Origin of the sequence: Alteromonas hispanica (assembly GCF_010500915.1) — a bacterium.
Classification (GTDB): Bacteria; Pseudomonadota; Gammaproteobacteria; order Enterobacterales; family Alteromonadaceae; genus Alteromonas; species Alteromonas hispanica.
In genome coordinates this window covers 57,672-105,169 of sequence record NZ_JAAAWP010000011.1, presented here as the reverse complement: position 1 = coordinate 105,169, position 47,498 = coordinate 57,672, and the positions used below count along the sequence as shown (strand labels likewise).

Below are 47,498 nucleotides of genomic sequence, written 5' to 3'. Positions count from 1 at the left end.
GGTTCTGGCGACTGGATTATAACGAAGAAAGAACACATGAAAGTCTCGGTAACCTGCCTCCGGCAGCTTACCGAGAAAAACTGGAAAACTCTAGTTTAGAACTGTGTCATTAATGGGGAAGTGGACAGGACGACTCAGTATTTGCTTGGTTTCTGGTGAATTAGGGAGTTATGCAGCATGCTAATTGCGAGAGAGCAGTCTGGCTTTTCACTGGTCGAGTTACTCATTGGCATGGCACTAGGTATAACTGCGCTTTCAGCCCTTTCTTCTCTAGTCGGTACAGGGATAGGTGTCAATGCTAATTTACTCTCAGGAGCGAGAGTGAATGAGGAAGCTTCAAATATAATGTCGCTTTTAGTACGGGACATTAAGCGCGCTGGTTACTCTGGCGCAACGACATCCATGGTTCAAGACCCATCAAACAATCCATCTCCTTTTGCAGACTCTATTGAATTATCTGCGCATCCCGGCGAGGCAATAAACAGCTGTATATTATTTTCCTATGACGCGAATAACAATGGCATCTTTGATGCCGGTGCTGATGGAGATAACTTTGGGTATCGTCTAAAAAACAATACCATTGAGATTAGGGTAAATGACGCTGAATGTGACGGAGCTGGATGGCTGCCTCTTACTGACCCCTCAACCGTTGTGATTACTGCTTTGTCTTTCGCTGTAAATCAAACTGTAGCAAACGAAATCCCAACCACGATAGTGAGAATTAATTTACAGGCCGAACACGCTAATGATGAAAATGTCTCTCGGCAATACACTATGCAAGCATTGGTACGAAATTATGATGGATAGTATGAGCTCTCCTCCACGTTCACAAGATGGAATGGTAGTTCTCACTGCTGTTATTTTGCTGCTAATTTTAGTGACGCTAGTTACTCTTACAACGGGACGATTAAAGTCTTTTGAATATAACATTTTGTTAAATTCACAAAACTATCAGCAGGCATTTAGTAGTGCGGAAGCTGGGCTTTCCCACGCGATGAGTCGCCTTAAAGAAGATCGAACTTGGAATGGCAACACCATTAATACGGTCCTTCCTGGACAAGGTGAGTACTCAGTGAGCGCATCAAGACAAACTATTGCACGACTTTCTGCAGAAATAGAACTTATTACATTAGTTTCCATAGGTAACTCACCTGATGCGCAATCTGAACTCACTCTTCAACAACAAGCTATACAATATTCCATATTAGCAAACCCACCTGACGTACCTCTGATTGTTGCCGGAGGACTCAACGTATCTGGTAACTTTGAAGTTGCGGCCAACCCTAATGGCGGTGGAGTGGGCGTGCCACTGTCGATTTGGACGGATACTGATGTAGATATGAATAACGGAAGCGGAACGACATGCGGATTACAAGAATTTAGTGACGGTAATTGTAGTTCATCTCCCTACTCCAAAAAGGGGTTTCAATCTTTAGATATTTTAGACAACGACCCTAACTTTCCAGATGACCTAATGGAGTACCTTTTCAACACTCCAGAAGATGAGTGGCCTACTTTGAAAGCTGATGCCCAATTAAAGCTAAGTAGCTGCGATACGCTAAATGCTGGCTCTGTAGGTCTGATTTGGGTTGATGGCGATTGCTCGTTAAATGCCAATGCCATAGTGGGAAGCATAAGTGATCCAGTTATTCTTGTGGTAAGTGATGGTGATATAACTATGAATGGGGGGGCTGAAATAAATGGTTTGGTCTTTTCATTTAGAAAGCCTACCACTGCAGTCGACTTCGAAATGAACATGATTGGTGGCGCTCGAGTAAATGGGATCCTTGCATCGAACCACCCTGTTGGACAGTCTAATGGTACATTTAATTCAGTCTTTGATGCCGAGGTTGTTGAGAGCTTGGAACAAAACGATGCATTTAGGCGCATTGCATATGTGCCGGGGAGTTGGCGTGATTTCTAAACGAAAAGACAGTAGCGGTTTTACACTAATAGAAGTACTTGTTGCGTCATTTATAATGATGATAGCAGTAGCCGGATTTGTAACGCTTCAATCAAAATATATGCGAACTGATTTAGAGTTGAATCTACGCCTTATTGCCTTGCAGTTGGCACAAGAAAAGGTTGATGACCTTAAAAATTTCGAGGTATTAGAGGTAACGGCAGGAGAAGTTGCGTTCAATGATATCGATGACAATACAGGCGGCTCTCTAGGCGCAGGAAATGTTGTTGTTAATGTGAAGTCAGACAATAGCCGTAATTATACATTTTCGCGTAGCTGGAATGTGACTAAACAGTACTATGTTGATACTAATGCTGACGGAATCCCGGAAACATGGGTTAATGAGGGAACTCCGTCGGCGCCGTCTCCGGAACCACCAGTAGCAGATCAGAAGCTTGTCTCTGTTTCCATAGCTTGGACAGACGTTGAGGGGCAAGTAAAAAATGTCAGTCTCGAGAGCATTATCCCTCCCGTACTCGCGTCACGAAGCTTTCAAGCAAACAACGAAACCGATAACGCAAAGGTTCAGCCCAAGGTAGCATATACTCCAGGTTTAGCGCCTGACGTAATTTCATACGATTTAGGCAACGGTGAAAACATTGAAACTAGCAAACCAGTGCCTGATATTGATAACCAAGGTGAGAATAATGTAGTCCAATTTGAAACAATTAGATTCATTAATTTACCAGGGCAGACTGATAAGCTGGAGCAAGAAGATTTTCTCACCGTTAACTGCAATTGCAAGTTAGGTGGCTCTGGATTGGCAAAAACACCTAGTATGACAGTTTATAATGGGAATGAGCTCGTTGTTAAACCTGGAGTTGAAGTATCAAAAACAGTTGGTGTGTTAGACGGCTCTCAACAACCTGATATTTGCACTGCTTGCTGTAGAGATCATCACGATACTTCAAAGATGGTTAATGACGAACAATTTTTTCGTACTGAAGGTGGATTGCCACATGGTCATTACAAACGACTAGCGAACGGCCTGTATTCTAAGGCATTATCTACAGGCGATGCTTATGAAGAGATATGTCGATTTAAACGGGTAGATGGATATTTTCAAATCTATCCTGATTGGCAGCTTATTGATGTTATTGAGTTTAGCGATAGATATTTGTTAGACAGTGACAAACTGACAAGTTATACAAACTACACAGAGTCTAAAATTGCAGCGGAAATTCGAGGAACTTCTCCCCCCGATAAACCTTCAGATCGTGACATTACTGTTGCTCCAGGTGGTTATCAACTTATCGCTCGAGGAATTTATCTCGACAGAATGACGGCTTCACACAAAAGTGCACTTAAAACGATGATTGCCTCTGGCTCGTCAGATTGGAAAGCCTTTACCCCTTTTTATGATGTCAATTTAACTCTACTTTCTCAATGGGAGTCTCTAGATACAGATATTGCAACCGTAACTAACGAGGATATCAGAACAATTATTGATCCTATCAATGACTTCTATGGTACGTATAGCCGCGGGAGGGTCGAGGCGCTTTTCGATGGAGATGTCAATATTCTTACCAAATCGATGGCCTATAATGCGAGCATTACAGGTACATCTCCCGTATCACCTGCAGAGGAACTTGGGGCACTTATCGACTCATCATTAAGGGTGACAGTCGACAGTAAGTCAGCAGCTGAGAAATTCTTTGCCATTATCGGCAACATCAACTGCCTAATTACTATAAATGGCATAACAGAGGCTTGCGATACGAACAACGACAAGAAAGCGACATATGTTGACCTTTCTGATGTTGATATTAGTGTTGATCCTGCTCAATTTGTTTGCCCTATTACGATACCCAAAGGCAAGTCAACACCATTTTTCAGTTGCGAAAATGTCTCTGAAAACTGGCGTGGAGATATTGCGTTCGCATTCACCAAACTAGGCTATACAGCGACTATAAAAATCAAACTTCCAGACGGCAGTACGATTGAATCGGACCGTATTACACTTGATACCGGCCTAGATAGTACATCTAACCAAGAATATGAGGTAATCATTGAACTGTCTAAGCCATAAAGCGATCACAATGCCCGCGTAGTCAAAAAAGGGAATGATAAGGTCACCTTTAACCCTTTGTTACTTTGAGGCGCAGCCTTAATAACGCCGTTATGTAACTCAACCGCGGCCTTTGCAATAGAGAGCCCTAAACCTACTCCACCCGATTCTCGCTCCCTTGCCGCTGAAGCACGGTAGAATGGTGAAAATATTTGTTCACAGTCTTCTAGTGATAAACCGTCGCCATCGTCACTTATTTCTATGTGCCAATGCGTATCATCTTGTTCAAATTCCACATTAGTGAGGTATTTACTGTGTCGAATGGCGTTTCTCAGCACATTTTCTACAGCCCTACAAAGCATATGGCTGTCAACCAACACTGATAGCGTTGGGATAGTGGCAATGCGAAGCTGCTTGTTAGAGTTTGCGGCTTCAAAATTAGCATCTGTAAATACTTCATTTAAAACATCGGATAAAAATGCTTTTTTCAGCGACGCTTGGCCTGCTTCTGCGCGGCTTAAGGTAAGCAGTTGGCCTACCAATGCTTCCATTCGGTTAGCCTCTCGCTCGACACGCATGAGTGTGTCAGGGTCGACATTTTGCTGATATGCCAACCCTAGCGCCATTTGCAGCCTAGCCAGTGGTGAGCGAAGTTCGTGAGATACATCTGCCAACAAACGTTTTTGCGCCCCCCACATTGACTCGAGCTTCTCTGCCATGATGTTAAAATCTCGCGCAAGCTGTCCAAGCTCATCATGTCTTTTTGAGGCGTGACCAACTCGGGTATTCCATTGTCCGTTGGCAAGTTTCTTTGCAGAACTTTGGATGTGTAAAATCGGCGTTGTTAACGAACGGGCAAACAACCAGCTCAGAATACTGGTGGTGATTATTGCTATAGAAAGCAAAAGTAAAAAAGAGGGCTTATTTTCTGCAGCGCGATCTAACTTCACTGTAAACAATGCGTATTGTTTATTGGCATAGTTAAAAAGCATGGGGCCAGAATACTTTATGGGTCCTCGCTTAATCGCAATTGCCGTCTCTTGCCCAATTAATTTTTGCATTGCCTTAGCGTCTTTGTCTCGAACTGGTGCGCCTGGAGGAGTAATTATTTGCTTGTTTTCGGTATTAATCGCAACTAAGCGACCGCGAGTTTCTCGTTCAAGGCGGTTAAGTAGTTTCACTAACGGGATAGTCTGCCTTCTTTCCCGCTCCAACCGAGTTACCGACGCAGATAAAGTTCGAACATCTTGGGGGGTAATATCAACCACTTCCAACTCTTCAAAAAAGAATCGTGTACCCACGATAGCCAATGCCGCGGTAACTATAAATGTGGCCCAAAACCACAAAAAAATTCGCCCCATAATAGCGCGAGTTGGATTTAACTTTTTCAGCATACCGCTACTCCGACAGCAACATATACCCTACGCCCCTCAAGGTTTTAATTTTATCGCCAGGCGTAGCGGCAGAGATTTTCTTACGCAAATTGCTCACATGCATATCGACACTTCTATCGAATGCCTGCAGAGGCTTTCCAAGCACTTTTAAGCTAATTTGCTCTTTTGTCACTCGCTGTGAAGCATTCAGCATAAGCAGGCGAAGGATCATGAACTCTGTTGTTGTAAGATCTAAATCCACGTCGTTCACTTTCACCTTCTGACTACTCGGGCTTAGGAATATTTCGTTTATGAGGATGTCCTGCTCTGCACCGCCGCCATTTGCAGATAACGTATGACGACGCACAATTGCCTTAATTCTCGCCACAAGTTCGCGATGATTGAAAGGTTTGGGCAGGTAATCATCGGCACCTAATTCAAGGCCAAGAATACGGTCGTAGTCATCGCCGCGGGCGGTAAGCATCAGCACCGGAGTAGTATGGCTTGCTCTCAATTTTTGAAGCACGTCAAAGCCGTCCATTTTAGGCATCATTACATCCAGCAAAATGAGGTCGTAGTGATGCCCGGAAATAGCTTCTGAAAGCCCAGCTTCACCATCATCTTTAACGGTTACTCGATACCCCATCCCAGAGAGGTAAGACGACAACATATCGGTAAGTTCTTTGTCGTCATCAATTACCAACACAGACTGTAAATGGAAGTCATTATTCATCAAAATATACTCTTTAGCCTTTCAATGTCTTTTCTATAGGTTAAAAACGAAAAGATTTGATTTAAAAGTTGATACGTCATCTCTTGTAGGTGAAACACTATATCCTTTTGAAGCTTTACCGTCTTTCTATAGAGCTGCCTTTACACAAGCTTTACACTTTGCTGACGGATTTGCGCGCAGTAAAAGACTAATCTCATATTGTCGAAACAAAAGGAGACGATTATGAAAAAGCTACTTATTGCTTCAGCGATTATTGCAACAGTAGGCATTGGCAGCTTTGCCTATGCCAAGCCACACGGCAGCGAGATGCATCACCATGATACAGTGAAATCTTCAGTTAAAAACATGGTTAAACAATTGCGTGGGCTTTCTCTCACTGACGCGCAAAAAGACGAAGTTAAGTCACTCATTGCAACCTTTAAAGAAGAGACAGCGAACGCTAGAAGAGCAAGAAAGGAAGATAGAAAACACAATGGGTTTGATAGGCAGACGCTTGTTGAGGCAACCGACGCAGAGCTTATCGAAATTATTAAGCAGCGAATTGCCAAGCAGACGAAAAAGCACCTCGCAGTGGCCGCGCTACAACACGATATATTTAATGTATTGACCGCTGAGCAACAGGCGACACTCAATCAGCGTCACCAAGCGTTCAAAGAAAAGCGAGAGGGTATGCGACAGGAAATGCTTACTAGTGCCCGTGAAAGGCGTGGTGGCTCTTACCAAGAGCGTCACGACAGTTATGAAGGGCAAAGACGCGGGTTTGCTCATGATTTTGCTCGTGGCCCAGCGCAAAATATGGACATTGAATTCTTTGATAACATTACACTTTCAGAAGAACAAAAAGCGGCGATAGCTGATATTCGTGGGACGCAAAAAGAAAACCGCGCCTTACATCGAGAAACGTTTAAAGCATTTAAACACGCTCAGCGTGAGTTGATAAAAAGTGATAACTTTACTGAGGAAGCGTTCCTCGCGATTGCCGCTCAATATGAGGATGAATTAGTTTCTGCAGCTTTAGACAAGGTTAAATCTAAAAAAGCTATGCTTGCGGTTTTAACCGACGACCAAAAAAATGCGTTAAAAAGCAATAGACGAGAAGCCCGAGGATTGATGGAGTTACTAAACTAACTGCATGAAGCCTGTACTTTTCAGATTTCATTTAAATTATTGAAAGTAAGAAGCAAATAGCCGAGTTAACGCTCGGCTATTTAACGTTTTGCTGCCTAAAAACTTGGCTTCACCGGTTTGTAATCGGGTGATAGAAACAGCGGGGAAGTAATGATTAAATCAGCAGTTGCCGGTGTACAGGCCACAGGCACATTCCAAACCGAGCATAACCTCAGCAGAGCTTTCACATCAGGATCGTGAGGGGCAGCATTTAGCGGGTCCCAAAAGAAGAATAATGCATCGAGTTTATTGTCTGCGATTAGCGCGCCAATTTGCTGGTCGCCACCTAAAGGCCCACTTTTAAAACGCTGTACCTCAAGCCCGGTTTCATCGGCTACTAAGCCTCCGGTTGTTCCAGTAGCAACCAGACGACACTGCTCTAATACGTTTAGATGTTGTTTAGCCCAAATCAATAATTCAGGTTTCTTGTGATCATGGGCCACTAGCGCCAGTGTTAGCTTACTCATTACCAGATTTGCCTTTTATTTTGAAAAACGGTTTAACTGCGTTCATTACTCCATAGAAAGTGTACAGCGTACTTGCATGTTTAAGAAGCAAAATTCAGCAAAGTTATTTTTGTATAAATATTCACAAGGGCGTGAACAGTTGTCAAACATCTGTAACAGTTTGCAATGTAATATATGAATTAGCTTATTTACCTGCTCTTTTGGGTCGTAAGATGAATACAAATAAAATATTTATACATTAATATTGCATATAAATTCAAAATAGGTACACTTATCCACGGTTAAAGCATACGCACTTTTTTAAAAGTGACGTAAGACAGGAATTAATGATGACAACATCAACTCACGTGGTGTTTTTTAAGGCAAACCGCGTAACAAAGTTTACCTCTCCCCTGGCTAGCTACACGTTGCATAGCGAGCGACGACACTCGTTCTAATCTATGCTTTTGCAGTAGCACACTTTTTACCTTTGTAATGTGGTCGAGGTTAGGCAATAGACGCCCAATCAGTTTACAAAGGTAAAAAGTGATTTTTTTTCCTTTATTTTGAATAAATTTATTATGTATAACGTTTCAATTATTGGTGCCAGTGGTTACACAGGGGCACAACTTGTCCAATTAGTTCAGCAGCACCCTGAACTCGTGCTCAAGGGTACATATGTTTCATCAAACAGCGCCGATGCACATAAGTCTATTGGTGAACTGCATGGAAACCTCGCCCACGTCGACGCAACTCTGCTTCCTATTAACGATGAAGTACTAGAGACGCTGGCTAATAGTGTGGACTTTATATTTTTGGCTACTCCCCATGAGGCAAGCCACGACTGGATGCCCATACTCACGTCGGGTTCCGCAAAGGTGCTCGATTTATCAGGTGCATTCAGGCTAAAAGACACCCAGGTGTTCGAAGATTTTTATGGATTTCCTCATTTACAAAAAGACAGCTTAGAACAAGCGGTTTACGGCTTAGCCGAATGGTATTGTTCAGATATTCAGCCGGCAAAAATTATCGCGGTGCCAGGCTGCTACCCGACGGCCAGCTTAACGGCACTCAAGCCTCTGTGTGAAAACCAGTTGCTAGACAAAGCGGTACGCCCTGTTATTAATGCCGTTTCGGGTGTGTCGGGTGCGGGTAGAAAAGCGAATTTAACCACCAGCTTTTTTGAAGTCAGTTTGCACGCCTATGGCGTGCTAGGTCATCGTCATACCCCAGAAATTGAAGCCTATTTAGGCACGCCTGTTATATTCACTCCCCACTTAGGTAATTTTAAGCGCGGTATTCTTGCTACCATCACAGTGAAAGTGAAACCTGGCATAAAACAAGTCCAACTTGATGAAGTGTATAAAGCTGCCTATGCTGATAAGCCTATTGTTCGTTTGCGCAACAGCTTCCCGAAAATCGATGATGTTGCGCACACGCCGTTCGTCGATTTGCATTGGAAGCTTGATGAAGCTTCAGGCTATGCCGTTATCACTTCAGCAATTGACAACGTAATGAAAGGCGCTGCGTCGCAGGCTATTCAGTGCGTGAACATTATGACCAAACAGCCAGTAGAAACAGGGTTAGTACTATGAGCCGTTCCCCCATTGTCATAAAAGTTGGCGGCGCATTGTTAGATGATGCGCCAGCAATGACACGATTATTTTTGAGTATAAAGGAAGTACAAAAAAGTCGACACGTTGTGGTGGTGCACGGCGGTGGACCATTAGTTGAGACACTTATGGCCAGTCTTGGGTTAAGCAGTACTAAGATAGACGGGCTTAGGGTAACGCCAGATGAGCACATGCCTTACATTTGTGGTGCATTGGCAGGCTCGGCCAACAAGCAACTATGTGCAGCCGCTTTGGCAACAGGGTTAACACCTGTTGGCTTATCCCTTCTTGATGGCAATATGGTGGTATGTGAGCCGTTGGCAGACAAATACGGTGCCGTTGGCGCACCTGCAACTGCTGATGCCACGTTTCTAAAAAGCATATTGGCCCAGTCTGTCCTTCCGGTTATTAGTTCAATAGGCTCAAGTGTACAGGGACGACTGCTCAATATTAACGCCGATCAAGCCGCAACAGTCATTGCCGAATTACTCGACGCCGAGCTGTTGCTGCTATCAAACGTTGATGGAGTGCTTGATGCTAACAAAGCACTCATTCCCGCTTTAGATGCACATGCCATTACACAACACGCAAATAACGGCGTGATAACTGATGGCATGAAGGTGAAAGTAGATGCAGCTTTGCAGTCAGCTCAAACGCTAGCCCGTGCGGTATATATTGCGAGCTGGACCGCCGACATAGCAGACATACTCAATAAAAATACGGGTACACAAATTTTACCCAACGAGATAGCGCCAGTATAAGGCGTCTCAGGAGACACAGAATGAAACAGGATTTATTAACCTTTGCCAATTGGACACCAGAGGCAATGGAAAAGTTACTTCAACTTGCAGTGGAAATAAAACAAGCCCCAGCAAGTTATAGCAACGTGCTCAAAGGCAAGTCGATTGTTGCGCTTTTTGAGAAACCGTCGCTTCGTACCAGAGTGAGCTTTGATATTGGCATTAATAAGCTAGGCGGCCACATGGTATATCTCGATGTGCAGTCGGGTAAACTAGCTGGTCGTGAAGATTCCGTAGATACCGCAGCCAATCTTGCATGCTGGGCTGATGCTATTGTAGCGCGTGTATTTTCTCACACTACCTTAGAGACTTATGCCGAAGCGGCAAACGTACCTGTGGTTAATGCACTTTGCGATAAATATCACCCGTGTCAGGGCCTAGCCGATTACCTTACAATGTTTGAGCGCTTTGGCAAGACTAAAGGTCTGACTATGGCTTACATAGGCGACGGTAACAATGTAACGCACTCGCTTTTGATTGTTGGTGCACTTTTAGGTTGCAACCAAGTTGTTATTACACCGAAAGGACACGAAGCCGATGCCGACGTTGTCGCTCACGCAAAAACATTAGCAGCTAAAACCGGCGCAACCATTGTTGAGAGCCAAGAGTTAGAGGCGGCAAATGGAGCTGATGTCATCTATACCGATACATGGCTGTCGATGGGCGACGATACGCCGCTTGAAGACATTAAAGCGACTTTCATGCCTTATCAAGTCAACGAAGCCTTAATGGAGGCCTCGGGAGCAAGCTATGTTATGCATTGCCAACCAGCCCATCGCGACTTAGAAATTACCGGCTCTCTCATTGATAGCGATAAATCGTTATTAATGCAGCAAGCCGAAAACAGAATGCATGGCCAAAATGCCATCCTTACTCAATTACTCAGTGCCTAAGAGGACTCACTTAGATGCAAAATGTTAAAAAAATCGTACTGGCGTATTCAGGCGGCCTTGATACCTCAGCAATTATTCCATGGTTAAAAGAAAACTATAACTGTGAAGTGGTGGCGTTTGCCGCTGACGTTGGTCAAGGTGACGACGAGCTAGAAGGCTTACATGAAAAAGCTATCGCCTCTGGTGCCAGTGAATGTCACATTGTCGATTTGAAAGAAGAATTTGTTAACGACTATATATTTCCTACCATCACTACAGGTGCTGTTTATGAGGGTGAATACCTTCTAGGAACCTCGATGGCGCGTCCCGTAATAGCTAAAGCCCAAGTAGAAGTGGCTCGAAAAGTAGGTGCGGACGCACTTTGCCATGGCTGTACCGGTAAAGGTAACGACCAGGTGCGTTTCGAAAGCACATTTGCAGCCTTAGCCCCTGACTTAACCGTAATAGCACCTTGGCGCGAATGGGACATGGTAAGCCGTGAAGATTTACTTGATTACCTTGCCGAGCGCAACATAGCTACAACGGCCTCAGCCACCAAAATTTATAGCCGTGACGCAAACGCGTGGCATATTTCTCACGAAGGCGGCGAGCTAGAAGATCCGTGGCAGGAGCCCACAAAAGGTGTGTGGACTATGACAGTAGATCCAGAAGATGCACCAGATAAACCTGAACGCGTAAGCCTATCTTTCAACGAGGGCAGATTAACGCATGTTGACGGCGAAGCACTCTCCCCTTACCAAGCGTTGGTAAAACTTAACAATGTCGCTGCAGCTCATGGCGTAGGACGTATTGATATTGTAGAAAATCGTTTGGTAGGCATGAAGTCTCGTGGCTGCTATGAAACTCCAGGGGGCACTGTATTACTTAAGGCATATAAAGCCCTTGAAACCATGGTTCTTGATAAAGCCGCGCTTAAATACCGCGAGCAAATTGGCCTAGAGTTTTCCCATGTAATGTACGACGGCCGCTGGTTTACTGCACTTAACGATGCGTTACTTGCCGGTGCTGCTTCTTTCGCTCAAAAAGTTACTGGCGATATCGTTGTGAAGCTATATAAGGGTCAAGCCACTGTTACGCAGCGCCGCTCGCCGAACAGCCTGTACTCTGAAGACTTTGCTACCTTTGGTGCCGATGATGTTTACGACCAGAAGCACGCTGAAGGGTTTATTCGCCTATTCAGTCTTTCAAGTCGCATTGAAGCATTAAAAAACCAAGGTTAATAATAGGAGTATCACATGGCGTTGTGGGGTGGCCGGTTTGAATCCGGTGCAAGCAGTATGTTTAAACAGGTGAACGACTCATTGCCGTTCGACCGTGTAATGGCAAGCCAAGATATACAAGGCTCAATTAGCTGGTCTCGAGCCTTGCAAAAGGCGGGCGTTTTATCTCAAGACGAGCAGCAGCAGTTAGAAGCTGCGCTTGTTGAGCTTAAGACAAAAGCTGATGCCGGTGAGTTAGATTTTGATGCCTCTGATGAAGAAGATATTCACAGTTTTGTTGAAGCTGCGCTTATCGAAAAGTTAGGTGACATTGGCAGAAAATTGCATACTGGACGCAGCCGAAACGATCAGGTAGCCACCGATTTTCGCCTGTGGGTGCGCGAGCACATCGCCTCACTTCGCACTGATGTGCTTGGCGTGATCAAGTCGCTGCTCAATGCAGCAAGCCGACACCAAGAAGCCATTATTCCAGGCTATACTCATTTACAGCGGGCACAGCCTATTCACTTTGCGCACTGGTGTTTAGCTTATGTTGAAATGCTAAAGCGTGATTTAAGCCGTCTTGACGACTTAAAAACGCGCATGAACCAGTGTCCTCTTGGCTCTGGGGCATTAGCCGGAACCACCTTCCCGGTAGACAGACACGCCATTGCTGACGAATTGGGCTTCGATTCTCCGTGCCTTAACAGTCTTGATGCGGTATCTGATAGAGACTTTGTACTTGAACTTTTGTTTGTTGCAAGCACTAGCATGATGCACTTATCTCGCCTGGCGGAAGATATGATTTTCTACAACTCAGGTGAAGCAGGTTTCCTGCAATTAGGCGATAGCGTGACATCAGGCTCGTCGCTTATGCCACAGAAGAAAAACCCAGATGCGCTAGAGTTAATGCGCGGCAAGTGCGGTCGCGTATTTGGCTCACTTCAAGCATTACTGGTTACCATGAAAGGTCTACCTCTTGCCTACAATAAAGACATGCAGGAAGACAAAGAAGGCGCTATAGATGCTGTAAATCAGTGGCACATTTGTCTATGCATCGCTAGTGAAGTGCTCGACTCTTTGCAACTAAACGAAGAGCGCTGTCGCTTTGCTGCAACCCAGGGCTTTTCAAATGCCACTGAGCTTGCCGATTACTTGGTGGGCAAAGGTGTGCCGTTCAGAACTGGGCACGATATTGCAGGCCGCGTAGTGCTTAAAGCTATTGATAATGGCTGTGCCATTGAAGATCTTCCGTTAGCTGACTTACGCGAAATATGCGACAAGATTGAGGAAGATGTCTATCCAGTGCTCCAATTAGAGTACGGCGTAAATCAACGCAATATTTTAGGTGGAACCAGCAAAGAAACAGTAACAAAAGCACTGTATAAAGAGCTAGAAAGTTTGGACAATCAAGGGTAAAGGAAAATACTTACATGGTATTAGCGCATCACGATGGCATAAAACTGTTTCGCAGTTCGTTGCCTTATATAAATGCTCACCAGGGAAAGACCTTTGTATTGATGTTCGGTGGCGAAGCCATCGAACATCCAAATTTTCCAAATATTATTCACGATATTGCGCTATTAAACAGCTTAGGGGTTAGGGTTGTTGTGGTGCATGGTGCAAGGCCTCAAATAGACCAGCGTGTGGCCCTCAGAAATATCGAAAGCCGCTTTGAGCAAGGCGTACGTATTACTGACAAACAAACCCTTGAATGCGTTAAAGATGCTGCAGGCTCGGTACGCTCTCAGGTAGAAGCCCTTCTCACCATGGGGTTACCCAATTCACCAATGCACGGCGCTCAAATTCGTGTTTGCTCAGGAAATTTAGTCGTTGCTAAGCCCATGGGCGTTCGCAACGGAGTCGACTTTGAAAACACAGGCCAAGTACGACGAATCGATATTACTGGTATTAATGATCATTTAAACGACGGTTCTATCGTGCTGCTCTCACCAATGGGGTACTCATCGACGGGAGAAGTCTTTAACTTATCTCATGAAGATGTGGCAACTCAGGCAGCGATTACGCTAAAAGCCGATAAGCTTATCGTGTTTTCAAACTATGATGGCGTGTATAACAGCAGCGGAAAGCTTCTTCGCACTATAGAACGTCCTCAGCTAGAAAAAATGATAATGAGTGGCGATATAACCACAGAGCAAACTGTGCTTAGCGCGTTAACCACTAGCGTTTCAGCCGGCGTACCGAGAGCCCATTGCATCAGCTACGAGAATGACGGCGCGTTGCTACAGGAGCTATTTACCCGAGACGGTACGGGTTCTTTGGTTATGGAGCACCACTATGAGCAGTTGCGCGCAGCTACCATAGACGATGTAGGCGGCATACTTAATCTCATCAAACCGCTAGAAGACAGTGGCGTACTTGTAAAACGCTCTAGAGAGCGCTTAGAAAACGAAATTAACCAATTCATTATCATTGTAAGAGATGGAATGATTATCGCGTGTGCCGCGCTTTATTTATATCCAGAAGATGAATGTGCAGAGCTTGCGTGTGTGGCAACCCATCCAGACTACCGCGGTAAAAACCGAGGAGAACGGATACTCGAAGAGGTACGTTCACGAGCCAAAGAAGCCGGTATTAACAGTATATTCGTTCTCACCACGGTTACTGCTCATTGGTTTTTAGAACAAGGGTTTGAGCCAGCTGATATAAGTGCATTACCGGAAGTTAAAAAGGAGCTTTATAATTTCCAGCGCAATTCAAAAGTATTTACGCTATCTGTGTAAAATGACGAACTGATGCTTAGTAAAGCTTACCAATACTTCAAAAAAGGCAAACCTTAAAATTCCATCCTATAATCATAACTGTGTTATGACATTACTTGTCGATTTGTATCTCACTGTTTATTGGATGGTTTGCTTTTATGCACAACAAAGAAAAAATTGTAGCGGCTGCCACAGCCTTATTTGAAGAACGCGGTTTAGAGGCACTTAGCGTAAGAACAGTAGCCCAGCGAGCTGGGCTATCAACTATTGGAATTTATAGTCACTTCAAAGGTAAGCAAGGTTTACTCAATGCGCTTTACATAAAAGGCTGTGAGTTACTGCTTAATGAAATAGAGGGAGTAACCGGGAAAACAGATTCCGACAAAATTCTTGAAGCAAGCGAACGGCTACTCGATTTCTCAGTGACTCATAATGCTTACTATCGGCTTGTATTCAACCCAACTGCACATGAATGCACACCATCCGAAGAAGCAGCTACGGCATTTAATCAAATTACACACAAACTTTCGTCACTGACACTTCCTATACATAAAAAGTCTCCAACTCCAGAGAAAGGCAGTGCAAGTGCAAGCCACATATTGGCTCTTATCCATGGCTTTGTTTCGTTAAACGATACAGGTATTTTTGCCTACAATTCTTCTACTGCAGAATCACGTTATGACGGGCAGAAAACTTCTTATTCCTTACCCTGGAAAGACCGTGCGCTGCAAGCAATTAGACTTCACGTTTATGCCATAGCCGCAACCCAATAATCTAAGCATTGATTATGCGGCGAATACAAAAACGACAATAGGCACAATGTTGAATTCGTGCCGAGGGCGAATCCCTCGGCTTTCTTTACCACGTTAATTAAATTCCCTTTAGCTTTTGCTCGTGGCAAACCGTCTTTATGCGATTAACGTAAAGACTATTTGGTTATCAAAATCATAACGCTATTAAAGGGCTGTTAGTTTATGCGCCTCACCACATCTCGAACGCTATTAATTGCGACCTTTTTATTTATTGTTGTCACAATAATCATCAGTGCTGCATATTCCTACCAGACTGTTTGGCGTGCCCACAGCAAAAAGGAAGAGCTCACCTACATGGGCAGTCAAGGATGGGAGTGGTATAACGAAGCACTTAGGTTGCAAATTAAGTATGTAGAAGGTGAATTGCCGGCAATACGCAAAGTGTATAGCAACGATAAATATGCCGCCCTTGTTACCATTAGCGATGCAGGTCGCTTCAGAGGGTTTATATTTTTTGATTCGCCTTGCCAAGAAGGCAGCGTTATAAGCGAAACACGTTACCATTCATCCTCTGGAGAAGAGTCGGTGGACGTACTGCACTGTTTGCGAGGAAAGTTTGTATTTATGAAAACTTGGCCTGCCGAACCCGACCAAAACTGGCGGGGAGATGTGGGAGACTTTTCCTTTGAGGTTGAACTCAAAGACTGGGACCTTACTCCCCTTAAACGCGCATATTACAAAAGCCAAGCGACACTTATCTAGCTAGCGGCGCTCATTTAGCAAGCGGCGCTCATTTAGCAAGCGGCGCTTATTTATTACAGAGTGCGCTTGACCTATATACTCTAAACGATAGTTAGTACTACTGTTTTAATGCGTTATCCACATCTGTTGCGCTGTGGCGGTTTGCTAACTGTCCGTCCTCGCCCCAGGTTTTGTTAACAATACGCCCTCTCTTTACGGCCGTTCGCTGTTCTATTTTTTGAGCCCAGTTGAGCAAATGCTGATACTCATGAACTTTAAGGAATGTAGCAGCATCGTACAAATTGCCCAGTACAAGGTTTCCGTACCATGGCCAGATAGCTATATCTGCAATACTGTACTCACTTCCTGCCATATATTCATTATTAGCCAAATGCTTGTCTAACACATCAAGCTGTCGCTTGGTTTCCATGGTAAAACGGTTAATCGGGTATTCCATTGGATATGGCGCGTAACTATAAAAGTGACCAAACCCGCCACCGAGATAAGGCGCGCTGCCCACCTGCCAAAACAACCAGTTCATGCACTCCACTTTTTCATGGGGCTCTTTGGGTATAAACATATCGAACTTGTCGGCCAGATACATCAATATAGAGCCCGATTCAAAAAGCTTTGTTTCCGGCGTTGTCGTTGTGTCTACTAACGCGGGAATTTTACTGTTTGGGTTTACGTCCACAAAGCCTGAAGAAAATTGATCGCCCTCACCGATATTAATTAACCAAGCGTCATACTCTGCGTTACTGACACCAGCCGCCAACAACTCTTCCAGCATAATGGTGACTTTCTGTCCGTTGGGCGTGGCTAAAGAATAAAGTTGAAAACCATGATTGCCTGTTTCACGTTCTTTGTCGTGAGTCGCGCCAGAAACAGGACGATTGATGCTGGCCCATTTATTACCATCATCTTCATCTTGCGACCATACTTTCGGTGGGCTGTAGTTGTCTGATGTCGACATTGCTTCTCCTTATCATAGTGGTTGTGACCTACTCGCAGCTTAACGGCAGTAGGTGTATTAACGTACTTATTGATAGTTAAAAACAACTTTTAAAGCTCTAAAGCTCAATTCCTTCGACCAACAAACACGGTTTCAGGCTTACTGACATAAAAGGCGCACAGTCCTTTGCACGCAAACCATTAAAGCCTTTTTAGGGCTATTCTATGTCGAGCGTAGTAGTTTCACCTGCAACCACAGTTGTAGTATCGAGGGTCTGGAGAGAGAAACCGTCTACTTCATCTTCATCAGTTTCCGGCTCGTCAAATAAAGCCGTGCACGAAAAGCTTGCGGTATACTCGCCCTGGGGAACAAAACCTGCTGTAAAATTATAAGCCTGCGTAACGTCGTCATAGGTAACTGGCACAATAGCAAATGGACGCACTTCGCTGTCATCTGCACCTTCATCCGCATCGTCGCCTAAGCTATTGATTGAGCTTTGTTCGCCTTCGTAGAGATAAACGGCATTGCCCGTAAACAAATCCATTTTTGATGCACATTGTTCATCGTCGAGTAATGTTGGGGCTATGCTTCCTTCCAATGTCCCAACATCATCGTTAAGAACTAGCCGTACGCCCCTTGGCTTCAGCATAATGACAGGCTGTCCGACTGGATCGACCAAACTTTTTCTTAAATCAAACTCTACGGTGTAGGCGGCGTCAAAACCTGGCTGAGCGGTGAAACCATCGAGCTTCAATTCACCACTAGGGACACGAATAGGAAATGTGCCCTCTTCTGTCACGATATACGAGTCTGACGTTACGCTAAGCCTTAGCTGGCTGTAAGCGCCTGTAGGAATCGCTGTTTCTGCAACGATGGTCTCAAATTGACTGCCGGGCAATGTTAATAAGTCAATGCTGCGAGGATCTCCATTCTCGTCTTGTACATCAAATCTAATGGGCGCTCCGTCACCAGTAAGCTCAACCTCATCGAACACAACAACAACTTCTGACGCACTGTCTACTGGCGCATCAGAAACGGCAAGAGAGAAACCTGTGGTTGTAGGTGATACATCAGAAGGATCGTCAGAAGAACCTCCACATGCACTCAAGACTGCGCTGGTAGCGACAACGAGTGGCAAGTAGATTGTATACTTAATACTCTTATTGAAGAGTGCCAGAGAAGATAGTTTAGACTTATTCATAGAAGTACCTTTTTTATTGCCCGCAGCTTAGAAACGCTGCTGAAATAGTTGAACGTTGGAGCTTCATCCACAACGCTTTTCTTTGCTTTCGCTCATTCTTAGGCTATTTGTTTTTTATTTGCTGGTTGACTGACTGTAACCAGTAAACGTCCTAAATATGTGTTTTATCAATATCAATTGTTATCAATTATTGCGCCAAAAATAAAATAGCCAATAATTTCATTACCTTAATAACATTTTTGAACGAGTAAAAATAAAAGAGATGGGAAAATGTTGCACTTCGGCAACAGGTTTACACGGTGGGGGAATTAAAATTGCGTAATAGCGATTAGAAAGCAGGCTCTGCGCCTGCTTTTCCGTCATTTAAATACTCGTGAGAGTTAAATACTCACCCGCTTGTAAGGGCGATACTCGGCCTTCCAAAAGTTTCGCTCGATACTTGCGCGCAGTGCCTCTTCAGGCATTTCAAGCGCTAAGCCTTGTTGCATGGCAACTTTACCAACCTCAAAGGCGATGTCTCGGCTTAATTCTGCAATTTGCACGAGTGAAGGAAGTAGTGAGCCTTCACCGGTGTTGACTAATGGAGACGCTTTAGCAAGCGCGTTACTCGCCGCCATCAACATTTCATCGCTAATCAGCTTTGCTTTAGACGCCACAACACCTAATCCTATACCCGGGAAAATATAAGAGTTATTGCATTGGGCGATAGGGAACACTTTGCCATTATACTCAACAGGTTTAAACGGACTTCCCGTAGCGATAATGACTTCGCCATCAGTCCATTCGATAACCTGCTCAGGACGTGCCTCAACTTGTCTAGATGGATTGCTGAGCGGGAAGATAATTGGCAGCTCGCAGTTTTGCTTCATTGCACAAATTATTTGCTCGGTAAACAAGCCTGGTTGCCCAGATACACCAATAAGCACGTCGGGCTTGGCACAGTGCATAACGTCAAGTAAAGACGCGTAGTCACCGCTAAATGTCCAATCGGCCAAATCGTCGCGTTTTTGCTGCAGCTTTTCTTGGAAGTCTCGTAAGCCTTCCATACCCTCGGTTAAAAGACCGAACCGGTCGATCATAAACACTTGCTTGCGTGCTTGCTCGTCGGTTAACCCCTCAAAAACCATTTGTTGAATAAGCATTTCAGCAATACCACAACCTGCTGAGCCAGACCCAACAAACACAACTTTCATGTCGCTTAGTTTTTGTTGTTTCGTTCTGCACGCCGCTAATATAGTCCCCAGCGTAACTGCAGCCGTTCCTTGTATATCGTCATTGAAACAGCAAACATCGTTGCGGTAGCGATTAAGCAGGGGCATTGCATTAGGCTGAGCGAAGTCTTCAAATTGAATAAGCACATCTGGCCAACGGCGCTTAACGGCTTGAATGAACATGTCGACAAACTCATCGTATTCTTTTTGCTCGATACGGGGGTGACGAGCACCCATATACATAGGGTCGTTCAACAGTTTTTCGTTATTGGTTCCCACATCTAGCATTACCGGTAGTGTATAAGCGGGGCTTATACCACCACACGCCGTATATAGAGACAGTTTTCCAATAGGAATGCCCATTCCACCAATACCTTGGTCACCCAAACCTAAGATACGCTCGCCGTCGGTGACTACGATAACTTTAACTTTACGTTTAGTGGCATTACGCACGATATCATCTATTTGATGGCGCTCTTCATAAGACACGAACAAACCGCGAGAACTGCGATAAATATCAGAAAACTGTTCGCATGCATCACCTACCGTCGGGGTGTAGATCAGCGGCATCATTTCGTCGATATATTTTTGAATAAGGCGGTAAAACAGCGTCTCGTTATTATCTTGAATAGCGCGTAGATAAATGTGCTTATTCAGCGCTTCATCGAAGCTGCTGTACTGCATATAAGCGCGCTCTACCTGTTCATCAATACTCTCATAACGAGGCGGCACTAACCCCGTTAAGTTAAATGCAGCTCGTTCTCGTGCAGTAAATGCACTGCCTTTATTGAGCAAGGGCGTTTCCAGCAACGAGGGGCCGGAATGCGGAATATAAAGATAGCGCTGTGAATCTTCTGACATGATTTTTCCGGTTGTGGGTTCAGACAAGTAAATAGCCAAAGCTTAAAAGGGATCGTTATTTCGCCCCTTTCCTCTTATTAAAATATTTCTTCTGCCTCTGGCGTCGTTTTCTCATCTTGCTCGGCCGGATCTACTACCTCGTCATCTCGAACGTAAACAGTAGGCTCGGTTCCTTGCAAGAAATATTCGAATAGTGTCGTATGGTCTGTGCGATTGGTCAACTTTCCACTGGTACGATCAATGCGAACACGCACAATATCTTCGGGTACAGGAAGCGGTGAATAGGGCTTATCTTCTAGAGCGTACTCCATAAATCTTATCCAAGCTGGGCCTGCTGCCTTAGCGCCATCTTCGGTGCCAATTAGTGCGTTACCAATCCAATTGAATTTTTCAGGGTTCTTGTTGATTAGATTTTGATTACGGGTTGCGCGACCAAGTTGTCTACTCATATTGTCGAACCCAACCCAAGCAGTGGCTACTATGTCTTTGTGAAAGCCGCTAAACCAAGTATCTCTTGAGTCGTTAGTGGTCCCCGTTTTACCTGCGATATCGGTTCGCTGAAGTATATTCCGCGCTCGCCAACCAGTTCCTAGCCAATATGTTTTTTTATTCCAATCACCGTTTGCTCGCACGCCCGTGCGCATCATTTCAGCAACTAAGAAAGCATTCTGTGGAGTAATTACCTGTGGCGCGATGATTTTCTCTTGCTCCTCATCCGCTTCACCGGTAATTGGTAATGCATCTCCAAATTCTGCAGCAAGCAAGGCTTCTACGTCGTTCTCATCTATAGACTCTGCGCTGACATTATCACTTTCATTTTCGCAACGGTTACAGGCCCACACGGGGTTAGCCTGCCATAGTTGATTGCCACTTTCGTCGAGCACCTTGTCAATAAAATGAGGATTAACAAGGTATCCACCGTTGGCGATAACCGACATAGCACGAACCACCTCTAACGGTGTGTGAGAACTCGAACCCAGCGATACTGTCTCATCCAATGGTATGTCTTCTTTATCAAATCCAAAGCGCGTTAGATAATTAGCGGTTTCACGCAACCCCACACCACGCAGTAATCTAACAGACACCACGTTTTTCGACTTACCCAATGCCTTACGCATGCGAATGGGGCCATCGTATTCAGCCGGTGAATTTTGTGGTCGCCAAGCCACACCAGTAGCCGCATTCCATTGGTTAATGGGTGCATCATTGATGATAGACGCTAACGTATAGCCATTATCAATAGCTGCCGAGTAAACAAAAGGTTTGATATTAGAGCCTACCTGACGTTTAGCCTGCGTGGCTCTATTAAATTGGCTTTGATAAAAACTGTAGCCACCAACAACCGCTTCTACTGCACCATTTTCAGGATTAAGCGCAATAAATGCTCCGCTGACTTCGGGGATTTGAGCGATACGCCAAGCATCATCTTGCTCGCGTATATAAATAACAGCACCTTCACGAGTAACATCAGAAGCTGTTTCTGGGTCGCTGCCTTGCCTGAAATCCGTTATGTATTTTCGCGCCCAATCAAGTCCATCCCACTCTACAGTGCGTAGTTCACCATCTACGGAAAGTACCTCAATAGACTTTTCGTTAACGCTTGTCACTACCGAAGGTACCAGCGGTTTAATATGTGGCACCTCTTCTAGTACTGATAGGAGAGAGGCCTGGTCCCACATCTCTCGCTGCGTGCGATTACTGACATCAAAGCTCAGCGATAACTGGGGTATTTTATCGTCTTTAGACTCTGGTTTCGGAATATCCCATAAGTAACCAAGAGCGCCTTTGTAACCGTGTCGCTCGTCATAATCGTGTAAATTGCGTACTACCGCTCTTTGCGCTGCTAGCTGTAGGTCTGAAGTAGCCGTTGCGTAAACTTGATACCCCCCTGTTTCTGCTTCTTCTTTTCCGTAGGTTTCTACCATTTCGGTATAAATAACATCGGCTAAATAGGGGGCGTCCACCTCAATTTCAGCACCGTGTTTACGAGCAGTTACGGGTGCCTGAACAGCTTCATCGAATTCTGCTCTGGTGATGTATTGTTCATCAAGCATGCGCAATAAAACAACTCTTCTTCGCTCGACTGAACGTTCTGGACCACTAATGGGGTTGAGAACCGAGGGGGCTTTAGGTAGGCCAGCAATAGTGGCAATTTGAGCAAGAGACAGCTCGGTTAATGGTTTGCCGTAATAAACTTGCGCTGCCGCACCAAAACCAAAGGAGCGATGACCCAACTCAATCTTATTGAGGTAAAGCTCCAAGATCTCTTGTTTTGATAACTCTTGCTCCATATGCAGAGCGATAAAAATTTCTTTTACTTTTCGGATATATGTTTTTTCTCGGGAAAGAAAAAAGCCTCGTGCAAGCTGCATAGTGAGTGTACTGGCACCCTGTCGTTTTTCGCCTGTTAAAATTAGGCTAACGGCAGCACGAGCTATACCAATGGGGTCAATACCGTGGTGTTCGTAAAAACGGCTGTCTTCTGTGGCCAGAATGGCATCTATCAATTGCTGAGGAACGTCCTCAAGTTTTACCGGTATCCGCCGTTTAACTCCATACTGAGAAATAAGTTTTCCATCTTTAGTATAGATTTGCATAGGTGTCTGTAGACGAACATCCTTAAGGACAGTAACACTAGGCAGGTCGGGTTTGATATAAAAGTAAATACCTACTAGCGCAGCAAAGCCAAGAAGGCCAGAAAGGAAGCTGAAAAGGATGAACGGTTTAATGTACTTCACTGTAACGGATACCAAGGAAATTTATGATGAAATGACGTATATTCTATACGTATGTGTTATCAATAGAACCATACATATAAATTATTTAGCGTAATATTGTACTTTAGAGCAACTACCTTTGGAACTAGGCACGAATAAATGAAATCGCTACTGAAAAAAAAGCTGCCACCCATTGTGGGCTTAGATATAGGCACGCGTCAAATAAAAGCGGTGTGGATAGAGCAAAGCAAAGAAGGCTTTGTTCTTCAAGGCTATGCCTGTGAATCCATAAGCAAAACAGCATTTTCAGAACGCGACATCAAAGATTACGAGTCAATAAGCGTAGCGCTTAAAAAAGTGAAAAAGGCATTAAAAACAAAAATTAAGCTTGCGAACGTAGCTGTGGCCGGTACCTCTGTAATCAGTAAGGTGGTATACATGGACCCAGAGCAAAGCGATTATGATTTAGAGAATCAAATTGAAATTGAAGCAGATAGTCTTATCCCCTATCCGCTTGAAGAAGTATACCTAGACTTTGAAGAGATGGGACCTAGCACTACTCACACAGGTAAAGTAAACGTGTTGCTTACTGCCGCTCATAAAGATTTAGTAGACAGCCGACTACTGTTGGCAAGAGAAGCTAACTTCGAGCCCAAAATAGTGGATATGGAAAACTATGCCATCGGTAATGCCATAGACTATTTTCATTCAGCGCCCGACGATGAGCCTGTGTGCTGTGTCAATGTCGGCGCATCGCTATTGCAAGTGTGTGTGGTTAAAGACGGAAACGTCATTTACAACAAAGAGCATTCCTTTGGCTTAAATAACCTAGTCAGTGACATTAGCGCCATTCACATGATTGAGCGTGAAACTGCCGAGCGTCAATTGCTTGATGGCACATTATCTGGCAATTGGGTTGAAGACACACTGCCAATTTTTGCTGCTAATCTTCAACAAAGTATTAACCGCGCACTTCAGATGTATATGAGTACACTTCACGCAGAAAGACCGAAAAAGATTTTACTGTCTGGGGGGGCTGCCACTATCACACCGTTAGTCGATATACTCAATCAAGACCTAGGGCTAGATGTTGCCTGCTTTAATCCGTTTGCAGGAATGTCGGTGAATCCTAAGTTAGACGCCGCCAAGTTACAAAAAGTAGCACCTCAATTAGTTATTGCGGCGGGCTTGGCAAGCAGGAGCTTTACGCCATGGCACATGTAAACCTACTGCCCTGGCGTGAAAAACAGCGCCAGCATCAAAAGCAACAATATTTAGCTGGCTTATTAGCGGTAGCAGCCATTGTCGGTCTGATATTCTGGTTCATTGGACAAGCCATCGATCAACAAATTAATCATCAGAACTCTCGTAACCAATACCTAGAGCAAGAAATTGCCGCCCTCGACAGACAAATTGGCGACATCAAAAAAGTGAAAGAAAACAAAAGCGCCATTGAACAGAGAATGACGTTGATAGAGCAGCTACAGGCTAGTCGAAATATCGCTCCAATTGTATTCGACGAACTGGCAAAGCTAGTGCCTTCCGGTGTTGCTTTTAATACCATGACTCGCACTGGTAACAACATAAAGATTGAAGGTACCAGCGATTCTAACAATAGACTGTCTGATTTTATGCGCGCCTTGGATAAGTCGGACATATTTGTGGCCGCCGAACTCTCAACGATTAAATCTGACAGCAGCGCAGCACGAGCGGTAAGTGACTTTACGCTTAACTTTGCTATTGCCCCCAATGTAGCACCGTTAAACAATGCAGACGATGAGGCCCAATAACGATGAAATTTGATGTCTCTAAACTAAAAGAACTCAATGAACTCGATTTCGAGCAAATTGCAATTTGGCCCAATGAGGTACGAATTGTCGTCGCTGCGTTTGTTGCTATAGCGGTAGGAGCATTAAGTTACTATCTCTTGATCAGCCCTAAGCTTCCTATTCTAGATGCGGCGAAACTCAAAGAAGATGAACTCAAGCTTCAATTTGAAGCAAAGTATCGAATTGCTGCCAACCTTGAGGCCTATCAAGCCCAGCTAGAGCAAATCAAAAAAGACTTTTCTTCTATGCTGAAAAGTTTGCCAACCAGTAATGAAACCCCCGGGTTACTCGACGACATTACGTATGTCGGCACGTCTGCAGGCCTAACATTTAGACTGCTTAATTGGCAGCAAGAGGTACCTAAAGAATTCTACACTGAATTGCCGATAGAGATGGAAGTCAGCGGTGGGTATCACAATTTTGGCGAATTTGTTTCTGAGGTTGCAGACCTCCCGCGTATAGTAACGTTGCACGATTTTGATATTGCAAGGGATGAAAGCGGTCTTACTCTCAAACTGCAGGCAAGAACCTATCGCTCTGATAACCCCTCACTGCTAGAGGGAGATAAAGAATAATGCGTTATCTTTTATCTTTATTTATTTTTGCTATTATCTCAGGCTGCTCACCCGAATTGACTGACTTGCGTACTTACACGGAGAGTGTGAAGAATCGCGCTCAACCCAGTGTTGAGCCTTATACTAAGTTTGTAACACATCCACCTTTTGCCTACAGTTCTGCATCGTTAAGAAGCCCTTTTGAACAACCAAAAGGTACGCCGGCAGTTGTGAGTCAAACTCGGGTTGAAAACTGTCTTCAGCCCGATTTTCAGCGCGCAAAACAGACGCTAGAACAATACGGCTTAGATGCGCTGGCACTAACAGGAAGTTTTACTGTAGGCGGCGAAAAGTGGGCATTAATTAAAAGCAACGATGGCGCGCTGCACAAAGCCAAATTAAACAGCAGAATAGGACTGTTTTACGGCAGCATTACGCAAATTGACGCAGAATCGATTACTATAGAACAGTTATTACCAGATGGTGCTGGCTGCTGGCAAAGGAAAACAACGACAATGACTACAGCATCACAGGCGGGAGATTAAGCATGGCCGAACGATATATTTTTAATAAGTCACTCAATCGAAGCGGCCCGAGATGGTATTGGTTGGCAGGCGCCATTGCCGTATTTCTTTCTTTTACTTTGCTTGTTGCCCCGTCAAAAGCTCAAGACACTCTGTTAATTGACCCGCAATCAAAAAGTGATGCAGCACTTGTTACCACGACAGTAACAGATGTAGATTTTACGCAGGACGCGAAAAACACGGCGATTACTCTAGTGACGTTTGAAGGCGAAGTGCCTAAAACACAGCTAGTGGAGTCACAAGGAAAAGTGTCGGTAACGTTAATGGCAACAAAGTTAGGTGAAGACCAGCTTGTAGAGCTAGATGTCGCAGACTTTGGTACGGTGGTATCCACCATAGAAACTTTTGAAGACGGCAAATCGTCTCGCGTAGAAGTAAATTATGAAGGTGCGGTTGTTGTTAAAAACTCGGTAAAAGGGAATCAGCTGCAAATTGAAGTAACACCTATGGCGAAAGAGCAGCAAGAAGCGCTTGAGAGTGAAACCGAGTATACGGGCGAACCAATATCACTCGATTTTCAAGACGTTCCTGTTCGTCAAGTATTACAAATTATTGCCCAAGTTAACGGCTTCAACCTAGTCACTACCGATTCCGTCACTGGTAACGTAACCATAAGCCTTTCTGGCGTACCATGGGACCAAGCCCTCGATATGATTATGCGGGTGAAAGGCCTAGACAAACGTTTAGAAGGCAACATTTTACTTATTGCGCCGGCAGAGGAATTATCAGCAAGGGAAACCCAAGCCCTTCAGTCTCGCCAACAAGTGGCAGATTTAGCCCCTCTACAAACTGTAGATATTGCTATTAACTATGCGAAAGCAGCAGAACTGGCGGCTATTTTAAAATCGACCGAAGGCGGTATTTTGTCAGACAGAGGCGGTGTTACTGTTGATGAACGTACCAACACGTTACTAATCAGAGATACACTGGAGTCGATTGACGAAGCGAGAAAAACGATTGAAGTGCTTGATATCCCCGTTAAGCAGGTACTAATAGAGAGTCGCATGGTGACTGTGCTTGATAACGTAGATGAACAGCTTGGTGTACGCTGGGGATTTAGCGACAGACAAGACGACAATGGCGTATCAGGCTCTTTGGAAGGCGCCGATACTATTGCAGGTGGTATAGCGCCAACTATTAATGACCGACTCAATGTTAATTTACCTGTAAGCAGCGCAGCAGGAACTATCGGCTTTCAAATTGCTAGCCTTATTGACGGCACCATTTTGGATTTAGAGCTGTCAGCTCTAGAATCTGAAAATAAAGGGGAAATCATCGCAAGCCCCCGCATTACCGTCGCTAACCAACACGAAGCATACATTGAGCAAGGTACAGAAATTCCTTTTGTGCAGGCGACGTCTAGTGGTGCTACAGCGGTTGAGTTCAAAAAAGCAGTGCTATCACTCAAGGTTACGCCTCATATCACACCGGATAATAGAATTATCCTCGACCTTGTTGTTACTCAAGATACGCGAGGCGAGACTGTATCAACATCTACTGGTGATGCTGTAGCTATCGATACACAAGAGATCCAAACTCAAGTATTGGTAGAAAATGGTGAAACTATTGTTCTTGGCGGTATTTTTCAGCAAACCAGTAATGACGGTGTGAACAAAGTTCCGCTATTTGGCGACTTGCCAGTGCTTGGTGCCTTGTTCAGAAACACGACAACGCTGCAGCAGAAACGCGAATTGCTGATTTTCGTTACACCGAAAATAGTGACTGAAAGACCGTAAGTCCCGCCCCTCTTAGTAAAAAACGTGCATAACCTTGCACGTTTTTTACTTTTACCGCGTTTTTTAATAAGAAATTACAGGTATATGCATATTGTTGGTAACAAAACTTGCAACGCCTTACCGGAAACTGAGATAATCGCCGCCTCGAAATATTAACGAGGTTTAAGGAGTGGTGCTTATTGGACATTAAATAGGCACGAGTCAATGGGTAGGCTGGTAAGGCAACAGTGCACTGCCCCTAACATGATTAAGTTGTGATATAAGCAAATATGGCTGAAAAACGTAATATCTTTTTAGTTGGCCCGATGGGTGCTGGCAAAAGCACAATCGGTAGACATCTAGCAGACGAACTTCACTTAGATTTTTTTGATTCTGATCAGGAAATTGAGCGCCGTACTGGGGCTGATATCGCTTGGATCTTTGACTTAGAAGGTGAGGATGGTTTTAGAGCGCGGGAAGAAAACGTCATTAATGATTTGACCGACAAGCAAGGTATTGTGCTTGCGACTGGCGGTGGCTCTATCGTGACTAAAGCAGTACGTAACCGTTTATCTGCCCGCGGAATCGTTGTTTACTTGCAAACTACCATCGATAAGCAAGTTGCTCGCACACAACGTGACAAGCGTCGCCCTCTGCTTCAGAACGAAGATCCAGAGAAGGTACTTCGCGACCTCGCCGAGCAAAGAAACCCTCTTTATGAAGAGGTTGCAGACTACGTAGTTGATACCGACGACCAGTCGGCACGCGCCGTTGCAAATCAAATCATCAGTAAAATCGGTCTTTAATAGAATAGTGTATTAGGAGGTGCTACGCCCATGTCAACCTTAACTGTGGAACTTGGAGAACGTAGCTATCCTATACAGATAGAAGCGGGCTTACTTTCAAAGCCTGCTGTCTTTGCCCCCTACATCAAAGGCCCCTTGGCCGTTATCGTTACCAACGAAACCGTTGCACCTTTGTATCTCGACGCAGCAAAAGCCGCCTGTGGTGATGTGAGTGTTGAAACTATCATTCTTCCCGATGGCGAACAGCACAAAAATCTGACACAGTTTGAGGTGGTAATGACTCGCCTGCTTGAGCTTAATGCAGCTAGAGATACCACACTCATCGCTCTGGGCGGTGGAGTTATCGGTGATTTAACGGGTTTTGTAGCAGCAACTTATCAACGCGGCGTACCTTTTATTCAGGTGCCTACCACACTGCTATCGCAAGTAGACTCTTCTGTTGGTGGCAAAACTGCAGTAAATCACCCGCTAGGCAAAAACATGATTGGGGCCTTCTATCAGCCGGTATTTGTTGCAATAGATACAAAGTCACTGTCTACCCTTCCAGAGCGAGAATTCGCAGCTGGCATGGCAGAGGTAATAAAGTACGGCATCATTTATGACGCCCCATTTTTTACATGGCTAGAGTCTGCTGTTGAGAAGCTAAAAGCACTAGACACCGAAATATTAAGCCAAACCATTTACCGCTGTTGTCAGATTAAAGCTGAAGTTGTAGCAAAAGATGAGCGTGAGGGAGGACTGCGCGCTATTCTTAATCTAGGGCATACTTTTGGACACGCTATTGAAGCTGAACAAGGCTATGGCAACTGGCTACACGGTGAAGCAGTTGCAGCTGGTACTATAATTGCTTGCTTAGCAGCACAAGAGCTAGCGTGGTTTAATGCGTCAGAAACTCGTCGAGTTGCCGACTTATTCAGCGCTTTCAACCTTCCTATCGAGGGGCCAAAAAGTATGGCGAAGGCGGATTATGTTAAGCATATGAAGCGGGATAAGAAAGTAGAAGCAGGTAGCATTCGCTTTGTTCTCCCTCAAGGAATAGGCAGTGCGGTTGTGACTAAAGAAGTGACAGACGACATACTTTCGCGCGTATTACCCTAGCCTTTTATATTCGCTAACGCTTATTTGCGTTATTCAGTGTTGATGTTACGCGTCGCAAGGTTTTTATAGGGGCAAACACATGCAAAATGAACTGCATGAGCGTTTGGAATATCTGGTTAACTATTCATCGCAGCTGATTTTTGTCAGCGGCGACTCTATTGCTCAACAGCAAAAAACCTTAGAAGCATTCGTATTTCAACAGCACGATGATACCGAGATAGCTTACCTCACCGCACAAGATGCCATGGATGTGTCTGACTATCGCCGTCAACTATGTCGCCAGCTTCTTGGACAGGTAGTAGGAAGCTTTGTCAGGCCGCTTAATGAGTTACTCGTTGAGCTGAATAACCATGAAGGCCCAATATTAATTGCCATAACTCAATCTCATCACCTGCCTGATACTTTTTTACAAGAGCTCTGGGACCTCGTCCTACAAAGTCGGTTTGCAGGCAACAAACAACATTTAAATGTGCTGTTGTTTGCTGACAGTGTATGGGCTGAACGTGCGAAAAAATGGCTTCCTGCGAAAAATACAGAAACCCCTCTCATAATCAGTAGTCAATCGGTTATTGATGAGCAGCCACGATTCGAGTCTGACCTTGATAAAATGATAGCAAGTCGTAGAGAAGCTTTTCAGGCTCACTTGGAAAGCCGCCAATTACAATCTACAACAAGCTTTGCTAATCCGCTTAAGTCTAGATGGCTATATGTTGCATTAGTGCTTGTTTTTATAAGCACATTTGCAGGCTTGGTTTATTGGCAATATGGCGACGACATTGCGTCTCTATTCACCCCAATTGAACAAGTCGATGACAAAACCGCTCCCCTAATCGCGCCCGGCTCGGCTTACGATACCATCGCAACAGATGACGACACGTTACTTGCAGATAAGTCTTCTTCAGACGTCGGCCCCTCGCCGTTTATTTCAGGCGCAGAACATGTTGAAGTTATCGGCGAAGAAGCTATCGGAGAAGAAGTTACCGGAGAAAATTCGCTAGAAACTAGCGCAATTGACAACGGTAACACCGCTGGTGATGCTAATGCCATCACTGGTGATAAGGTCGGCAACATTGAAGCCGCCACTGCGAGCGCATCAGACATCAAGGCCTCCGACGCTGCGCCTGACAACAGTGAAGCTAATGACACATTGGCAAGTAGTGAGCAGGCCTTAGTTACTAGTTGGCAAGAAGCTATTTCCGATAGCAAAGAAAGCGCTGATGCTAAAGAAAGCTCGCAAGCAGCGCAGAACTCTGGTGCTCAAGAGCCTAAAGCGTACCAAACTGAAACTGTTACGACGCCCACAAGCAATCAGTCTTGGATCGTGCCATCAGAATATGCGCTACAATTGTTAGCGATGAAGGACCCTCAGGTTCTTAACGACTTTATCAATGAGCAGAATTTGCGCGATATTACGCGAATATATAAAACATGGCGTTATGGAGGTGACTGGTACGTTGTGGTTTACTACCAGCCTTTTGCCTCTGCAGAAGAAGCTCAGCTAGCCAAGCAGCAACTTCCTGATTATCCAAACAAAGCGTCTGCTTTTGCTAAGAGTGGTCAGCAAGTCATTCGCGAAGTTGACTTAGCAAAAGGCGAGTAAAACACATTGAAACCGCAGGCTTTTTAGGCACTTTGCAAAAGAAAGCTCTCTGGCCTGTACTTGCCGGTTGTCCGTTCAAACGATGACAGATACAATTAGCCACTAACGTGGTGATGTCGCAAGACTCTCTTACCCAGCAATAAGCCCAGAACGGCAACGTTAGGAACAACCACCGTCTTCTCTCCGTGTAGGTAGTAACGTTTACGCATGATGCAAAAAAAGAACCGTGCTTTTTTGAAGTGGGCCGGTGGCAAATACAGCTTGGTTGAGCATATTCAAGCCAGATTACCGCAAGCAAATAAGCTTATTGAGCCATTTGTGGGCGCTGGTTCTGTATTTTTGAATACGCATTACAAACGCTATCTGCTAAACGACATAAATCCCGATTTAATCAATCTGTATAACTTTCTCAAAGCGCAACCGGACGCGCTCATTAATGACGCTCGTGACTTTTTCAGTGGCGCTCGAAATAGCGAGCCTATGTATTATGCGTTAAGAGAAGAATTTAATGGCACAAAGGACGAGTATTATCGTGCCATTCTATTTTTGTATTTGAATAGGCATGGATACAATGGATTGTGTCGATACAGTCTCCAAGGCAAATTTAACGTGCCTTTTGGGCGCTATAAAAAGCCTTATTTCCCAGAGCATGAGATGTTTGTCTTTTCTGAAAAATCTCAAAAAGCCACATTCACTTGTTTACCATTTGAAAAGGTGTTTTCTCGCGCACGACAAGGCAGCGTGATCTACTGCGATCCTCCTTATGCGCCCATCAGTAAAACCGCGGCATTTACAAGCTATGCTAGTCATAGTTTTGGTCAAGACGCACAAGAAAAACTGGCGAGCTTAGCGGCTAAAACATCGCAAAAACGCGGTATTCCAGTACTGGTCTCAAATCATGACTTACCGTTAACTCGAGATCTGTATCAAGGTGCAGATTTTAGTATGCTTTCAGTTAAGAGGTCGATTAGTCAAAATGGAGCGAAACGAACGCCCGTTGATGAGATTCTGGCATTTTTTCCACCGGCTACAAACTCAAGCATTAAGCCAAGTTCTGCAATCGGTAAGAGTAAGGAAAAGGAAAAGGAAAAGCATAAGCGAACCCAAGCTTAGTCTTTAGCCAGCATACCATTTAACGAAAGAAAAAAGACTCACAACAAACAATACCACCATCACGATGCCAACGACTGCAAATGTAATAAACGTCCCTCGCGTGAAATCCCGTTCATAGTTTTTATGGCTTTGGACACCAAACAAACTAGCAAGAACACTACCTACCGTAGCCCAAAAGCCGGTGTCAGACATGCGGAGCATTACTGGGTGTCGTTTGGAGATGAAGAGAAGTCGTTGTGTTTATCGCTGTGAAGCAATTCAAGTAAGTCGAAGAAGTGAAATTGAAATGACGATGACTTACCGGCAATCCAAGAGAACCAGCTGATCTCTTCAACTCCCTCTTGATAACGAGCACACTGATTCACCACATGGCTGGCAGGAAGTTTTGGATCAAAATCAGTGACAGGCTGAAAATCGCACACTGACGCCCGGGTGGTAGGTGCTGACACAGCAAAAACGCTGGTAAGCGCTATAACACCACATAAAGCAAAAAACGTGAGAACTTTCATCCTGAATACTCCTGTCACTCGGTTAATTTATCACCTCATTATAATCCAAACAAGGCATTGAACAAGCATAATATACTTTCATATCAATTGTGTAATGTAAATGCAAAACCCAGCATGTTAATGCTGGGTTTAAAAGGTCCGTATACTTATGTATTTATCTGTGCCTACTTCTCACAATTCAGGCAGTGAGTCGACACTAGTTACGCCAACACAGACTGCGAATATGTAATGAACCCGCGCAGAATTGTACTAAGACTTAAAGCTCGAAATCCATGCCGTAGCTTACAGTAAATTTCACTGCATCATTGTCGTACGCGTCAGCGCCGGTGTCGTCTAGGTCTGTACCAGTAACAGCGAAGCTAAAACCGTCTTTAGATAGAGAGATACCCCAATCTGCATAACCATCTGGAACGCCGTTGAATGCTTCAGCGAAGTCGCCTTGGTGATAACCAATATGCAAGCCAAGCTCTGCACCATTTAAAACAGGCGTACCGTAATCTAATGACACATAAGATGCCTGACCAAAGCCAAAGTCTTGTCCTTCGCCTTCATCTGCTTCTGTATGCGCAAGCAATGAAAGAGTAAGACTTAGACCACCCATGCCTACTGAGCCGTATACTTCTGCGAAATCGAACTCCGCTTCTGCATCATAGTTGTAGTACAAGTAACCAAAATCGTACGCTACGCCGCCCTCTGATTCACCAGAAAAACCGAAGTACAAGTCATGCTCGTATGAGTAAATATCATCCGCACCATAGTTAACATTCGATGCCCATGTACCTGCGTAGAAACCGCTCTCGTGAGCGTAGTCAATACCACCTTGAACTGCCGCATCGTTCGTTGTTTGCGTAAGACCACGCCAAATGTAGTTACTGGTAAAGCTTGCGTTTGCAGTAACTTCTGCGTAAGTCGGCATTGCCGTTAATAGACACGCTGATGAAATGGCAGCGGCAACGAGTGTTCTTTTGATAGACGTTTTCATGTGTGTTCTCCAGTCAAATCTCAATTTGTTGTAATTTGTTTTTCTGTCTGTATTTTTATATTTGCACTGGCTAACGCAAAACTGATGCCCGTTTATGACAACCTGTAAAAACAAGCCAAATAAATTTTAAATCATTGATATTAATTCTATTTTTAAATCATCCTTAAAAACCAAAAGGGATAGTCATGCAGTCTACATGAATAAAAATGCACCAGATTAACGCGCATTCACCAAAAGTGGGCAGGCCAGCACCACCTTCGAAGCACGCAAATAACAGTAGGTAGATGTTTTACTCAGGTGAAAGAAGGTCTGCATAGTAAACTTCGCTAGATTTAGTTAAACTTTCGCACTATTGAACGGTAATAATTCCAGATGTATTACTCACTAAGGATGAATGATGAAACCATATCTAATCGCACCTTCCATATTGTCTGCAGACTTTGCACAACTTGGTGCTGATGTAGAGAAAGTAATTAATGCGGGCGCCGATATCGTGCATTTTGATGTAATGGACAATCACTATGTGCCCAACTTAACGTTTGGTCCTATGATTTGTGATGCATTGCGCAATTACGGCATTACTGCACCAATCGACGTTCATTTGATGGTGAAACCGGTTGATGATCTCATAGAAAAGTTTGCCAACGCAGGTGCGTCTTATATCAGCTTTCATCCGGAAGCGTCTGAACATATAGACCGCTCACTACAGCTAATTATCGACTCAGGCTGTAAACCTGGGCTGGTCTTTAATCCGGCGACACCACTGCATTACTTAGATCATGTGATGGATAAACTCCATCACATTCTTATAATGTCAGTAAATCCGGGCTTTGGCGGCCAGAAATTTATTCCTTCCACGCTGGACAAGGTCCGCGCAGTCAAGCAACGCGTGCTTGAAAGTGGTTACGATATAAGAATAGAAATTGACGGTGGCGTAAAAGTAGATAACATTCGCGACATCGCAGAGGCGGGAGCAGATATGTTCGTCGCTGGATCCGCTATTTTCTCTCAGGATGATTACGGTGAAGTAATAGACGCCATGCGCAAAGAACTAGCTTCAATCAACCAAGCATAATTTAAAAACACAAACACAGGTAAAAAATAATGAGTAACAAACCCGTTGTATTAAGTGGCTGTCAGCCTTCTGGACAACTGACCCTAGGAAATTACATGGGTGCACTTAAACAGTGGGTTTCCATGCAGGACGATCACGACTGCCTTTATATGATTGTTGACCTGCACGCCATAACCGTACGTCAAGATCCTAAGCAGTTGTTTGATGCCTGTTTAGACGGCCTTGCGCTTTATTTAGCCTGTGGTATCGACCCACAGAAAAGCACCATTTTCATGCAGTCTCATGTTCCTGAGCATGCACAGCTCTCTTGGGTGTTGAATTGCTACGCACAAATGGGCGAATTAAACAGAATGACCCAGTTCAAGGATAAGTCTGCGAAAAATGAAAACAACATTAACGTGGGTTTGTACAGTTATCCTGTGCTGCAAGCGGCAGATATCTTGGCCTATCAGGCAGACAAAGTTCCAGTAGGTGAAGATCAGAAGCAGCATTTAGAATTAACGCGCGACATCGCTACACGAGTTAATAACCTGTACGGCGACGTATTCAAACTTCCCGACCCGTATATTCCAGACTTTGGCGCTCGCATTATGAGCTTACAAGAGCCTGAGAAGAAAATGTCTAAGTCGGATGTTAACCCAAACAACTTCATTGGCTTGCTTGAAGACCCTAAAAAATTAACCAAAAAGATAAAGCGTGCTGTAACCGATTCTGATGAACAGGCAAATATCTACTTCAACCCTCAAGAAAAGCCAGGGGTCTCAAATCTGCTTTCTCTTTTGTCGTTATCAACAGGTAAATCGGTAAAAGAGCTTGAGCCTGAATATACAGATAAAATGTATGGCCACCTTAAAGGCGATGTTGCAGAAGCGGTAGTTTCGCTCATAACACCGATACAAGAAAAATATGCACAGATTCGTGCAGACAGACCTTTCTTAGACGAAGTAATGCGCAGTGGCGCAGAAAAAGCTTCTGAGCGAGCAAGTGTCACGTTGAAGAAAGTGTATGACGCAGTAGGCTTTATTCCTAAGCCCTAGGCTACCAAACGCTATATTCATTTTAGAAGCACATGCTGGATACATTAATTTAATGTTTTTGATAACCATGTTGTTCAGCATGTAATGAATTTTGTTTACGTTTTGTTTCCCTCACTCCTTTTATCGCACCGAGGTCAAACGCTGCTGTGTTATTGTTAATAGACAATTTTGATTCGTTCACGCATAACTTAGCCCGTTATTTTGTAGAACTAGGTGTTGATGTGAAAGTTGTGCGCAACAATGCCATAACGCTGGATGAGATTACTGACTTAGCGCCTTCTCAATTGGTCATTTCGCCTGGTCCCTGCACGCCAAATGAAGCAGGTGTTAGTTTAAGCGCCATTGAAAAGTTTGCAGGTAGTATACCCATACTCGGTGTTTGCCTGGGGCACCAAGCTATCGGGCAAGTTTTTGGTGCAAACGTTGTGGGCGCAAAAGAAATAAAACACGGTAAAGTATCTTTGTTACAGCACAATAACGAAGGTCTTTTGACCGGATTGCCGAGCCCTTTCAATGTTACCCGATATCATTCGTTAGTTCTCAAACCACAAAGTTTACCAGCCGAATTAAACGTAGACGCATGGTGTAATACGCACTGTGGTGAACGCGAAGTAATGGCTATTTCACATAAAAACATGCCGATCTGGGGTGTTCAATATCACCCCGAATCCTTGCTCACTGAACACGGACATGCGGTATTACGTCGTTTCATTACTCTTTCTAATAACGTCCCTTCAGGCGTTAGCGCTTCAGTTGATATTTAAATTTAGCGCCAAGTAAATTTTTAAGTAAATCTGAGTGTTGCCGATAGTTATCTGTATAGACAGAAGAACGCGCTGTTTGTTTTCTTTTGTTTATCACTAAGACAACCCATTTTTCATCAAAACACGCCGCTGGGTTACTCGGATGTGGGAAAGTGACATAAAATGTATGACAATACGGTAACGGAAGAGATATTAAATCAGGGAAACACATCGTACGTGCCTATGAAATCAACTGAGCCGCCTAATGTAACGGAACGCTTTGAGAACTTTGTTATCTCAACGGATCGAGTTTATGACATGATCGGCAAGCGCCGTGCGGGTGAGGTGAGCTTTGAGCAATCAGAACAAGGCGATGCCCGCCGCCAGTTGCTCCACGTTGAGAAAGTGGCGATCGAAAATAAAAGACTGCAGAAAACGTCTGAAACGTCTTACATTGAATCTGTAAGCTATCAGCTTCACGATATCATTGTAGAGGAGATGTCTGAATATCTTAAAGACGTTCCTGATGTGATGGCAAATGTTCTCAACTTGCCGTCAAATACAGGTGAGCTGCTCGACGCATTGATCGTGCGCGCCTGTTCTGTTTCAAAATTGGAACCCATTGTTGCAACTATTCCCTGGATGTACGACGAGCTCATCAGTGTGGTCAATACGGCACGCTTTCGAAGAAAAGACTCTCGTGGGCGAGTTATCGTTGTCGAAACTCTTAGGACGGCGCTCAGCTTTTTAGGCATAGAAAACCTGAGGCTGCTTATTCCATTCCTCATTGTAAAGCGAGCAACCCCGCAAATAACCGACCCATACCCGCTCATAAAACAAAAACTGGCGACCTATTCTACTGGCGTAGCTATTAGCGCACGGTGCATCGCAGAAGCAGCAGGCACGCACAAAGGCCACGGGTATATGTTGGGCATGCTTAGCAATTTAGGCCGCTGTGCGGTCACCCGGCTTTACTTTCGATTGTTCGACAAAGTACAAATGCACCTATTGCAAGAGTGCCAAAAAGATAGGGAGCATAAGCGCCATGATGCTCTGACTAAAATTATTCCCTCAGCCAACCATTTAATTGCTTTACAGCACGCATTTGCAGATACGTTTAATGCCGATTTGCTAGATGAGTTATCGTTAAAACGGCTGTTTATTGCACCTGCTATGCGAGCAGTTGCCAATCAACGCTCCGACACAACCAGCGCGCTCAGCGACACAGCCACACTTAGCGAAACACAGACTCCTACTGACGTGCTTAAAAGTGCGCTCTCACAGGCTCGGATATACGCTCGAATTAGGTTGTTACACCAAAACAAACTCATTGAAGCTACAGCAGCCAATAGTGAATTGTTGGCACAACACTTTCCCGCCGGAGCATTAGCTACGTTGAAAAATACCGACATTTTCGCTCTGCCGCTGGTTAAAAGTGACATTGAAGATTAATTTTTTCTGGATATTCATGCATCCCTCCCACCGTCAACTCGACCCCATAAGTACAAATATTGTGGATGTTAAAGTAAGGTTCACTCACCTTTACGCTTCACTACGGGTCAAATCTGGCTTGTAAATTACCTTATTACTTAATGATATTGTTCAGCATTTAATAGTTATTCACTTTTCTTGCAAATTAAGCCAGAGTCCTTGTAAATCAAGGGCTAGAGCTTGTTCAACACAAGACAAATGTTAAAAAAAATGGCATACTGAGACAGTATTTAATTTAACTTTTTGCGCTTTATAGCATCGCATGTCGGTGAAAGCGCACAATGTAGAGGTAGTGATAATGAAGGTAACTCGCGCGACATTTGACGATGTAATGGTTCCTAACTACAACCCGGCTAATATGGTGCCGGTTCGCGGCGAAGGCTCGCGCGTATGGGACCAAGAGGGTGCTGAATACGTCGATTTCGCAGGCGGTATTGCGGTTAACGTACTAGGTCACTGCCACCCTGAGCTTGTTAAAGCGCTAAATGAACAGGGCTCAAAACTTTGGCATTTGAGTAATGTATTCACCAATGAGCCGTCACTGCGTCTTGCGAAAAAACTTGCCGACTCGACATTCGCCGACAAAGTCTATTTTGCCAACTCTGGCGCAGAAGCGAATGAAGCAGCGCTTAAATTAGCTCGCCGCTGGGCTTTAGACAAATATGGCGAAGATAAAAATCAGATCATTGCGTTTAATAAAGGTTTCCACGGTCGCACGTTCTTTACAGTAACCGTAGGTGGGCAAGCTGCTTATTCTGATGGTTTTGGACCAAAGCCAGGTGCAGTAACACATTGTGATTACAACGATTTAGCTGCATTCGAGGCTATGATTTCTGACAAAACCTGTGCAGTAATGATGGAGCCACTGCAAGGTGAAGGCGGTATTATAACGCCGGATGTCGAGTTTGTTAAAGGTGTACGCGAGCTGTGTGACAAGCACAATGCACTATTAATTTTAGACGAGGTTCAATCTGGTGTAGGCCGAACAGGTCACCTCTATGCTTACATGGGGCTTGGCGTGACACCCGACATTCTCACTACAGCGAAATCGTTAGGTGGAGGCTTCCCTATTGGAGCAATGCTTACAACTGCGGGTATCGCGGCACATCTTAAGCCCGGCACGCACGGCAGTACATACGGTGGTAACCCTTTGGCGTGTGCAGTTGCTGAAAAAGCATTAGATATTGTTAACCAGCCTGAAGTATTAGAAGGTGTTTTAAAGAAAGAAGCCCTTTTCCGTAAGATTCTTGGCGAAATTAACGACAAATACCATGTTTTCGAAGAAATTCGAGGGCAAGGTATGCTGCTTGGTTGTGCACTTAATGAAAAATATCAGGGCCGTGCGAAAGACTTCATGACAGCAGCAACTCAAGAACATCTTATGTGTCTAATTGCCGGTATGAATGTTATTCGCTTTGCTCCATCACTTGTTATTCCAGATGAGGACATTGTTGAAGGCCTAGCGCGCTTTGAGCGAGCTATCGCTGCTGTTGTCAGCGCTGAATAGTTTCGAGCAGAGAAGTGAATATGAATATCATTCGTCCCATAAGAAAAGCGGATTACGATGCGCTTAAAGCCATTGCCGTAGAGTCGGGCATTGGCTTTACGTCACTGCCCGTCAATGATGAGCTTTTACAGCGCAAAATAGATCGCGCCGAGAGTGCATTTCATAAATCAAATGTAACAGAGCCAGGCGACGAATCTTACTTATTCGTCATGGAAGATACAGCAACCGGTGAGGTAGTAGGTACCTCTGGTATTGAGGCTGCGGTAGGTATAGACGACGCATTCTATCATTATCATCTCAGTAAGGTGGTACATGCGTCTCGAGAATTAAATATCCATAACACGGTAGATATTCTTACCTTCTGCAATGACTACACTGGGGTGACAGAGATCTGTACCCTTTTCCTCAGGGAGCAAGCGCGAGGCGGTATCAACGGCAGATTTTTGTCTAAGGTTCGCTTTTTGTTCATGATGGAGCACCGTGAGCGCTTTTCTGAAACTGTCATTGCAGAAATGCGGGGCGTAAGTGATGAGAAAGGCCGTTCTCCTTTTTGGGAGTGGCTGGAGACTCACTTCTTTTCTATGGACTTTCCTACTGCTGACTACCTTACAGGTATTGGCAATAAGGTTTTTATCGCCGAATTAATGCCTAAATACCCTATTTATGTGAACTTGCTCAGTGAGGCAGCGCAGAATGTAATAGGAAAGGTTCATGATAAAACACGACCTGCTTTGCAACTGTTGGAAGAAGAAGGTTTTTCTTGCAGGGGCTATGTGGACATTTTCGACGCAGGCCCTACCGTAGAAGCAAACCTTAGTCATATTCGCACTGCGCAATCAAGCCTGAAGCTTCCTGTTGTCATTGACGATATGGCCGCAGCGCAAGGGCAAACACACTACATAATAAATACATCTATTGATGAATTTCGCGCCGTAGCGGCTGAAATGACAATCAGCGAAGAGCAACGCGTGGCCGTTTTATCGCGCCAAGCCGCTGCCGCCTTAAACGTAAACGAAGGTGAATTAGTGCGCTTTGCTCCTGTTACGTTTCGAGATTAATAAAGGATACCCTACATGCTACATACACATTACATAAATGGTGAATGGGTGGCTGGAGAAGGTCACGACCTGACTTCAGTCGATCCGGCGAAAAATGAGATTATTTGGGAAGGCAAATCGGCTTCTGCGTCACAAATTGATGCTGCTGTTAAATCAGCACGGGCTGCACTTGTTGAATGGAGTTTAAAAACTGTAGAGCAGCGTCTAGAAATCATCAAAGTGTTCGGCAGCAAACTTGAAGGCGCTAAAGAACATTTAGCCAAAGTAATGGCGAAAGAAACTGGCAAGCCTGAGTGGGAAACCGCAACGGAAGTGGGTGCCATGATGGGAAAAATAGGCATTTCTGAAAAAGCCTTTTTCGAGCGTACAGGTGATGTAGAAAACCCTATGCCTGTGGGCAAAGCATTTATTCGTCACAAGCCCCACGGTGTTGTTGCCGTCTTTGGCCCGTATAATTTTCCTGGCCACCTACCTAACGGCCATATTGTTCCAGCACTCATTGCGGGCAATACTATCGTGTTTAAGCCAAGTGACCTTACTCCGATGGTCGCTCAAGAAATGGTAAAGCTATGGGATGCCGCTGGTTTGCCAAAAGGCGTACTTAACCTTGTTCAAGGTGAAGTTGAAACAGGTAAGGCTCTTGCTTCTCATAACGATATCGACGGCTTGTTTTTCACCGGCAGCTCGCGCACAGGTAAAGTGCTGCATGAACAATTTGCCGGCCATCCAGGCAAAATTCTTGCCCTTGAAATGGGTGGAAACAACCCTTTAATTGTCAAAGATGTGAGCGACATTGATGCTGCAGCTCATGATATTGTGCAGTCTGCCTTTATTACATCGGGACAACGCTGCACCTGTGCCCGTCGTCTATTCTTACCTGCTAATGCTAATGGTGACGCCATCCTTGAGCGTTTAATTACCATTACAAAAAATATCAAAGTAGATGACTATGACGCGCAAGATCAGCCTTTTATGGGAGCGATGATCTCAAGCAAAGCAGCGGCTTCCATGGTTACTGCTCAAAATGAACTAGAGGCGCTTGGTGGCAAAGTACTGGTTCGATTAACGCAACCAGATTCGCAAAAAGGCTTCGCCACACCAGGTATTATCGATGTTACTGATATGCTGGCTTCCTTACCTGATGAAGAGCACTTTGGCCCTCTGCTCAAAGTAATTAGATATACAGACTTCGACGAGGCGATAGCGGAAGCCAATAATACAAGCTTTGGTTTATCTGCTGGCCTTCTAGGTGATAGCGAAGAGGACTATCGTTACTTCTTTGCTCGTATTCGCGCAGGCATTGTTAATTGGAATAGACCTATAACAGGGGCAAGTAGCGCAGCGCCATTTGGCGGTATTGGCGACAGTGGAAACCACAGAGCCAGCGCCTTCTACGCAGCAGACTATTGCGCGTACCCTGTGGCGTCAGTTGAGCTCGATAAAGTTACGCTACCGGGTAAATTAAGCCCTGGCTTATCATTATAAAAATGCAAGGATCCTACTAAAATGCATAGCAATATCGATACTTTATTTGCCAACATGTGGGAAGACTACGTAAAAATAACGCCGTCTGCACACAAAATTCATACACTGCTCGCCGGTGAAGAAAACAATAGCAATATTGTTAACGACCATGTGGCATTTAGAACCTTTGCGTTAGACAAGACCCGCCTTGATAAATTAGCAGCGCATTTTCTAGCACTGGGCTATGAAGCAAAAGGCGATTACAACTTTGAAGCTAAGAAACTGACCGCAAAACACTTTGAGCACCCAGACGAGACAAAACCAAAAGTGTTTATTAGTGAGCTTCGTGTTGATGAGCTGTCGGATGACGCACAAGATATCATTAAAGAACTTGTTGCTCAGATGCCCAGCAACATCACCGACGCCGACAACTTCTTGTATTCTGGTAAGCACTGGGATGTCAGCAAGGCGCAATACGACACCCTGCTAAACGAGTCTGAATACGCAGCTTGGATGGCGGCTTGGGGCTTTAGAGCGAACCACTTTACGGTAAGTGTTAATCACTTAAGTAAAACTAACGAATTAAGCGACGTTAATATGCTGCTTAAAGAGGCTGGATTTGTGTTAAACACGTCGGGCGGCGAAATTAAAGGCGGCCCAGATGTGTTCTTAGCGCAGTCATCTACTATGGCAGACAGGGCCGAAGTGGCATTTGTTGAAGAAACCCTATCTATCCCCAGTTGCTTTTATGAATTTGCTCAACGGTATGACATGCCAAACGGTAAACGTTATCAAGGGTTTGTGGCTGCTTCTGCAGATAAAATTTTTGAAAGTACCAATGCCAAATAAGGTATTGATAAAACAGCATTAACAGCTAAAGCCCCAATGTTCATAAAAATCGTGCACTGGGGCTTTTTTAGCGCTGATAGCGTTTTATAGAGATACTTGAACGTCTACTATCGCTTAGTGTCTGAAGTGTGGCGCGCCAAGAACTGATCATAAGGCATGGGCTTATCGAAATAAAATCCCTGCATTAATTGCACATCGGCCTGTTCCATAAAGGGTAAATAAGTCTCTAGCTCAACTCCCTCCGCAACAACATCAATTTCTAAACTGCGAAGCATGGTAATCAGGCCGCTAAATAAGGCATAGGCCTTACTATCTTCATGCACGCCTTTTACTAAGCTCCTGTCTACTTTCACCACTTGGAATTGAAACATTCTCAGGTAGCTAAGCGATGAGAAGCCGCTACCAAAATCATCTAAAGACAGCCTAAAACCTAGTTCACGAAGCACGTTAAGCGAGCGCAAGGCGGCCTTTTCATCACGAATAAAAACCGATTCGGTGAGCTCTAGCTCTATGTATTCTGGTGATACATGGTTCGCACGACAAATATCAATTGCTTTATTAGGAAACTCGCTATCAAGCATTTGATTCGCACTAATGTTCACCGATAGGGGAATAGCCTCTCCCTGTTGCGATTCCATTATAGAGATATAGTCGCACGCGGCTTCTATTGCATATAAACCGATAGCGCTATCGAGATTGTGCTCCTCAGCAATGGGAATAAACACAGTAGGAGAAACCACACCGTGCAAGCCTGATATCCACCGGCATAACACTTCTCCTCCTTTTAAATTCCCATGTAGGTCATATTTGCCTTGGATATAAAAATCAAGAAGGTGGTTTTCAACAGCTTTTCGCAAGTCGTTTACCATGCTCACCTGCTGCGTCATACTCTCGTACAGCCCAGGTTCGTAGATAAATACTTGCCCTTTACCTAATTCTTTTGCCCGATACATAGCCGCGTCTGCACATTGAATAAGGCTTTTTATTTCGTCACTGTGCTCTGGATAAGTCGCAACACCGATACTAGAAGATAAACGCAATTCTGTGCCTTTAGCATAAATGGTTTCCTCCTCTATTTGTTCAATCAGTTTTTCACACTTCTCTTTCACGCTTTGCGAAGAGAGCCCTTTTAGCAGCACTAAAAACTCATCTCCCCCCCATCGTCCAACTTCACCGATAGGGCCGAACATTGCGGTAAGTAGCGCTGCCACTCGCTGCAACTCTTCATCGCCTTTCTCGTGACCAGCGCTGTCATTAATAGCTTTGAAGCCATCTAAATCTAGAAATACAAGAAGGAATGGTTCACCATTATCGGCGTATGAGTCGATAGACTCGCGAAGTGCATTTCGGTTAGACAGCCCCGTAAGGTCATCGTGTTGCGCCAACTGCCTAAGTCGCGCTTCGTTGCGCTTTCTGTCGCTAACGTCTCTTAGTGTTGCGATAAGGTATGAAGAGGTTTGCCTGTGTGCTTCAAACAGCGCTATTGAAATATCCACGCTACGAGTCACCCCAGATAGAGAATCTATTTTCGACTCGAAGCGAGCTTGCTTATCGTGCAGTAGAGTCGTTTCATCAACGCGTTCCGATACCAATAGATCATTAAAGTTTTGGCCTATACAGGCCTCTTTCACTGGCGCTTCTAGCATGCGAAGAAACGCATCATTGCATTCGGTAATAACAAGATTGGGGGTTAGTACCAGCATGGGCTCCCTAGAGCTGGCAAATGCTGAGGCCATTAAATCGAAAGACTGTTCCGCTTTGCGCTGTTGCGTAATATCTTTGGTAGTACCAACGATATTAAGAGCTTCATTCGAAGTGCCTCGTTTCAGTACTCGGCCTCGTAGACGTATCCATTGAAAGTCGTTTTTAAACCGCAATCGAAAAGACACTTCAATACGATCTCGGTTGCCATGCACAGCCATAGACCAATGGAACTGTAGGTTATCAATATCGTCTTCATGTACCCGAGCGAGTAACTGAATTACTGTGCCCGACCACATAGAACGATTTCCGCTATATAGAGAAAAAGAGCGGATTTCCATGAGATCTGTGTCAGCATGCCAGCTCCAAAAAGACTCCTGAGAGGCCCACAGCGCAAGCTCTAAATCGGTTTGCGCTTCCTGACTTTTTTGTAACGCAATGTAAAGCGACTGAGACTTCTCCGTAAGCAGTGTTTCAGCATGTTCCCTTGCGTTTTTTTCTCGCTTTAATCGGCGCTCTAGTAACGCAATACGTTTGTCACCGTTTATTGAGTCTTGTGACATATCCTGCCCTATGAAATGACAGCTATACTGAATTCGTATGTGTGAGGAGTGGCGAGCTGGTGAGTTTCACGCTCCAATTTACAATTAAAATGATCTGCAGATGCATCCATTAAACCTTCTGCAAGAGCGAAAAGATCGCGCTCAGAATAATATTGAAGACGCATGGTAGTATCTGTTCTCGATAACACTTTAAAGCGCGGCAAATCTGCATCGGGATATAGCTTTTTGACCTGTACGTGAATATCGTCGTCAAGGTGGCCTAACATGTCTAGCATACCCTCGGTATTAGCCAACACATCGCCGTGAACCGCGGCTAGCTTGCCAAAAAGGTAGTAGCCAAAGTCATAAAGAAGTTCGTTGGCTGATTTTCCTGTTTTCTCTATCAGAACACCTAATAGACGCTCCATATCCGAATACGGATAGTAGCCCACAGCGGTATAAGCCCCGTCATTTTCAAGCTCTGCTGCCACGATGACGTCATCAGCGAACTCTGGAGAGACGTTTTCTTCCAACATATCGATTAACGATGTAAAGACGATTCCTAACATCTGACTATTCCTTTAAATACTTAAAAAAGTGTAGTTCACGGATGGCAAACTTGGTAATTAATCCGCTGTTTCGCCACTTTTATTCGTGCTGTCGAAAACAACTTCGACGCCATCGACTCGCTGTAGCCCTCTTGGAAGTTTATTGCCTCGTCTTCCGCGCTCTCCGTGATAGTGTGTTAAATCTTGAGCTGACAACGTCATATTGCGTTTACCCGCAATAACTTTAACGGAGGCGTCTTCAGGTACAACGGCAAGTACTTTCACATACTCTTCTCTCGATTGAGACTTTGCCGAAGGAATATTGATAAGCTTGTTGCCTTTCCCCTTGCCTAAACTCGGTAAGTCTCTAAGAGGAAACATAAGCATTCTTCCTTCGTTAGAGATGCTTAAACACATATCTGTCTCTGGGTTAGACACCGGTATTGGCGCTAAAACTTTCGCTGCAACAGGCAAGGATAGGTAGGCTTTACCTGCCTTATTCTTACTTACCATGTCTTTGAATGTGCCTACAAACCCATAACCTGCATCTGATCCCACCAAAAACTTACTGTCATCTGATGCCATTATGACGTGCTCAAAGGACTCTCCGCCTACAATATTAAAGCGGCCGGTAAGTGGCTCTCCCTGACTGCGTGCAGACGGTAGGCCGTGAGCATCACAGGAAAAAGTTCGTCCAGAAGAATCCATAAATACGGCAGGCTGATTGCTTTTACCTTCTGCACTTCCAAGGTATCCATCGCCGGCTTTATAACTTAAGCTTTCTGCATCAATATCGTGCCCTTTAGCACAGCGGGCCCAGCCTTTTTCGGATAACACCACGGTGATCGACTCGGCGGGTATGAGTTCTTTTTCAGACAGCGCCTTAGCTTCGCCTCGCTCAACAATTGGAGAGCGCCTATCATCGCCATATTTTTCAGCGTCGGCTAAAATCTCTTTCTTAATAAGTGTCTTTAAGCGTCTATCTGAGCCGAGAAGAGTTTGTAACTTATCTCTTTCCGCGGCAAGCTCGTCTTGTTCGCCCTTAATTTTCATTTCTTCGAGCTTAGCAAGGTGACGAAGCTTTAACTCTAAAATTGCTTCAGCTTGCTTATCGCTCAAACCAAAACGGGTCATAAGTTCCGGCTTTGGCTTATCATAGGTACGAATAATTTCTATCACTTCATCAATATTTAAAAAGGCGATGAGTAAGCCTTCTAATATATGCAGTCGAGCCAGAACTTTATCTAGTCGGTATTGCAGTCTGCGGGTAACTGTATCCTTTCGGTACTGCAACCACTCAGATAATATTGTGCGTAAATCTTTAACCTGAGGTCGTCCAT

42 protein-coding genes (1 of these 42 only partly in view) are annotated in these 47,498 nt (G+C 44.6%); 29 read left to right on the top strand and 13 right to left on the bottom strand.

All coding sequences use genetic code 11. The annotated features are described in order from the left end of the window. The first annotated feature begins 177 nt into the window (after nucleotides 1–177). Genes GTW09_RS15335 through GTW09_RS15325 form a run of 3 tightly spaced genes read left to right on the top strand, consistent with a single transcriptional unit; the run spans nucleotide 178 to nucleotide 3,992 of the window. Entirely contained in the window at nucleotides 178–807 is a 630-nt protein-coding gene (locus GTW09_RS15335) for a prepilin-type N-terminal cleavage/methylation domain-containing protein (RefSeq protein ID WP_163112583.1), read from the top strand. After that, entirely contained in the window at nucleotides 797–1,924 is a 1,128-nt protein-coding gene (locus GTW09_RS15330) for a hypothetical protein (protein ID WP_163112582.1), read from the top strand. The genes GTW09_RS15335 and GTW09_RS15330 overlap by 11 nt, the downstream gene beginning before the upstream one ends. Beyond that, on the top strand, nucleotides 1,914–3,992 hold the full coding sequence (locus GTW09_RS15325) for a type IV pilus modification PilV family protein (RefSeq protein WP_163112581.1): 2,079 nt from the start codon (nucleotides 1,914–1,916) through the stop codon (nucleotides 3,990–3,992). The genes GTW09_RS15330 and GTW09_RS15325 overlap by 11 nt, the downstream gene beginning before the upstream one ends. 5 nt (nucleotides 3,993–3,997) lie before the next feature. On the opposite strand, the gene GTW09_RS15320 is transcribed toward GTW09_RS15325, so the two are convergent. Together GTW09_RS15320 and GTW09_RS15315 are read right to left on the bottom strand one after the other, a co-directional pair. Then, complete coding sequence (locus tag GTW09_RS15320) at nucleotides 3,998–5,365, bottom strand: ATP-binding protein (protein WP_163112580.1); 1,368 nt, start codon at nucleotides 5,363–5,365, stop codon at nucleotides 3,998–4,000. Between the two features lie 4 nt (nucleotides 5,366–5,369). After that, nucleotides 5,370–6,077 carry a response regulator transcription factor gene (locus tag GTW09_RS15315; protein WP_163112579.1) on the bottom strand — a complete coding sequence of 236 codons (708 nt, stop codon included), beginning with the start codon at nucleotides 6,075–6,077 and terminating at the stop codon, nucleotides 5,370–5,372. A 222-nt stretch (nucleotides 6,078–6,299) separates the two neighbouring features. On the opposite strand from GTW09_RS15315, the gene GTW09_RS15310 reads away from it, so the two are divergent. Next, the gene (locus tag GTW09_RS15310; RefSeq protein ID WP_163112578.1) at nucleotides 6,300–7,205 is read left to right on the top strand and encodes a Spy/CpxP family protein refolding chaperone; all 906 of its coding nucleotides are present in this window, start codon (nucleotides 6,300–6,302) and stop codon (nucleotides 7,203–7,205) included. Between the two features lie 95 nt (nucleotides 7,206–7,300). Here GTW09_RS15310 and GTW09_RS15305 read toward each other — a convergent pair whose 3' ends face one another. Beyond that, nucleotides 7,301–7,711: a methylglyoxal synthase gene (locus tag GTW09_RS15305; RefSeq protein ID WP_163112577.1), complete on the bottom strand. Its 411-nt coding sequence runs from the start codon at nucleotides 7,709–7,711 to the stop codon at nucleotides 7,301–7,303. A 560-nt stretch (nucleotides 7,712–8,271) separates the two neighbouring features. Between GTW09_RS15305 and argC the strand changes: the two genes are divergently transcribed. The 8 genes from argC (at nucleotide 8,272) to GTW09_RS15265 (ending at nucleotide 16,432) form a co-directional block, all read left to right on the top strand. Then, complete coding sequence (gene argC / locus GTW09_RS15300) at nucleotides 8,272–9,285, top strand: N-acetyl-gamma-glutamyl-phosphate reductase (RefSeq protein WP_163112576.1); 1,014 nt, start codon at nucleotides 8,272–8,274, stop codon at nucleotides 9,283–9,285. Continuing rightward, entirely contained in the window at nucleotides 9,282–10,064 is a 783-nt protein-coding gene (argB, locus tag GTW09_RS15295) for an acetylglutamate kinase (RefSeq protein ID WP_163112575.1), read from the top strand. Before argC ends, argB begins: the two co-directional genes overlap by 4 nt. A gap of 20 nt (nucleotides 10,065–10,084) precedes the next feature. Further along, on the top strand, nucleotides 10,085–10,996 hold the full coding sequence (locus tag GTW09_RS15290; RefSeq protein WP_071978487.1) for an ornithine carbamoyltransferase: 912 nt from the start codon (nucleotides 10,085–10,087) through the stop codon (nucleotides 10,994–10,996). A gap of 14 nt (nucleotides 10,997–11,010) precedes the next feature. Then, a complete protein-coding gene (locus tag GTW09_RS15285; protein WP_071978486.1) occupies nucleotides 11,011–12,216 on the top strand; it encodes an argininosuccinate synthase in 1,206 nt (401 codons plus the stop codon). Nucleotides 12,217–12,231: 15 nt separating this feature from the next. Beyond that, nucleotides 12,232–13,614, top strand: a complete 1,383-nt coding sequence (argH, locus tag GTW09_RS15280) for an argininosuccinate lyase (RefSeq protein ID WP_163112574.1) — start codon at nucleotides 12,232–12,234, stop codon at nucleotides 13,612–13,614. Between the two features lie 14 nt (nucleotides 13,615–13,628). Beyond that, a complete protein-coding gene (gene argA, locus GTW09_RS15275) occupies nucleotides 13,629–14,939 on the top strand; it encodes an amino-acid N-acetyltransferase (protein WP_071978484.1) in 1,311 nt (436 codons plus the stop codon). Between the two features lie 137 nt (nucleotides 14,940–15,076). Beyond that, nucleotides 15,077–15,691, top strand: coding sequence for a TetR/AcrR family transcriptional regulator (locus GTW09_RS15270; RefSeq protein WP_163112573.1), 615 nt, complete (start codon nucleotides 15,077–15,079; stop codon nucleotides 15,689–15,691). Nucleotides 15,692–15,892: 201 nt separating this feature from the next. Beyond that, nucleotides 15,893–16,432, top strand: coding sequence for a hypothetical protein (locus GTW09_RS15265; RefSeq protein WP_163112572.1), 540 nt, complete (start codon nucleotides 15,893–15,895; stop codon nucleotides 16,430–16,432). Between the two features lie 97 nt (nucleotides 16,433–16,529). On the opposite strand, the gene yghU is transcribed toward GTW09_RS15265, so the two are convergent. The 4 genes from yghU to GTW09_RS15245 all read right to left on the bottom strand — a co-directional run bounded on the left by yghU (nucleotide 16,530) and on the right by GTW09_RS15245 (nucleotide 23,374). Continuing rightward, nucleotides 16,530–17,384, bottom strand: a complete 855-nt coding sequence (gene yghU, locus GTW09_RS15260) for a glutathione-dependent disulfide-bond oxidoreductase (RefSeq protein WP_163112571.1) — start codon at nucleotides 17,382–17,384, stop codon at nucleotides 16,530–16,532. A 196-nt stretch (nucleotides 17,385–17,580) separates the two neighbouring features. Then, the gene (locus GTW09_RS15255; RefSeq protein WP_163112570.1) at nucleotides 17,581–18,564 is read right to left on the bottom strand and encodes a DUF4382 domain-containing protein; all 984 of its coding nucleotides are present in this window, start codon (nucleotides 18,562–18,564) and stop codon (nucleotides 17,581–17,583) included. A 380-nt stretch (nucleotides 18,565–18,944) separates the two neighbouring features. Then, nucleotides 18,945–20,636 carry an NAD-dependent malic enzyme gene (locus GTW09_RS15250; RefSeq protein WP_163112569.1) on the bottom strand — a complete coding sequence of 564 codons (1,692 nt, stop codon included), beginning with the start codon at nucleotides 20,634–20,636 and terminating at the stop codon, nucleotides 18,945–18,947. Nucleotides 20,637–20,713: 77 nt separating this feature from the next. Next, complete coding sequence (locus GTW09_RS15245) at nucleotides 20,714–23,374, bottom strand: PBP1A family penicillin-binding protein (protein WP_163112568.1); 2,661 nt, start codon at nucleotides 23,372–23,374, stop codon at nucleotides 20,714–20,716. Nucleotides 23,375–23,512: 138 nt separating this feature from the next. Here GTW09_RS15245 and pilM point away from each other — a divergent pair, with 138 nt between their 5' ends. The 9 genes from pilM to GTW09_RS15200 all read left to right on the top strand — a co-directional run bounded on the left by pilM (nucleotide 23,513) and on the right by GTW09_RS15200 (nucleotide 32,652). After that, nucleotides 23,513–24,577, top strand: a complete 1,065-nt coding sequence (pilM, locus tag GTW09_RS15240; RefSeq protein ID WP_071978464.1) for a type IV pilus assembly protein PilM — start codon at nucleotides 23,513–23,515, stop codon at nucleotides 24,575–24,577. Next, a complete protein-coding gene (locus GTW09_RS15235; protein ID WP_100970814.1) occupies nucleotides 24,565–25,143 on the top strand; it encodes a PilN domain-containing protein in 579 nt (192 codons plus the stop codon). The genes pilM and GTW09_RS15235 overlap by 13 nt, the downstream gene beginning before the upstream one ends. A 2-nt stretch (nucleotides 25,144–25,145) precedes the next feature. Continuing rightward, nucleotides 25,146–25,757 (top strand): type IV pilus inner membrane component PilO, encoded by a 612-nt coding sequence (locus GTW09_RS15230; RefSeq protein WP_071978462.1) that lies wholly within the window; start codon nucleotides 25,146–25,148, stop codon nucleotides 25,755–25,757. Next, nucleotides 25,757–26,281 (top strand): pilus assembly protein PilP, encoded by a 525-nt coding sequence (locus tag GTW09_RS15225; RefSeq protein ID WP_071978461.1) that lies wholly within the window; start codon nucleotides 25,757–25,759, stop codon nucleotides 26,279–26,281. The genes GTW09_RS15230 and GTW09_RS15225 overlap by 1 nt, the downstream gene beginning before the upstream one ends. Nucleotides 26,282–26,283: 2 nt before the next feature. Further along, nucleotides 26,284–28,056, top strand: a complete 1,773-nt coding sequence (locus GTW09_RS15220) for a type IV pilus secretin PilQ (protein ID WP_163112567.1) — start codon at nucleotides 26,284–26,286, stop codon at nucleotides 28,054–28,056. 269 nt (nucleotides 28,057–28,325) lie between these two features. Beyond that, nucleotides 28,326–28,841, top strand: coding sequence for a shikimate kinase AroK (gene aroK, locus GTW09_RS15215; RefSeq protein WP_071978459.1), 516 nt, complete (start codon nucleotides 28,326–28,328; stop codon nucleotides 28,839–28,841). A gap of 30 nt (nucleotides 28,842–28,871) precedes the next feature. Continuing rightward, complete coding sequence (aroB, locus tag GTW09_RS15210) at nucleotides 28,872–29,939, top strand: 3-dehydroquinate synthase (protein ID WP_163112566.1); 1,068 nt, start codon at nucleotides 28,872–28,874, stop codon at nucleotides 29,937–29,939. 79 nt (nucleotides 29,940–30,018) lie between these two features. Continuing rightward, entirely contained in the window at nucleotides 30,019–31,539 is a 1,521-nt protein-coding gene (locus tag GTW09_RS15205; protein ID WP_163112565.1) for an SPOR domain-containing protein, read from the top strand. Between the two features lie 207 nt (nucleotides 31,540–31,746). Next, nucleotides 31,747–32,652 carry a Dam family site-specific DNA-(adenine-N6)-methyltransferase gene (locus GTW09_RS15200; protein WP_239059423.1) on the top strand — a complete coding sequence of 302 codons (906 nt, stop codon included), beginning with the start codon at nucleotides 31,747–31,749 and terminating at the stop codon, nucleotides 32,650–32,652. 3 nt (nucleotides 32,653–32,655) lie between these two features. On the opposite strand, the gene GTW09_RS15195 is transcribed toward GTW09_RS15200, so the two are convergent. The 3 genes from GTW09_RS15195 to GTW09_RS15185 form a co-directional block, all read right to left on the bottom strand. Next, a complete protein-coding gene (locus tag GTW09_RS15195; RefSeq protein ID WP_163112564.1) occupies nucleotides 32,656–32,844 on the bottom strand; it encodes a DUF2970 domain-containing protein in 189 nt (62 codons plus the stop codon). Nucleotides 32,845–32,852: 8 nt separating this feature from the next. Further along, nucleotides 32,853–33,161 carry a hypothetical protein gene (locus tag GTW09_RS15190; protein ID WP_071978455.1) on the bottom strand — a complete coding sequence of 103 codons (309 nt, stop codon included), beginning with the start codon at nucleotides 33,159–33,161 and terminating at the stop codon, nucleotides 32,853–32,855. 256 nt (nucleotides 33,162–33,417) lie between these two features. Next, complete coding sequence (locus GTW09_RS15185; protein ID WP_163112563.1) at nucleotides 33,418–34,143, bottom strand: TorF family putative porin; 726 nt, start codon at nucleotides 34,141–34,143, stop codon at nucleotides 33,418–33,420. A 397-nt stretch (nucleotides 34,144–34,540) separates the two neighbouring features. Here GTW09_RS15185 and rpe point away from each other — a divergent pair, with 397 nt between their 5' ends. The 8 genes from rpe to GTW09_RS15145 all read left to right on the top strand — a co-directional run bounded on the left by rpe (nucleotide 34,541) and on the right by GTW09_RS15145 (nucleotide 43,367). Then, nucleotides 34,541–35,218 carry a ribulose-phosphate 3-epimerase gene (gene rpe / locus GTW09_RS15180; RefSeq protein ID WP_071978453.1) on the top strand — a complete coding sequence of 226 codons (678 nt, stop codon included), beginning with the start codon at nucleotides 34,541–34,543 and terminating at the stop codon, nucleotides 35,216–35,218. A gap of 29 nt (nucleotides 35,219–35,247) precedes the next feature. Continuing rightward, on the top strand, nucleotides 35,248–36,255 hold the full coding sequence (gene trpS, locus GTW09_RS15175) for a tryptophan--tRNA ligase (RefSeq protein ID WP_163112562.1): 1,008 nt from the start codon (nucleotides 35,248–35,250) through the stop codon (nucleotides 36,253–36,255). 146 nt (nucleotides 36,256–36,401) lie between these two features. Further along, the gene (locus tag GTW09_RS15170) at nucleotides 36,402–37,019 is read left to right on the top strand and encodes a glutamine amidotransferase-related protein (RefSeq protein WP_163112561.1); all 618 of its coding nucleotides are present in this window, start codon (nucleotides 36,402–36,404) and stop codon (nucleotides 37,017–37,019) included. 162 nt (nucleotides 37,020–37,181) lie between these two features. Further along, the gene (locus GTW09_RS15165; protein WP_203565788.1) at nucleotides 37,182–38,450 is read left to right on the top strand and encodes an HDOD domain-containing protein; all 1,269 of its coding nucleotides are present in this window, start codon (nucleotides 37,182–37,184) and stop codon (nucleotides 38,448–38,450) included. Nucleotides 38,451–38,787: 337 nt separating this feature from the next. Then, nucleotides 38,788–39,996, top strand: coding sequence for an aspartate aminotransferase family protein (locus GTW09_RS15160; protein ID WP_163112560.1), 1,209 nt, complete (start codon nucleotides 38,788–38,790; stop codon nucleotides 39,994–39,996). 20 nt (nucleotides 39,997–40,016) lie between these two features. Continuing rightward, a complete protein-coding gene (astA, locus tag GTW09_RS15155) occupies nucleotides 40,017–41,054 on the top strand; it encodes an arginine N-succinyltransferase (protein ID WP_163112559.1) in 1,038 nt (345 codons plus the stop codon). Between the two features lie 15 nt (nucleotides 41,055–41,069). Further along, entirely contained in the window at nucleotides 41,070–42,539 is a 1,470-nt protein-coding gene (astD, locus tag GTW09_RS15150) for a succinylglutamate-semialdehyde dehydrogenase (protein WP_071978449.1), read from the top strand. 21 nt (nucleotides 42,540–42,560) lie between these two features. Beyond that, nucleotides 42,561–43,367 (top strand): DUF1338 domain-containing protein, encoded by an 807-nt coding sequence (locus tag GTW09_RS15145; protein ID WP_163112558.1) that lies wholly within the window; start codon nucleotides 42,561–42,563, stop codon nucleotides 43,365–43,367. 107 nt (nucleotides 43,368–43,474) lie between these two features. Here GTW09_RS15145 and GTW09_RS15140 read toward each other — a convergent pair whose 3' ends face one another. The 3 genes in view from GTW09_RS15140 to parC are tightly spaced (at most 57 nt apart) and all read right to left on the bottom strand, a layout consistent with a single transcriptional unit that may run on beyond the window. Beyond that, complete coding sequence (locus tag GTW09_RS15140) at nucleotides 43,475–45,631, bottom strand: putative bifunctional diguanylate cyclase/phosphodiesterase (RefSeq protein ID WP_163112557.1); 2,157 nt, start codon at nucleotides 45,629–45,631, stop codon at nucleotides 43,475–43,477. 8 nt (nucleotides 45,632–45,639) lie between these two features. After that, nucleotides 45,640–46,179 carry a heme NO-binding domain-containing protein gene (locus GTW09_RS15135; RefSeq protein ID WP_163112556.1) on the bottom strand — a complete coding sequence of 180 codons (540 nt, stop codon included), beginning with the start codon at nucleotides 46,177–46,179 and terminating at the stop codon, nucleotides 45,640–45,642. A 57-nt stretch (nucleotides 46,180–46,236) separates the two neighbouring features. Further along, nucleotides 46,237–47,498, bottom strand: the 3' portion of a protein-coding gene (gene parC, locus GTW09_RS15130) for a DNA topoisomerase IV subunit A (protein WP_163112555.1). 1,024 nt of this gene lie beyond the right edge of the window; the window shows 1,262 of its 2,286 coding nt (coding positions 1,025–2,286); its start codon lies off the right edge, out of view — the gene reads right to left on this strand; the stop codon is at nucleotides 46,237–46,239.

Excerpts from the sequence above, each read along its gene's own strand:
- GTW09_RS15270 (WP_163112573.1), top strand. The coding sequence starts at position 15,077 with ATGCACAACAAAGAAAAAATTGTAGCGGCTGCCACAGCCTTATTTGAA.
- GTW09_RS15200 (WP_239059423.1), top strand. The coding sequence starts at position 31,747 with ATGATGCAAAAAAAGAACCGTGCTTTTTTGAAGTGGGCCGGTGGCAAA.
- GTW09_RS15185 (WP_163112563.1), bottom strand. The coding sequence starts at position 34,143 with ATGAAAACGTCTATCAAAAGAACACTCGTTGCCGCTGCCATTTCATCA.
- GTW09_RS15220 (WP_163112567.1), top strand. The coding sequence starts at position 26,284 with ATGGCCGAACGATATATTTTTAATAAGTCACTCAATCGAAGCGGCCCG.
- argB (WP_163112575.1), top strand. The coding sequence starts at position 9,282 with ATGAGCCGTTCCCCCATTGTCATAAAAGTTGGCGGCGCATTGTTAGAT.
- GTW09_RS15285 (WP_071978486.1), top strand. The coding sequence starts at position 11,011 with ATGCAAAATGTTAAAAAAATCGTACTGGCGTATTCAGGCGGCCTTGAT.
- argH (WP_163112574.1), top strand. The coding sequence starts at position 12,232 with ATGGCGTTGTGGGGTGGCCGGTTTGAATCCGGTGCAAGCAGTATGTTT.
- argC (WP_163112576.1), top strand. The coding sequence starts at position 8,272 with ATGTATAACGTTTCAATTATTGGTGCCAGTGGTTACACAGGGGCACAA.
- GTW09_RS15225 (WP_071978461.1), top strand. The coding sequence starts at position 25,757 with ATGCGTTATCTTTTATCTTTATTTATTTTTGCTATTATCTCAGGCTGC.
- GTW09_RS15335 (WP_163112583.1), top strand. The coding sequence starts at position 178 with ATGCTAATTGCGAGAGAGCAGTCTGGCTTTTCACTGGTCGAGTTACTC.
- GTW09_RS15135 (WP_163112556.1), bottom strand. The coding sequence starts at position 46,179 with ATGTTAGGAATCGTCTTTACATCGTTAATCGATATGTTGGAAGAAAAC.
- GTW09_RS15250 (WP_163112569.1), bottom strand. The coding sequence starts at position 20,636 with ATGTCAGAAGATTCACAGCGCTATCTTTATATTCCGCATTCCGGCCCC.
- GTW09_RS15290 (WP_071978487.1), top strand. The coding sequence starts at position 10,085 with ATGAAACAGGATTTATTAACCTTTGCCAATTGGACACCAGAGGCAATG.
- aroB (WP_163112566.1), top strand. The coding sequence starts at position 28,872 with ATGTCAACCTTAACTGTGGAACTTGGAGAACGTAGCTATCCTATACAG.
- GTW09_RS15160 (WP_163112560.1), top strand. The coding sequence starts at position 38,788 with ATGAAGGTAACTCGCGCGACATTTGACGATGTAATGGTTCCTAACTAC.
- pilM (WP_071978464.1), top strand. The coding sequence starts at position 23,513 with ATGAAATCGCTACTGAAAAAAAAGCTGCCACCCATTGTGGGCTTAGAT.
- argA (WP_071978484.1), top strand. The coding sequence starts at position 13,629 with ATGGTATTAGCGCATCACGATGGCATAAAACTGTTTCGCAGTTCGTTG.
- GTW09_RS15315 (WP_163112579.1), bottom strand. The coding sequence starts at position 6,077 with ATGAATAATGACTTCCATTTACAGTCTGTGTTGGTAATTGATGACGAC.
- astD (WP_071978449.1), top strand. The coding sequence starts at position 41,070 with ATGCTACATACACATTACATAAATGGTGAATGGGTGGCTGGAGAAGGT.
- rpe (WP_071978453.1), top strand. The coding sequence starts at position 34,541 with ATGAAACCATATCTAATCGCACCTTCCATATTGTCTGCAGACTTTGCA.
- GTW09_RS15190 (WP_071978455.1), bottom strand. The coding sequence starts at position 33,161 with ATGAAAGTTCTCACGTTTTTTGCTTTATGTGGTGTTATAGCGCTTACC.
- GTW09_RS15330 (WP_163112582.1), top strand. The coding sequence starts at position 797 with ATGATGGATAGTATGAGCTCTCCTCCACGTTCACAAGATGGAATGGTA.
- GTW09_RS15145 (WP_163112558.1), top strand. The coding sequence starts at position 42,561 with ATGCATAGCAATATCGATACTTTATTTGCCAACATGTGGGAAGACTAC.
- GTW09_RS15195 (WP_163112564.1), bottom strand. The coding sequence starts at position 32,844 with ATGTCTGACACCGGCTTTTGGGCTACGGTAGGTAGTGTTCTTGCTAGT.
- GTW09_RS15230 (WP_071978462.1), top strand. The coding sequence starts at position 25,146 with ATGAAATTTGATGTCTCTAAACTAAAAGAACTCAATGAACTCGATTTC.
- GTW09_RS15165 (WP_203565788.1), top strand. The coding sequence starts at position 37,182 with ATGTATGACAATACGGTAACGGAAGAGATATTAAATCAGGGAAACACA.
- aroK (WP_071978459.1), top strand. The coding sequence starts at position 28,326 with ATGGCTGAAAAACGTAATATCTTTTTAGTTGGCCCGATGGGTGCTGGC.
- GTW09_RS15310 (WP_163112578.1), top strand. The coding sequence starts at position 6,300 with ATGAAAAAGCTACTTATTGCTTCAGCGATTATTGCAACAGTAGGCATT.
- GTW09_RS15320 (WP_163112580.1), bottom strand. The coding sequence starts at position 5,365 with ATGCTGAAAAAGTTAAATCCAACTCGCGCTATTATGGGGCGAATTTTT.
- yghU (WP_163112571.1), bottom strand. The coding sequence starts at position 17,384 with ATGTCGACATCAGACAACTACAGCCCACCGAAAGTATGGTCGCAAGAT.
- GTW09_RS15305 (WP_163112577.1), bottom strand. The coding sequence starts at position 7,711 with ATGAGTAAGCTAACACTGGCGCTAGTGGCCCATGATCACAAGAAACCT.
- trpS (WP_163112562.1), top strand. The coding sequence starts at position 35,248 with ATGAGTAACAAACCCGTTGTATTAAGTGGCTGTCAGCCTTCTGGACAA.
- GTW09_RS15235 (WP_100970814.1), top strand. The coding sequence starts at position 24,565 with ATGGCACATGTAAACCTACTGCCCTGGCGTGAAAAACAGCGCCAGCAT.
- GTW09_RS15140 (WP_163112557.1), bottom strand. The coding sequence starts at position 45,631 with ATGTCACAAGACTCAATAAACGGTGACAAACGTATTGCGTTACTAGAG.
- GTW09_RS15205 (WP_163112565.1), top strand. The coding sequence starts at position 30,019 with ATGCAAAATGAACTGCATGAGCGTTTGGAATATCTGGTTAACTATTCA.
- GTW09_RS15255 (WP_163112570.1), bottom strand. The coding sequence starts at position 18,564 with ATGAATAAGTCTAAACTATCTTCTCTGGCACTCTTCAATAAGAGTATT.
- GTW09_RS15265 (WP_163112572.1), top strand. The coding sequence starts at position 15,893 with ATGCGCCTCACCACATCTCGAACGCTATTAATTGCGACCTTTTTATTT.
- astA (WP_163112559.1), top strand. The coding sequence starts at position 40,017 with ATGAATATCATTCGTCCCATAAGAAAAGCGGATTACGATGCGCTTAAA.